This is a genomic window from Calditrichota bacterium, assembly GCA_013112635.1.
Lineage (GTDB): Bacteria > Calditrichota > Calditrichia > Calditrichales > J004 > JABFGF01.
Genome location: JABFGF010000001.1, coordinates 1 through 57671, shown reverse-complemented (window position 1 = coordinate 57671; position 57671 = coordinate 1). Strand labels below are relative to the sequence as shown.

Genomic DNA, 57671 nt, shown 5'->3' with positions numbered 1-57671 from the left:
CGTATAATAAATAAAATCGAGCGTCATGCCGTGTTTGCCGGAAAACTGAAATTGACCGTTCAAACGCAATCCGTGTGTCTTTGAATCAATTTCCTGATATCCACCACTAATACGGCCTAAGAAATTCTTACCTTCATAATCACTTTGCGCAATTCCTGAAGGATCAAACGGAAATGCACCAAAAGAAATTTTATCGGCTGCTAAACTATTGGCACCATCTTCCACTTCTTCGTCATCATCTGAATCACTTAGCAGAATATCTATTCCAATATCAAAAAAGAATGAAAGCCAACCTCCATCATCATCATCGTCATTGTCATTACTACTTTTCTTGCCTTTATTGGCATCTTCAAAATCGCCAAGCTTGCCTTTTTTTTCTTGAGCTACAGAATCTGTTGCAAAACCAAAAAGCATTAAACCAGCAAAGAGTATGATTACTATTGTTTCAAGTTTCAGGTTTCGGGTTGCAGGTTTTATATTCACTTCCAGTTCCCCTCAACATATTCAACAAATTTATAAATCTTTTTACTTAAAACTTCATATTTAGATATGAGTTCATTCAACGATTTTTTTTTAAAATGAATATCATTAATCATATTTAATTGAGAAATACTCTCATCACATGAAGAATGTGCAAAAATTAAAAATCTAATAAATTCAGCTTTATATCTTCGTCTTCCATAACCTTCAGCAATATTATCTTTAATACTTTTTGAAGACCTTCTAACCTGACTTCCTTGTTCATATAATTCATATTTAGGTAAACCCATGGTCATGCTATGCACATCAAATGCAAGATCATAAGCCATTTTGTAAATCTCTAACTCCTTGTAGCTCTTCATAGTTCAATTAAAACCAATTTCATGAACTCACCTCGTAACTTGCAACACGAAACTTGAAACAAGAGATTTCTCATGCAGAGAGCCTTCGTTCCCGCATTTTGAAAAAGCGTGTTATCGGCTCTATATACGAACGATCCGTTAGTACATCTATATGATCCACACCGATTGAACGAAATAATCCGGTCAATTCCTGACGCTGATGCGAAGCAGTTTGGTAAAAGGCGTTACGGATATTTGCATCGCCAGCATCAACCGTGACACTTTCACCTGTTTCAGCATCCTGTAATTCGATCAGCCCGACATTTGGCAAAGTTACTTCACGCGGATCTGTAATACTAATGGCAATTATATCATGCTTACGATTGGCTACATGCAGAGATTTTTCAAAGTTTTCAGTAAGAAAATCGGATATCAGAAAAACTGTACTTTTGCGTTTTATTATGCGGCTTAAATACTCCAGGGCAACATTCAAATCCGTACTGGAATCCTGCGGTTTATAAAAAAGTATTTCACGGATGACGCGCAGAACGTGCTTTTTACCTTTACGTGGCGGAATAAATTTTTCAATCTTATCAGAAAAAATCATTAGCCCGACTTTATCATTATTTTTTATGGCAGAAAAAGCCAACACTGCAGAAAGTTCAGCAGCAATCTCGCGCTTGAATTGCTCAGCCGTGCCAAAATTCCCACTTGAGCTAACATCAACCAACAGCATTACGGTGAGTTCGCGTTCCTCTTCAAAAACTTTTACAAATGGATGTCCGCTCCTTGCAGAAACATTCCAATCTATTGTGCGCACATCATCGCCAGGCTGATATTCACGAACTTCGGCAAATTCCATCCCGCGGCCTTTAAAAACAGAATGATACTCTCCGGAGAAAACTTCATTTACAACACTTCTTGTTGAAACCTCAATCTGTTTTACTTTTTTTAGGATTTCCCTTGTTTTTGCTTCAGGAGATAGTTGTTCTTGCCCCAATGCATTTGGTGCCGGAGATTTCAAAAAAAAGAAAATGGCCACAGCAACTGCAACTACTGCAAATGAAATTAGGCTGATTATTAAAACTGTCATACTTGATACTTGTTTTTAGATGCTGAAAACTCGCTATTATTTTGGCTTCTTTTAATTATTTAGATCGTTGGTTCGTTCTTTTAATATACAATCTTTCAATCGACAATCATCAATCCTAAGGTACTTCTACCCTGTTTAGCACTTTACGGATAACATCTTCTGTGCTCATATCTTCCGCTTCGGCTTCATAAGATAAAATGACCCTGTGACGCATTACATCCATTCCAATTGACCGAATATCTTCTGGCGTTACATAACCTCTTCCATTTAAAAAGGCATGCGCCTTGGCAGCTAAAGCCAATGAAATTGATGCCCTTGGACTTGCACCAAAAGTAATTAAATCTTTAAGCTCTGATAAACCATATTCTTGTGGTTCACGTGTGGCAAAAACAATATCGATAATGTATTTCTCAATTTTTTCATCTACATAAACATCTTTTACAACATTGCGCGCTTTCAAAATATCATCAGGAGAAATAACTGACTCTACAGTGGCCACTTCTTTTTTTGTCTGACGGCGAATAATTTCCAACTCTTCATCTTTTGAAGGATAGCCAACACTTATTTTCAGCATAAACCTGTCAACCTGTGCTTCGGGTAATGGATAGGTTCCTTCTTGTTCAATAGGATTTTGAGTTGCCAAAACAAGAAATGGATCTTCCAATGGAAAAGTATTTTCACCGATTGTTACCTGGCGTTCCTGCATTGCTTCTAAAAGTGCACTCTGCACCTTTGCCGGGGAGCGATTTATCTCATCCGCCAGGATCAGGTTGCTGAACAATGGCCCTTTCTTGGTTGTAAAAGCACCATCTTTTTGATTGTAAATTAATGTCCCGATTAAATCTGCAGGGAGCAAATCGGGTGTAAACTGAATACGCTGAAATTTTGTTTTAATGGTTTCAGAAAGGGTTTTTACAGTTAAGGTTTTCGCTAATCCCGGAACGCCTTCCAAAAGAATATGCCCGTTAGAAAGCAGGCCGATAAGCAAACGCTCAATCATATAGTTTTGGCCAACTATTACTTTTGAAACCTCTGATTTTATTTTTTCAACAAAAACACTTTCCTGTTCTACTTTTTCATTTATTGCTTTAATATCCGGGTTCATAAATGCTCCTGATTCTCCTAACTTTTTGTTTCATTATTTTCTGCCAACTTTAAAGCTTGCTCAATTGTATCGTAAAACATGTGAAGATCACTCATATCGATTTTTTCTCCGGCAAAACTGGCAAGCTCGGCTTTTGAATAAAGTGACTCAATTTTATCGATTATCTCTTTCGGAATTTTCAATTGTGTTAATCTTTCAACCACAGTAGATAAATCAATATTATCTGAAATCGAAAACCGTTCGGCAATGAAGCTGTTTAATAATTTTTTAAGTGCCGAAATATTTTCATTTGTTACACCGTTGGCGAGGTGGATCGTATCCTTTTGCAGACTGAGATATTTCTGTTCAAGGGTTATCTCAACGTTTTCCAACTCATCTGTTTTTCTTCTTTGCATAAAACGCAATAAAAAGTAAACCAGGGCAATAATGAATCCACCTAACAAGAGCCAAAGCATAATTGTTCCCGGCATAAACTCTTCTTCCGTACCTGCGATGGCCGGTCCTATTTTTATGCCAATTCGCTGCGCTATCAGAGTTTCATTATTGTTCAATTGTGTATCGATGTATTGAATTGTCAGCCCATCTATATAAGCCATCCCAATTTCTATGGCTTTAAAGTAATATGTAACGCGACGAATAGATTTCGGGTTGCCATCAATATCGGTTACAAGCTGGTTTGATGAACCACTTCCGCGTAAGGTAAGATTTGAGATTACCGGATCGCCAATATCACTAATTTTATAACGGTCAAGATCGCCTTTCCAGGAAAGTTCTACATGATAAACAACCTCCTGGTTTAGAGGAACATTCTCGTTTTCCAAAATTGTTCTTAAATTTATTTGGCTGGATGTGGGATCGTTTTGTGCTAAAAGCGAAGATGTAATAATTAAGAAAACCGCCCAGGTCAAGATTTGGACGGTTTTAAAGTTAAACCGTTTCATTTATTTTTTTACTTTATTTTAAACTTTGATGTGCCTAAAACAGACGTCACTAATTTGCAGGAGTTTCTACAACAGAATCGGCCGTTGCATTTTGAAAAATTGGTAACTCGTTAATATCCTTGCCCAGGGTTTCTATTTCATATTTTGCATCATCCGCCAGGTCATGTTTTGGATATTTGGTTACAAACTCAGTATAATATTTTTTTGCTTCATCGAGATTTTTTAAGTCATTGGCGTATATAAAACCCAACATAAATAGTGATTCTGAATGGTGTTTGCCTTGCTGGTAATTCTCTGCAATCGCTTTAAAATTATTCACCGCAATATCAAATTTTTGAGCAGAGTAAGCTTCTTTGGCTTTATTGTAATATTCCTGCTCTGTTAATTTGCTTGAACAAGCAAAAATGATTAGTGCAAGAGCTGTCAGACTTAAAAGATATTTCATTTAAATGGCCTCCAATAGAACGTTAGTTTTGATAACAGCCGTTAATTTAAGATTGTGTTATGTTCAAATCAACAAAAGAATATAGGGAATGGATTTAGCTTTGATCCTTCTCATAAAGCAGTTTTCTACTTTGGCTAAAATAAAAAGTTCTAAAAAAATGACTTTTTTTCTATCTATCAAAAAGCGAAATAGATTCCAAGGTGGATGGCGTAATTATCAGCATCAATGGGACGTTTGTTGAGCTTATAACCATAATCAACACGCACAGGGCCAAGCGGTGTTAAAATGGCAATACCCAATCCTGTAGTATACCGAATATGTTCATACTTAAAGCTGCTTATATCCGGCCAAACTCTCCCGGCATCTACAAACACTTCGCCCACAAGCAACCAAAATAGTGGAATTCGCGCCTCAACATTTGCCAACATCAAAAGCTTACCACCAGTGGAAGCATCAATATGCCCATCGCTATCGAAGGAAGCTACCGGCCCTAAAAGCTGTTCTGAATAACCGCGAACAGTTGTTGCACCGCCGGCATAAAACCGCTCACTGATAGGAATGGACTTATTTTTGCCAACCTCAAAAATGGCGCCACTTTTTATCCTTGAGGCCAAAGTCCAGTGTAGTTTATTGCGGCCAAAGGTTATGCGCCACGGTTGATAACGAGACCAGGATGCAACAGCTGTAAAAAAACGGTTTGTCTCGTTTGTACTGTTACTTTGTGAAAAACTTAAACTAAAATCTGTTAAAGAGCCTTTTGTAGGATTAAACAGGTTGGGCCTGGTATCCCTTTTTGCGTACGTTGAAATAGAATAAATTTCTGCCTGGCCGGATTGAATTCCGGTTAAATCTACTTTTATTGAATCTGTATCAAGCTCATCTAAAAATTTGGCGCTTATAGTCCCGCTGATTTCAATATCATTAAAAAAGGTATGATGAATCTCAAACGATGTTTGCAGCAAGTTAAAATCGCCACTACTTGGCAAACGGTATTGGTGGTAAGAAATTTGAAAAATGCCCGGTGTGCGCGTATTTCCAATCCAAGGCTCAACAAATTTAAAGGCTATTTTATTTTCCGCATTTATAATTTTGTTATTCTCAAATTCATATAAAAACGATGGCGTTATATGAACACTTGCAGCCCGTGCCGTACCAAAAATATTTCTATGACCACCCTGAAGAGTAATTTCTCCTGTACTGCCATAAAACTGTTCGTGGCCAATTCCAAAATTAGCACCAATCCATTTTGCATCGCGCTCCTGAACAACAATTTTTAAAACAACATTTTGAGGATCATCCGAAATCGGGTCAATCTCTAATCGCGCAAAGCGGAACAGACCGGTACCATAAATATTTTGCTGGGATTTTTCCATCGCTTCACGATTGTAGACATCGCCCTTTTTTATCTCAAGCTCACGACGAATAAGAAATTTTTTAACCAGCTTCAACCCGAAATATTGGATTTTTTTTATATAAATGGTCTGGTTTTCTTCGATTTGCAAAAATGCAAATACCAGGGAATCTTGCTCAAACCTATAGTCCGATGTTACATTTGCGAAAGGTTTGCCTTTATTGTAATATTCATTCTCAACACCTTTACGCGCTTCAATCACCACGCTTTCATCAAAAGGTGAACCGATTTCTATTCCTTCAAAGTGCTCTTCCAGTTTTGTTTCACTCAGCTCTTTAACGCCTTCAAACTTTACACCGCCATAATAGTAGCGCGGCCCAGGATCGATGATATATTTTATTTGAACCTCTTTGCGATTTCTGGAAAAAAAGAGACTGTCACTTACTTCAACCAGCAAGTAGCCATTTTTACGAAAATAGTTATTCAACAGGATTTGATCTAACTTTATAAGGCGTGGTTCAAACTCTTCATCTTCTTCAGAATGAATAATATTGATCAAATCATCATCATCGAAAGCAGATGTTTGTTTGAAGGATATTTTGGTTACTTCTGTTTCTGCGAAAATAATTGTACAGAAAAGAAATGTTGTTAAAATTATATGTGTAATTTTCATTGAATTTAATTCTTAAAGAATTGTGTTTCCCCCTTCGACAAGCTCAGGAATCACCCAGATCTGTTTTTTTAATATTCAATCTTTCAATTATCAATCTTCAATCTAAAACGAGTATTCCCAGGAAAGGCCGAGTTGGATTTTATTATTGCCTTTATCAACTGTTTTCTCGTAATGGCTCTCCAGGCTCCAGGCTTTGTTCAGCCGATACTGTAAGGTAATTCTATTGCCCGCATCCCAGCTTAATTTTGGGGTTGGTACACCGCTTCCAAACTGAGTCCTGTATTCCACATATAAATCACTTGTTAAATATTTTCCGAAAGAGATTGAAGCCTGTTTTAAGCCGTTGTTCAGTTTCAGTTTTTGCAGATCAAGTAGTTTATCGCTGGAGCTGATTTCCACCTTATCCAACCCTGTCAATTCTTCTACACCACGCTCAGCCGCAGTCAACATAACATTGGATGCCACGTCTTCTCCAACTCCACGAATGGTGGAATCTGTTTTGCTGGCCACACTTGAAATATCTGCACCTAGTGTAAGTAAAGCTATTTTATCCTGCGGTGGAAGGTTTAGCTCCTGGCCACTTTCATCTCTTACAATGATGTTTTGGCGAATTGTTTCCAGATTGCCGCTGATTATCAATTCAAATTCTTTGTCTTTCATTCGTTTTTGAGTAGAGATATTCAAATCCGGATTGATACGAACCGGATTATTAAAATCTATTGTTCCGGATGTGACGTTAAAACTTTGGTTAAAAGAAGTAAATTTGCCGGATTCTGTTTCAAGAACGCCAATCAAAGCCATATTATCTGAGCCGGCTGTACGGCTGGCTTGTAAATTACCACCCATGACAATTTTAAAATTATTCTGCAAATCCAGCGCAGAACTTGTTACCACAAAGTTACCCGGTATTTCAATTTCCAGGTTCATGGCAATAAAGGGTTTTTTAGCCTTGGTAGTAGGTTTTGCCAAGTACATATTTTTCTGCATCTGGTCAAGATTTACTTCATATTCTCCGGATGGAAGCATCAGGTTTCCGGTAACCCAAATCGTATCTTGGCCGCTTATTTTCAGATTGTCCGTTGAAACAGGGAGTTTTGTAGATTCAACAAAATAGTCAACAAAAAACTCATTCATTTTAATGCCAAGATCAATATCCGGCCTTAATATATTTTCAAGATTTATTGTTCCTTCAACCGACAGTGTGCCCTTTTCCTTTTCTTCAGGAAGCATCCAGGACCAAAGTAATCGTAAATAGGAAAAAGCGCTTTGCAGCAAATCCTGCTCCTGTTCTGATTTTCCCGAAAAAGCATTTATTGCCAGCACGTTCTCTTCAATGGCAATATCAATATTTACATTTTCAATTGGATCTTTCACACGTGATAAAAGGATTTTTCCATCATCAAGTTTAATAGTGCCGCTACTTATAGACGGTTTTTCGGGAGTGCCGGAAATATAAGTTTCAATTGTATAATCGCCATAAATTGCCTCCAGCTGATCATTAAACAAGCCAACAAACTCAAGTTTGTCATCATTGCTTACAAGATAAAACTCAAATGGATTATCATTAAAAACCGTATCTTCACTACCAAGGCCCAAATCAAACTGCTGATAGCCTTTTAAGCTAAAAGAGGTTTCATTAAAATCTCCGCTTAAACTATCCAAAATTAAGTAGCCGCCACTGTATTGCCCAAACATAACAAGCGAATCTACTTTAAAATCACCATATTTAAACCCACTCATATTTAACGATTGACGCATAAAAGGATCATTTACTGTTCCTTCAATTTCAAGATAACCATCCAACTGCCCGCGTAATGGGTTTTTCATTTTTATGATTGGATTATATTTTTGAAGATCGATATTTGCCCAGTTTATTTTTAAGTGCGTTTCAGTATCACGGATCAGGTCGAGTATCTGGCTTGCTTTCTTGTCAAACTGAAAAGCCAAGTCACCTTCAACAGAAAGCTTGGTGCTATCCGATTCAATAAACAGTTCCTTTACAAAAACGTTTTTTTTATCATATTGCAGGTCTGCTTTAAAATTTCCTATCGCAACATGGTTGTAAGCTATATTTTGCCCGTCCATGTTCAGCGTTATATTGGGCTCAGATAAAACATTTTTTAATTCTGATTGCCCGCTTAGAACTCCCTCAACGGTATGTTTTTCACCAAAAAATTGCTGAAATGGCTCGAGGTTTAAACTTTTCAAATCAAGGTTTAAATTGACATCATTATTTAAAATATCATAATTACCATTGGCTATAAATTTTGTATCACGTGGCCCGGTTAGATTGAAATCATTAAATAACACATTTACTGAATCAACAGTCAGATTAATGTTTCGTCTGTTTTCCAGCCAGTACTTTTCGTACTCCATTCTTAAACGGTCTATGGCAATTTCAATATTTTTTTCCTTTGGGATTATATCAACAGTTGTTTCAAAATAATTGTCATCGCTAAAGATACGTGCATTATAAACACGAATTTTTGAGCTGTCTTTTACAGCATTCAAAGTTACATTTCTGATTGGTATATCATAAACCAAACCTTTTGTAATATTGAAATTGCCTGAACCAATTGGCATTGTCAAAACATTTGATAGTTGTAAATCAAGAGAAATACTATCCAGAAAAACTTTTTTAAATTGAAATTCATTTATCCAGAAATCACCCTGGATTTGTGGATTTTTCAAATCACCAAAGGCCCTGAAATCCGAATAATACGATCCGTATAAACTATCCATACCCAAAGCTGATGTCAGGTTATTCAAATCACCCAATGCCGTATGAATTTGAAAGTCCAGTTGATTATCGCGATCCAATTCACCAAAAATGTCAAACCTGGCCTGATTGGCAATCTTTAAAAAAGACGGTTGCTCAATCTCAATATTGCCATTATTTGCAACCAGGGCAAAGCGCAGAGAATCCAACTTAAAATTATCATAATACGATTTGTAAATAACCAAATCACCGCTGCCGGTTAACCGTTTTAGGGTTTTGGTAAGTTTGTTTATATCAAACGCGCCTGTTGGAAAATCAAAATTTAAGTGACCGTTTAATTCACTCTCGCCAATTTCAGTTTTTATTGTTTTGGGTTTTATTTGTTTAAAAGTTAGTGCCCCCTTTGCACTTTTTGCCGGATTTATTTTTGATTGAAACGATAGTTGGCCGCTGCTGCTTTCAACAAATAGAGTGTCAATTTCAATCTTCCCAAACTGATACGATGAAACCAATTGTAGCTTATTCAAAACATGGTTTTGCCAGTTTCCTTTAAAGTCTGCATCAACCGTAAAATCTTGCGGAGAACCGATAAAGGTCAGCGAACCATCGGCTTCACCACTATTTTCAAAAGCAGGAACAAACCCGGAAAAATTACTAAAATCAATGTGAAACTCTTCTACGGAAAAAATAGACTTCATGCTCTCAATTTCTAAGTCACCGGTTAATACAATCCTGGAGTTACCCGCTTCAAATAAAAATTTGTTTAATGTTACCTGCCCTTCCCTGCCAACAAGCTGAAATTGAAGACTCTCCAGCTCCAAATCTCGTTCATACCAATAACCGCTAAGATTATTAAGTTCAAAATTAAATCTTTCCGGACCTGTTTTTAAAAGAGCATTTAAATATACATTTTCAAAAGTCAGATTTTTATCTTCAACTTCAAAATGGCCTGTAACCAACTCAAACTCATCTAACTCCAGTTGTGGCATTTTGGCCAAAAGCGAATCTATAAAGTGAGAATTTTGAATATCAGCAAGCAGCGAATCCAGGTTAAATTCTTTTGTATTTTTTGTTTCTTTTGATTTTTTAGACTGGCTGGCTTTGGGAATTAATGAGATACTTAAGGAGTCGATATAAACTTTAGAAATTTTTATTTGGTCATCTAACAGGGGCCAGAGATCATAATTTAAGGAAATATTTTTTCCGGTTACCTGGATCTTATTGTCAATTTCAAAACGAAGAGAATCTATTTTGATATTATTTAAAAGTGAACCTTTGATAGATCCGTAGTTTACCCGGCTGGAATCGCTAAGTGTAGAGTTTATGTATTTTTTGACACCATCGGCCACAACATTTGTTTGCCAATATAACAAGATCGTAACAACTACTAAAACAGTAACCAGAACAATTGAGACTAAAACTCCCTGGCTAAAATACGAAAGTATCTTTTTTAGTAATGAGCTGTCAGTTTTATTTTTCATCAAGTCTTAGATCTGTTTAAAAATATTAAACTGGGTCTATTGGTTTAATACGCCTTCAGCAAATTTAACTCTGTTTGCAACTGAAGGATGACTATGAAAAAGGAATTCAATTAATGGATGCGGTTCAGGATCACTTAAGTTAGATTCGGCCAGTTTTTGTAAAGCTTCTATAAATGCAGCAGGATTTGTACTATTTTGCAAAGCATAAGTATCGGCCTGTCGTTCGTTATGGCGGCTGAGCATATTAGACAAGGGTGATGAAATCAGAGAAATAACCGTGATGATCAATGAAAGTATTGGAAGTGCTGCCAAATCTGCTACACTTGAAAAATTGTATTTTACTATTATCTCGCTAAAAACAAGATGTGCGATATAAAGACTTAAATAGCTGCTAATTGTTCCAACTACAACGCCTTGAATAATGTGTTTATGAACATAGTGGCCAACCTCATGTGCAAAAACCCCTTCAATTTCATCTTCATTAAATTTCTCAATCAACGTGTCACCCAGAATTATCCGCTTGGTTTTACCCATTCCTGTAAAAGCTGCATTTGCTTTCTTTGTCGATTTGCTCATATCGAAACGATAAACACCTTCCAATGAAAACTTACCTTTCTCTGCCAAAGATTTCATACGCGTAAGCAATGATTCATCATTGAGCTTTTCAAACTTATAGAACAGAGGAAAAATAACCTGGGGAGCTATTTTGCCAATTATAATTGAGAAGAAAAAAAGTATTGTGGCGGTCCAAAACCACCAGGTTGCAGGGTAGTTTAGTAAAAAGAAGTAAAAGGCCAGGATTAGCGGAACGCCTAGAACAAGGCCGACAAGAAACCCTTTGATTTTCTCCCACATCCATGCGAAAAAAGTTTGGTTGGAAAGATCGAAATAATGCTCCAGCCAAAAGTCGCCAAAAAAACTTAAAGGAAAAGAAATAACCGAATAACCTAACCCGATACTAAACAGAAAAACCAGAAGTTGTAAATAAGAATTTTCAAACCATTCAGAAATTACATCACGAAGTTGAGCAGAATAACCAAGCGTTACAAATAATATTAGAATAACGATTGACAGGATTGTGCTAAAAATGGAAAGAACTAGATTTATCTTTTCATACTGTTTGGCTTTTTGAAGATTTGTTGCTTCCATTGTTTCCTTTAAGAATAGAGATTAGAGTTCCTTAAAACCTATAATAAACTAAATTGATCCCAATTATTTTATAGTATTTAATAAGTTGCTAACATTTCAGATCATGGTATATTTTGTGAGTTTTCTATATAAGCGGGAAAATAATTGAGATGAATACTCGCAAATTATCAAGTTAAATTAGCAGTTTCGTTATGATTTTCAGATAATCATCGGCAAGTAAATCGCGGTTAAAATATTTCTCAACAAATTCCCGGCCATTTTCCCCAAGTTGAATTCTTTTTTTATTTTCTTGATATAGATTTTCAATAGCTAATTTTAAAGCAGCGGCGTTTTCCGGTTCTGCAAAAACACCTCCATCTGCCTCCTCAACTATTTTTTTTGCTTCTCCATCCACACTAATAATTATTGGGCGTTTCATTGCCATAATCTCAAAAATTTTTGATGGGATGACATGTTTGAAAAGTGGCAGTTTACGAAGAGTAACAAGAACAATATCGGATAATGCGTAATAATCAGGTAGTTGGGTTTTATTTATTTGATCAACAAATATTACATTCGATAATTTTTTCTGCTTTGCTTCCTGTTGCAGTTTTTCTTTCTCTGCACCTTCACCAACAAGTAAAAACATCACTTCTTTTTGATCCCTAATTAACTCTGCAGTTTCAAGGACTTTATCCAAAGCGTGAGACAACCCGTGTGTTCCGATATAAGAAACAATAAATTTGTCCTTAAAACCATACTTCTCTTTTAAAGCAGTTTGGTTGCCCTGATCTGTGAAAAGATTTAGATCAACACCATTTTTTATTACCGATATTTTATCTTTGCTTACTCCACGATTTGATAATATCTCAATTGTAGAATCGGCGACAGCAATTATATGATCGGATTTTTTGTATAGAAACATTTCAATCCATTCCAGGACAGAGATGACATATTTATTTTTTATTAGGCCTAGCTGAACGATAGACTCTGGCCATAAATCACGGATTTCAAAAATAAAGGGGATTCTTTTTAAACGGCTAATTATGTATCCGGCAATACCAACAAAAAATTGTGGGCTGCTGGCGATAATTATATCCTGTTTACCACAGGCTTTTGTTCCCTGAACAATACTGGAAACCATAAAAGAAATGTAGCTGAATATTCTTTTTACAAAACCCTTATTTGCCGTTGCATAAATATATGTGCGGATAACACTGATGCCCTCTTTTTCCTCACGGAGAAAATGAGTCCCTTTATATTCGTCTGGAATAACTCCCGTGGGATGATTTGGAAAACCTGTTAAAATGGTAACGGAAGCGCCATTCGCAACCCAACGGCGCGAAAGTTCAAAAACACGGGCAGATGGCGCACCCATCTCCGGTGGGAAATATTGAGAAAGATAGAGAATATTTAATTTTTGGGACATGAAATTGTGTGATTAAATAAAGGAAGAATCTACAGTTTTGCAATAATTAATTCAAACTATCTTTAAAATAGTCATTTGCTTCTTTTTGATTACCAAAAGGAGAAATTATAAATGAATATGTTCCTTCCTTTATTACCTTTGGTACAAAGGATAGCATTTTGGTCGGAATAATTTTTCCAAATTCCGGTGTATAAAACCAATCCTTTAATTGCGGGTTAAGTTTTGATTCCCAAATTAAAACAATAGTTTTATTTCCGATTGTTATTTTTGCCTGGTTATTTTCAATATCGATTTTGGAACCTGGTGCTAAATGGAATAAAAATTCTAAGCTAGTTAGCCTGGCTGATGAAATCGTATCCTGCAAAGCAAAAAACTTATGGTCAATTAATTCAATTTTACGGGAATGATGATATTTTCTACCGCGGTCAATTTTGTTTTCATAACTCCCTTCCACCCAGTTTTCATCCTTATTGGAAGAAATGTCTGATACCCTTTTTGCCATTCTAAACGCTTTCCACAATTGAGCCTGGTCCATCTCATTTACTACAGCTGTATTATGAGCATAGATACTTCTGGCCTTTAACCTTACTTCATTTTCAAGATAATTTCCCACACCTGTATCAACAAAAAAGCGTTCTGTTTTATATGAATATTCAAAACTCAAAATATCACAATGTGCATGGCCAGGTTGATATGATACGCCTAATTCCCCTGTATCAAAAACTAAATATTGGTCGTCTGATCTGAAAACATGATAGCCGGAATTTGTTAATGAGGACACTTGATTTTGTTTCCCGGATCCCCACTTTTTTTTAACTACCAGATCGTAATATTGCTGAAGTGATTGTGACTTTAAAGCGATTTGAAAAGCACTATCTCCTAATAACGGTACTTCTCCATCGGGCTGCAATATTCTGTTTTGCCAAACCATCATTTTCTTTAATTTTTCTTCAAGTAACTCCTTTAAACTTTTAACATTATCAGGGAGAGTTTTATCTAAAGAATAAATAATATTCACCAAATCAATAAAATCTGTAATGATGATATTTTGATACATGGGGCTTCTTTCATAATGTCCGCCGTCAGGAAGAATTTGCTCTTTAATTTCATTTATAATTTTGGGGACAAACATATTTAGCCATTTTAGATTATTAAAAAATAGTCCCGCAAAGACCAATGCTTTAAAATTTGTAAATAAATGATTTGCTTGAATATGGTACTCTACAAAATAAGTAAGATAATTTGCCTGTTGATATAATGATTTCAGAAACTTTGATTCAAATGGCTCTTCTTTTTTAAAAGAATTGTTATACGCAGAATAGACGAATATCCAATTCACGATTCTTAAGGAAAGCGAATAAGGTTCCCATCCATTGCCACGCCCAATTGGATTTTTGTCAATCCAATCACCAATAATTTTCTTAATTGTTTCAAAATTCTCTTGGTTTGGATTTTGACATAATGGAATTAAGTAATCAAAATAATGAAGATTATAAAGCCACAGCTTTTCCTGATTTGGGTCATTCCAGTTTATTTTATTCGAGCTATAAATAACTTCTTTATTGAGAAAAATAAACTTACCATTATGTGGATTATTCTTAAACAGAAGATTGATTTTATTTATTAACCGGATGCCCTTAATAGGATTAGGGCCACTATTTCTCATTGTACTAGTGACTATTATCTGTTTTAAAAGGGTACTTTTTATCAACCTTATAGCTCGGTATAATATTTGAGACTTACTAAGGTATAGAATTGTCCAAAAAAAGCGACTTCCCATAATAGTATGATTGCCATTTTATTGTGAAATAAAGCTTAAAACTTAAATAGTTAATTATTATTAACGTATTGTACTTTAACAAGTGTATATAGTTGTTTTTCAATCAAAATTAAATTGAAACCAACTTAGCTATTTCTGATGCTCTAAACGATTAGCCAAAGCAATTGTAAACTTCTCTGCACCTTTTACATTTAGGTGATTCAAACCGGACCAGTCATCAATTGTGTAATGGTCTACATTCAGGTTAAAAGACATTAAAGAATCACTTATTACTTTGTTTATTTCTGCTATTGTTGTACTCCTTTTTAGTGTTGTTTTATTAAATATCTCCGAATTTGGCAGCTCAACATAGCAGACTTTTATTCCTTCATTATTACAGAAAGTATCAAAAGATTTGAGAGCGTTTATGTTAATTCCACTGGTGTGAGGCATTAACTTTTCAGGCATTTTATTAATTATTGTGGACCTAACAAATCCCTTTAAATAGGTATAGTTTCTATTTTTTGAATCAATAATGTATTTTAAAATATGTTCAATTACGGAGCGATGTCTGAATATTGAAAATTTGTTGTACAATTGAAGAGAATAATCTATCGGAATATTGTGATTTTCAAAATATTCTTCATAGGTTTGATATATGTCTTTATTAATACCATGAATAATTGTTGGACGTAGATTTTCCCCCCATCTACTCTCATTAATAAATAATCCATAAATAATTTTTTGAGGTTTTTTGTTTGATTTAATATAATGTCTTAAAAGTATTTCATTCTCAAAGATATTCCCTCCACCAACTGCCATGTTATAACTGTTAACATTTAAAGAGGAATCAATTATAGTAGGATTAATACCCTGCTGTGTTATTGAGTTTCCTAAAAACAAAACATCGAATTCCTTATTCTTAAACTCAAGAATTTCTTTGATTTTAGGTTCGTTGGGATCAAACATATATGCGGCTTCTTCTAATAAAAGTCCTATTAAAGAGATAAGCGCTACTAAAATTGTTAAAAAGTAAATAACTTGTTTTTTCATATAATTAAAATTGAAAATATATAAATTCGGAACTTGATACCTGCCCAAACAAAATAATACTAATTATCATTATATAGTAGCTCATCCATCTAAGCCATCTGTGATTTTTATAAACGTTCATCATATAATCATTTTTTGTTACGATTTCAAAAACAAACAATATAACAAATGAAATAACTATTACAGTAAAACTGTATGGATTAATAACCCTATCCATATACAAATCACACTGTAATATATTATTTATGACAACAATTGCATCATTAAAAGAGTTGGCCCTAAAAAACACCCATCCAAAACATACTACTAAAAATGTGTAAATATAAGCTATAAACCCAAAGTTTAATTTCTTGAAAAGATTTATTTTTCCAAATAACGCTTCTATTGAATTAAATAGGCCATGAATTCCGCCCCAGATTAAAAAAGTCCAATTCGCCCCATGCCAAAATCCTGACACAATAAAAGTAATAATTAAATTTCTCTGCCAAACTCCTATCGACACTTTGCTTCCTCCTAAGGGGATGTAAACATAATCCCGAAACCAGGTTGAAAGTGAGATATGCCATTTGCTCCAAAATTCTTTTATTGAAGCTGAAAAATAAGGGATATTAAAATTAATCATTAATCGAAATCCTAATATTCGTGAGGAACCGATTGCAATATCAGAATACCCGCTAAAATCACAATAAATCTGAATGGCAAAAAAGAAAACAGCCAATAAGGTGGTCAACCCTGAATAATAACCTGGATTATTAAAAACAGGATCAACGAATAAAGCCATATTATCGGCAACAACTACTTTTTTAAACAATCCCCATAGAATTCTTTTCAACCCTTTTTTTAAAACATCCTTGTTAATCATTCGTTTTTTAAAGAACTGAGGTAGAAGATGCGATGCCCTTTCAATAGGCCCTGCAACTAGCTGAGGAAAGAAACTAACAAAAGCAAAAAAGGCAATTATATTTTTGGTTGGTTGTAATTTTTTACGGTAAATATCAATTGTATAACTGAGTGTTTGAAATGTATAAAAACTTATACCAACAGGTAGGATTATCTGCATGACAGGTAAAGACATTTGAATACCAAACATTTGCCACGATTCATTCCAAGACTCAATAAAAAAATTAAAATATTTAAATAAGCCTAGGGCTCCTAAATTTACAAGGAGACTAATAAAAAGGTATCGACGCTTCCCAGATTGATCAAAAGAGTTATGTATTTTTATTCCTGCTGCATAATCAATAATTGAACTCAAAATAATCAAAGATAAAAAACGCCAATCCCACCAACCATAAAAAACGTAACTGGCAATCAGAATCATGAAATTCTGCAGCTTTAAGTTTTTTTTGGCAAATCCCCAATATAAAATCAGGAAAATTGAAAAAAATATAAAAAAAGTGATAGAGTTAAATAGCATAAAATTTAGTTAAAAGAAATATTATCAAGAGGATTCTTGACTGCTGAGAGTTGTTAATGAAGATAGCTAAAGTAAACTAAGTATATCTTTTTCAAACTCTTCATACCAATATTGTGCATCAAGTTTTTTTGTTGTTTTTGCAATATTTGTTTTTAGTTTTAAGTAAAATTCAGAATTTTCATTCAATTTAGTGACTGCTTCATATAATTCCTCGTCAGCTTTTGGAGAAATTAATAACCCCGTTTTATTGTGTTCAACAATTTCACTAATACCCTTTAGATTTGTAGCAATTACAGGCAATCCTGTTATAAGACTTTCAACAACTACTCCAGGATGTCCTTCTCCTTTCCAATAACTAGGCAAAATTAAAGCATCATATTTTGATAAGATTTTATATATATTTTGATTTTTAAATTCACCCATGTATTTTATATTTTCAAAGTTATTAATTTTAAACTTAATATCCATTCCATCACTACCATAAATGTCAATATTAATATTCTTTCTCATGCGGCAAAAAGACTTAATAATCTCATTTATGCCTTTCTCCGGACAGACATAGCCAATAAAAACAAAGTTAGAAGCCCTGTTCCTATGGAGCATTGGTGAATCGATTAAGTCTCTATGATTTGGCATATTTTTCACATTTTGCATTGAAAACTTTGAAAAATAATCGACTTGATATGATGTTTCATAATATGTCAGATCGGCCCGAAATACTGTTTTGTTTATAACATATTTAGTAATGCGAGAATACGATTTGTAAAGCTCAATACCATTACCTGCAAATCGCCTGACAATTAACGGCTTTTTGTAAAGTTTAGAAATAAAATAAACAATTGGTCCAAGAATTTTAAAAGTATTTGCAGAAGTTTGAAAAGTGACTAAATCGTTCATTCTAATCTTATAAAAAAGTTTTACAAGAACAGAAACTGAATTAAAAAAAAACTTAAAACCTTTATATAATAGAGTTATATTTATTACATCAACTTCTAGTTTCTCCGATTTTTGCAGCTTATTCAAAAGTAGTTTTGCTAACAAAGTTATTCCCCCTTCGGGTGGAGGAAATGTCCCAATAAATAACAATCTTACCATCTAACCTTTTCCATTGATGAGATTTATAGTATTCTTAGCCATAACCAAGTTAGTAAAACCTTGTTTAAATCTCTTATATGCTGATTCTGAAAGTTTTTTACGGAAGGAATCTTCTAAAATTAGCTTTTTTAGTTTATCAGAAACTTCCAATATATTATTTGGATCTGTCAAAAGACCAGAAACATTATCCTCAACGGCCTCAACAACTCCAGCTACTGCTCCAGCAAGAACTGGAACTTTACAAGCATTCGCCTCAATAAAAACAAGACCGAATGCTTCTTCCTTTCTTCGAGAAATCATAGCGAATATGTCAGATATACCCATTAAACTAGCAAGCTCTTCTCTTGCTAAATTCCCAGTAAATAAAACACTATTCTGAATTTGTAAATCGGCCGTTTGCTGTTTTAAAGCGTTTATATAATTTCCATCTCCTGCAATGATTAGTTTAGTATTAGGTATCTCATCCTTTATAAGTGAAAATGCTTTAATCAAGTTGTCCTGTCCTTTTTCCTTAACAAGACGAGATGCAGAAAGAATAATTAGTTGTCGTTTTTCCAAATTATATTTTTGAAGAGTAGATATTTTTTTATTTTTGGTAGTTGGTTGGAATAAATCTGTATCTATTCCATGAAGTACTACATCTATTTTATGGTTCAATGAAGGAAGTACCGTAACAATTTTATTTTTCAGATCAGCACTAACTGCAATATTTGCTTTGCAATGGAATAACATATTCTCATATTTTCCAGGAATTCCAAATAATTTTAGATATCTGTTAGGTGTCAGATAAAAACTATCAATTTCCCCACCATGAAAAACATTGACTGATTTAACTAAAGCTTTTTTAAAAAAAAGCATACCAAATTTTGTGGCGCGATGATCAGCCAAAATTATAGAATCAAATTTATCAAAATAATCTTTTCCAAAATTCTTAATCAGATGATAGAATAATTGAAAATAAAATAACTTCCAGATGCTTTTAAAACGAAGTATGTTTATTTTATGAGTACTTTTAAGAGTCTCGTCAATTCCAAATGCCTCTTTCTCATCGTTATGTAATGACGTTAAGACAGTTACTTCATGTCCTAAAGAAGTTAGACCGACCGATAATTCTCTAGAATAAGTTCCTGCACCGCCTAAAAAAGGGGGAAATTCGTAAGAAATTATTAAAAAATATTGTTTCATTTTAAATGATTTTAATTTTGAAAAGTTTTAAATTTAAAGTATAAGTATAATACATTCAATAATTTTAAATAGGTAAAAAAATGAAAAAATCTAACTTTTTTATTGTTGGAGCACCAAAATGTGGGACAACAGCGCTTGTAGAATATCTTAAACCGCACCCCGACGTGTATTTCCCATTTGGGCAAAAGGAAATTAATTATTTTGGGCAGGATTTAAAATTTGGAAAAAAAAGAAATAGAAAAATTGAAGAAAAAAACTATTTCACTTTTTATGAAAAAGCCAAGTGTGAAAAAAGATTGGGCGACGCATCAATATTAAACCTCTATTCAAAAACTGCCGCACAAGAAATATTTAACTATAATCCAATGTCTAAAATAATTATTATGTTAAGAAATCCAGTAGATATGATGTTCTCTCATCACAGCCAGTTAATTTTTAATGCTGATGAGGATATTATTGATTTTGAACAAGCTTTGGAAATGGAAAAAGAGAGGCAATCTGGCATCAATATTCCAAAAAATACATTCATTATTGACTATCTCTTTTATAGGAAATTGGCAGATTTTGCACCACAGGTTGAAAGATATCTTGATATATTTAGTCAAGAAAATGTACACATAATCATTTTTGACGATTTTATTAAAGAAACACCATCTGAATTCAAAAAAATTCTTCAATTCTTAAAAATCGATTATTCTTTTACCACTGAGTTTTCAATAGTTAACCCAAATAAAAAATCACGGCTAAAATCACTCCAAAACATTTTAAAACATCCTCCAAAAGCAGTGCTTCTTTTGAAAACTATATTGCCTTATAATATTAGATCGATAATAAAACAAGAACTCCGAAAGGCAAATACAAAATATGTAAAGAGAAATCCAATTAAGGATGATTTGAGACGAAAATTGACGATTGAGTTTAAACCAAAAATTAAAAAACTTGAAAAGGTTATTAGTCGAGATCTAAGTAGTTGGTATAAAGAGGTTTAATAATTGTCTTTAGAAAAAATTATATTAAAAATGCTTCTTCTTAATAATCAAATGTAAATATTTATAATACTTTGAGATATCAAGAACAAAAAATATAGTTAGAAAAATCAACATTATTCTTAAAAGATAATGTGAAAGTGAGGGTTCTGGAAAAATAACCATACTAATAAGAACAACAGAAATTTTAATCAACAGCTTTAGATTGGTTTTATTCAACCTCAGCTTCTCCTTTCTGAATAATGCTATTTCAATAATTAATGCACTAATTATGTATGTAATGCAGATTCCCCAGATTATTCCCACTAACCCATAATTCAATAAAAACCACCATGAGAGCCCAACAAATAGAGTACTTCTTAGAATATCTAGACCAAAATAGATTTTTGTTTTTGCAATACTTACGAAAACCATCAAATAATAGGAAAAATATGCTTCAACAGCTTTTGCGAGAAGTAAAACAACCAGAAGATCAGAGACTTTAGTAAATTCTTCTGAAAATAAAGTAAATAATACAATATTCGGAAAAGCCATTATTACTAATATAACTGGAAAAACCAAATAGATAAGTATCTCAAAATTATTGTTTAATTCATTATAAAACTTTGTATTATCATTGATTTCTCTTAGCGTTGGTAAAAAAACAAATAATAATGCCTGAATAAGAATATTTATATAATTTGATATACTCCAAACTGCAAAAAAATATCCCGTCTCATGCAAAGATAAAGTTTGCACAATTAGAATTGGTAGAATCATGTATGCTGTGAAAAGTACAAATTGCCGTGTGAAATTTATCCCTGCGAACTTTAAAGAGAATAGTTGTGTGCTAAAGAAGTGTTTAAATTGAAATTTCAAATAGTGAAAAAATGGGATGGATAATATTATAAGCAAACTTAAATTTAGTGAAAACCATAATGCTAGATTATATATGACTCCAATTAGACCATATAAATAAATTAAAGGGATTACCGAAACAATTGCTATTAGTTGTGAAAAAAATTGTGCTGTTGATATTATTTTAAATTGTTGTTTTGCTTGTAAAATTGATTCAACTAACTCCTTAAGTGAAAAAACTGGACTCAAAAATACCAAAACTTTTAAAAGTGTTTTATAATTTTCATCTTTAAATAAAAGTGCATTTAATTCGTTAATAAAAATAAAAGAAAAAGAAATAAAAAAAAGGTTTGCTAATAATAACAAAAAGATATTTGCTACAATAATACCTGTTTGTTCTTCTTTACTTTTATCCTTTAAAAGTGTAATAAGTGCTATTCTTAAACCAGGAGAAATGATCCGGTTTTGAAAATTAAAAAAACCTATTATTAATCCTAAAACACCCACTTCAGAAATGCCAATAAATATAGCAACATATTTTGATCGTACCACACCGATCACATTTCGGAAAAGATTAATAAAGGCGAAAGAAAAAATAGCAGTCTGTTTTTTCAATTGATTCTTGAATTTTCTGGTCTATCTATTTTTTTTAAAGCCATTAAAGCGCCAAAGATAAACCACATATAATTATTATGAAAACAACCAGCATAAAACTGGTAATAAACAAGTAAAGAAAATAAATATGAGGTGAGAACAGCTGAGTATAGTTTTACTTCTGAATCAACTCCAGTTTGTGTTAATCGCCATCCAAATTTAAAAAAGGAAAAAATCATACTATAAAAGGTAAAAAATCCAAAAATTCCCAGTTCAGCTAAAACTGTCAAAGTAATATTATGAGATTCAATGACACCTAAAGACAAGACTGGATTAAAATACTTATGGGCTAAAACTGGAAACGAGAAATATCCATAACCTAAGAAGTTAGAATCGGTAAACATTTCCCAACCGGCTTTTGCCAGAAATATTCTAGAAGTATTAGAAACATTAAATGAAACATTAGTTATTGATAAAACTCTATTTATTATAGCTTGATAAAATACCTCATTAAGTGACAAAATTGAAATTAAGATAATTGAAATGAAAAATAACAAACCCAATTTTTTAAGATTTTTAGTTAAAATAAATAAAAAAATTGACCCTAGAAAAAAGGATAACCAACCACTGCGAGAATAGGTAGTTAGTATTGTACTAAAAAGTAAAACAAACAAAAATACATATAAACTTAAAATCCAATTATTCTGGTTTTTGTTAAAAATCAAAACACGAGCAATAATGAATAATAAAGGCAACACTAAAATCATAGCAAAATCATTCGGATCAGTCCATACAGAAACTGATCTACCAAAAACTTTTGACTCAGTATTTAATGCGTTAAGTAAAAGGGATGATGGATCTTTAATAAATTGAATAATTGAATAGACTGAAAGGCATGCAACAATAAAAATGGTTATATTAAAAAAATACCTATAATATTTACTTTCCAATAAAAGGTCCTTAACTAAATATGTCATAAATGCCAAAATTGTTAAAGACATAAGAAAAAAGAACGCTCGCTCTTTATCAAGGGAAAATAATGTGTATATCAATAAAAGAAGTAAAAAAAGGAAAATATAAATAATATTTGGTTCAATTGAAAAGGATAAATCGTTAGTTAATAGTTTTTTTAATAAATAAAAAAGAATGCTGACTAAAAGGAAAACTTGGAAAACAGTTAATGGAAAAGCCGCGGCGTAAAACAGGCTTCCAAAGGGACCAACACTTATTGAAATAAGTGAAATTAGCAAAACAATTTCAGGTTTCGATACAAAAAATGCCACAAATGCTACAAATCCGGCCATTCCAAGTATAATAACTAACGAAATGTCAAATCCCATTTGTAAGCCAACAATAGTAAATATGCCCAAAATGCCAAAATTGGACCAAACAAAAACAGAATATCTAAATCTTAATAGTTTCAACATTATTACTTATTTTTTTTTCTTTTTAAATTGGACCTCAATTCAACTAATTTGTAGTAATTATCTGTTTTGTTTGATTTATTTTTGTAATAAAAATCAATAAGAACTATATATGTAAGCGAAACAACCAAGCTTAAAAGAAAAAAAGCAAGGACTATCAAAGACTTTTTAGGTCTTTCCTTGTAAGTGGGTAATTGAGCCTCATTGAGAATCAAAATTGAGGGAATATCCTTATCAACCTGCATTTTAGACTGCTCATATTGGATTGCCACCATCTCAAATATTTTATTTTGTATTTCGATTTCCCTATAGAGATTTAAATATCGTTTAGCCAAACCTGGAATATCATTAAGAGGTTTTAAAATACTATTTACTTTATTAGAACCATTACTTGAATATAGTTCCTTAACTTCTATATTAATCGCATTTATCTCTGAATTAAGTTTTTTGTAGAGCGGACTTTTTGCCCCAGTTTGATTAAAAAGTACATTCTTCTCAATTTTTAATAACTCACGTCTTGCTTCTAATTCCGCAACAATTGTAACAATTGCTTTAACTTGTTCAGATAATTCCAAAATACCGAACCTTTTTTGAAAACTTTCCAAATTGTTTTCAGCTATTTGGATATCATTAATACTTTGTATATACCGTTTTTCAATATATAGGAATTTTTGTTCTAAAAATGATTTATTTAAAAATTCTACTCGTTTCTCCAAAAATCGAAGACAATAGTTAGCCATATTTTGTGCTCTTTCAGGTAGTTCATCCAAAACATGGATTCTTATTGCTACAATAGGTACGTAACCTAATCCAGATTCTTTATCTATCTCAATTTCAATTTTTTCATCTATCTTTTTGTATAGAAACTCTTTATACTCTTCATCATATATATCTTCCAATTGAAACGTTTTTATAAGTGAATCTTTCAAACTTTGACTTCCTAGAATTGCTCGATATGCTTCAGGTATTATAATATCTTTTCCTAAAACATTGAGACTATAACCTGCAAGTAATGAAGATATTCCACCTCCCTCACTCGAAACCGGTATTATCTCTGCTGTTGATTTAAATTCTTTTGTAATAACAAAAGAGATAACTAAGCCAATAAATGTCCAAATTAAAACATTTTTAATTAGTACAGATTTGTATTTTGCAATAACTATCAAATAATCAATAATATTCATTTTTGTTCTATTTTCTTTAGGATTTACTTATTTTATTTTTTACTCGCTTGGATAATAGCATAAGCACTTAGTCCAATGCTAATTATTGGTGTTAAGATTTGCATATAATCTTTGAATAACTCCCGAGCACGCTTTGGTAAAACAATTGTATCACCCTTCTCAATAATTACATCCGCTCCCTGTAGAACTACGCTAGTTGATTGACGCATTATGAGTACATCTTCTATATCAACTGCGGAATCTAATGCGCCCGCACGACCTACATAGTCTTTTGCAGTATAGTGTGCCAAGTATGGCTGTGATCCCGGATTAAAAACTTCACCCCTTACATATACACGGTCATGAATAGTAGGAATAATTATTTTGTCTTTATTCTGTAATGTATACCCTCTATAGCTTTCTTGATCATTTAAAATATCAATAACCTCATTTTGGGAATTGCGTTCAACAATGATACTTTGAAGATTTGATTTTTTACTTAATGCAGAAACACGTGTTAAAAAATTAAAAAGTGTTTCATTTTTTTTCAAAGTATGTACACCCTGGAACCCAACATTACCCTCAATAATGACATATGCTTTATTTAAGTCAATTGATGGGACATATATTATATCACCACCTTGTAAATAAGGATTTTGTGACTTATCGCCTAATCTATAAAACTGTGATAAATCATACATGTCAATGCTTTTGTCAGCATGAGTAATTTGGATACGCGTATCATCTGCCCAATCACTTAAGCTACTTGTTACTTCATTTGGCATAGTTGCTTGAACTAGTGATATTTCTATAATATCAGAAAGTCGATCTGAACCTTGAGCAAAATAAGTTCCAGGCGCTTTCACTTCACCAGTATAATAAACCCTGAATTTTCTTAAACCTGTCAAGTTAACTGAAACGGTTGCATTGATATAATTAGTTGAAACCGCATCCTTTATCCGACGCTTTGCATCTCTTAATAAAATATCATTTAAATCAATTTCACCTACTGTTGGTATTAATACCTTCCCTTCCGGCAATACTTTGAAATCAAATGACTCTTCAAGTTCACCAAATATTGAAACCTTAAAATGATCGCCAGGTCCAATAATATATTGATCAGCATCCAACTCCGATTCTAAAACCTGAGCCACGGAATGGCTAATCACTGATCTATTTTGATATAATTTTTCAAGAGAAGTATTATATTTTTGATTCTGAAGGTTTAATAGAGGTATTTCATCTTGACCACTTAAACAACTAACCAATAATATAATAGAGATTAAAATACTTTTCATGCTAATTCTTTCTTAATGATTTCAACTATCCTTTTGGCGGAATTGCCATCCCACAAATCTGGTATGCTTCCTTTACGGGAATCTCCTTTTAAAATACTTTGCACTTCACTTAAGATCAGGTCTGTATCTGTTCCAACCAAGACATTTGTACCCACATCAACCGTTATCGGACGCTCAGTATTTTCGCGCATTGTGATGCAAGGAATTTGTAAATACGTTGTTTCTTCCTGAATACCACCGGAGTCTGTTAATACCAGTTTTGCATTGTGTAATAATTTCATAAAGTCAAGATAACCCATCGGATCCAATAGAACCAGATTTTGCATATTATTAACCTTATCTTCAAGGCCAAAATTCTGTATCATTTTACGAGACCGAGGATGAATCGGGAAAACCAATTTTAAATCTTTTTCAATTCTTTCAAAGGTTTCCAACAGTTTTGTAAAAACTTCTAAATTATCAACATTGCTTGGCCGGTGAAGTGTAATAAGTCCAAACTTATCCTTTTCAACATTCAAATCATCCATAATAGAAGACTTGGCTGCCGTTTCGCTAAAATTGATCAGTGAATCAATCATAACATGACCGACAAAATGCACTTTGGAATCTTCAACACCTTCATTTTTTAGATTGTCTATTCCACTTTGCTCAGTTACAAAAAGCATATCAGAAATTGCATCGGTTATTAAACGGTTAATTTCTTCAGGCATTCGGCGATCAAATGATCTTAAACCAGCTTCTACATGAGCTACCTTAATGTGCATCTTTTGAGCTACAATGCTGCAGGCCACTGTTGAGTTTACATCTCCAACAACAATAACGAGATCAGGTTTTTCCTTTTCCAAAATTTTTTCAAACTCAACCATAATTTTAGCAGTTTGAACCGCATGGCTTGCAGAACCAACATTTAAATAAATATTCGGTTTTGGCATTTGCAAATCATCAAAAAATAACTTTGACATCTTTTCATCATAATGTTGACCTGTATGCACTAAAACTGTTTCTATATCCGGATCTAAATCCATCTGCCTTTGAATGGGAGCGATTTTCATAAAATTTGGCCTGGCGCCAACAACATTGATAATTTTCAAATTATTTTCCTTTGTCAGTTTTTTAAAAAATCTTTTACTTCAGAATTGGTTTCTGAGATAAGCATTAAAGTATTTTTAGCAGCCTTTTGCTCTGCACTTTTTTTATTTGGACCTTTTCCACTTGCTGTCCAATTCTCATTTACTACCACATTAATCAGGAATGTTTTTTGATGATCGGGGCCACTTTCTTCCAGCACCGCATAGGTTGGTGTTCCCCATCCTTTTGATTGGGCGTATTCAAGAAGCAAAGATTTATAATTAAAAAATGTTTTTTCTTTTAACAGTTCTTTATAACGGCTGATCAAAAATGATTCGACAAACTTTTTAGATGGTTCCATTCCTCCATCTAAGTAAATAGCCCCTAAAATGGCTTCAAATAAATTAGCTAAATTTGAGAGGCGTTTTCTTCCACCTGTTTTTTCTTCACCTTTATTCAGGATTAAATATTTTCCAAAGCCATGTTCTTCACTAATTTTACCCAAAGCTTTGCGTGAAACAAGAATGGCCTTTTTTTGAGATAACAGCCCTTCATTTTCATTTTGAAATTTTTTATACAAAAACTCGGTCACTATTAAATCAAGTACTGCATCGCCTAAAAACTCAAGTCGTTCATTAGAATCAAGTTGTTTCCCTGCATCTACATAAAATGAACGGTGACTAACAGCCTGAATTAATAAATCTTGATTTTCAAACTCATATTTAATTGATTTAGTAATTCCAGCAATATCTATGGGTTGATCTATTTCTTCCTGATCAGTGTTTGAAAACCACTCTGTAATTTTTTGAATCATTATGTTCAACTACTGACTGATTTGTGCAGAACGAATATTAGAATATCTTCTTAATTATCAAATTTCTTAACACATAAACACGTATTATGGCCACCAAAACCGAACGAATTACTGATTGCTACCTTTACTTCTTTTTCTATCATTTTATTCGGAGTGTAATTCAAAGTGCACTCAGGATCAGGAACTGTGTAATTTATTGTGGGTGGGATTTTATTTTCCAAAACCGCAAATGAGGCTACAATCATCTCTATGGCCCCGGCCGCTCCCAATAAATGGCCTGTCATTGATTTAGTAGAACTTATGCTAAGTTTCATTGCATGGTCACCAAACAAACTTTGAATGGCTTCAGATTCAAGCTTATCATTAAAATAGGTCGATGTGCCGTGTGCATTTAAATAGTCAATATCGTTTATGTTTAATCCGGCATCCTGAATCGCAATTTTCATAGCCCTTATAGCCCCTTCACCTCCCGGTGCAGGCTGTGTCATATGATATGCATCTGCTGTAAAACCCATACCTACAAGTTCAGCATAAATAGTTGCCCCGCGTTTTCGGGCATGTTCAAGCTCTTCCAAAACGACAGTGCCAGCGCCTTCACCAATAACAAATCCATCCCGTTCTTTATCAAAAGGGCGGCTTGCTTTTTCAGGCTCATCATTCCGTGTAGATAATGCTTTAGATGCATTAAACCCTGCAACACCCATAGGCGTAACAGAAGCTTCAGCTCCACCGCAAACCATAACATCTGCATCACCATATTGAATTGTTCTAAGCCCTAATCCGATACTATGCCCGGATGTGGCACATGCTGATACAGTCGCGTAATTTGGCCCTTTAAGGTTATGCTTCATTGATACGTGACCAGCTGCAATATCAGCAATCATCAAAGGAATAAAAAATGGACTAACTTTTCTAGGACCACCGTGAACCAGCTTTGAATGTTCATCTTCAAATGAACGCATACCGCCAATCCCAGAACCGATTATAACGCCAATTCTATCGCGATCTTCTTTTTCCAAATCCATATTTGACATTGATAAAGCTTCATCAGCAGATATTATCGCAAATTGTGTATACCTGTCCAGTTTGCGGGATTCTTTCTTATCAAAGAAATTTAAAGGATCGTAATTTTTGACTTCTGCAGCAATATTGGTTTTAAATTCGCTACTATCAAAACGTGTAATTTTAGCAGTCCCGCTTTTTCCCTCAAGAAGGGAATTCCATGTTTCTTTTACAGTATTACCAACCGGGGTAATAGCGCCAAAACCTGTTATGACAACACGTTTTTTACTCATTGTAAACCTTTTTTTAACTAAAACCTTTATTAAATAACAGAAGCAATCCATATACTTTGGATTGCTCTATTTTCAATCTGTTTCCAGGAAACCGGTAAACAAATTTATACTACCTGAATTATTAGAACCGGATTATGCTAATTTTTCACCAAGGTAACTAACAGCATCGCCAACTGTTCTTAATTTTTCAGCATCTTCATCAGGAATTTCGATATCGAATTTTTCTTCAAAAGCCATTACAAGCTCTACTGTATCCAAGCTGTCTGCCCCTAAATCATCAATAAAAGACGCTTCATTTTTTACCTGACCTTCATCCACACCTAGTTGATCTATAATAATTTCTTTTATATCTGCCTCTACTGACATAAGTCTCCCTCCTACTTGTTCATTGAATATTAAAAAATTTTAAATAACCATTCCGCCATCAACATTAACAGTCTGGCCTGTAATATATTTCGCTTTGTTAGAAGATAAGAACAGAACTAACTCTGCCACATCTTGAGCGCTGCCTAATTTGGACAAGGGAATTGAATTAATCAATTCTTCTTTTGCTTTTTCTGGTAAATTTTCTGTCATGTCTGTTTCAATAAAACCAGGGGCAACTGCATTTACCCTAATATTACGGGAAGCCAGCTCTTTGGCCGAACTTTTTGTTAACCCAATCATACCAGCCTTGGATGCTGAATAATTCACCTGCCCAGCATTTCCTATAACACCAACAACCGAGGTAATATTTATTATTACACCGCCGCGTTGTTTCATCATTGGTTTTGTACATGCTTTAAGGCAATTAAAGGCGCCTTTGAGATTCGTATTGAGGACACTATCCCAGTCATCCTCAGAAAGGCGTAATAAAAGGTTGTCACGGGTTATACCAGCATTATTAACCAGTACATCAATCTTGCCAAAAGTTTCCAGTGTTTGTTTTATTAAGTTAGTAGCATCTTCAACTTTTCCCACATCCGCAGCCACAGCAAGCGATTTTGCACCGGTCTCACCAATTTCTTTTTCAACGCCTTGTAGGCTTTCAATATTTCGCCCACTTATAACAACTGTAGCACCACTTTTTGCAAAACCAAGGGCGATCTCTTTACCAATTCCGCGCGATGAACCAGTTACAACAACCACCTTATCTGTAAATTCCATCTATGCTCCTATGCTTTCCAACTGATCAACGGTACCACATAAATCGCAGGAAGAATCACGGTCTATTCTTTTTAAAAGGCCTTTTAAAACTTTTCCAGGCCCAACCTCAATAAAATTCTGATTTCCATCCTTAACCATTTGTCCAACAATATCTTGCCATAAAACCGGGCTGGTTAATTGTTTTAATAAAAGTTGTTTGATTTTTTCACCATCTGTTTCAGGTTTTGCTGTAACATTTGTGTAAAGTGGAATTTCTATATTTTTTATCTCAGATTTGTTTAATGCTTCTGCTAAACCATTTTGTGCATCAAGCATCAATGGTGAATGGAATGCTCCTGAAACTACCAGTTCAACAGCTTTACGTGATCCCATTTCCTTTGCAGCATCCAGGGCTTTCAAAACAGTACCTTTATCGCCGGAAATTGCAATCTGACCAGGCGAATTATAGTTTGCCGGTTGTACAACACCAACATCTTTCAAACCATCACAAATCTCATTAACCTGCTCATTTGACAAACCGATTATTGCTCCCATTGTACCGGGATTTTTTTGTCCGGCCTCAAACATTAAACGGCTGCGTTCTTTTACTAATTCCAGGCCACTTGCAAAATCCAGTGCATCTGCCGCAACCAAGGCGCTGTATTCACCCAAACTGTGTCCTGCAACAGCAACAGGTTTAACACCTTTTTCTTTTAATAATTCAGCAGAGATACAACTGTGGACAAAAATTGCAGGCTGAGTTAAAAATGTTTTCTTAAGTTCCTCTTCCGGGCCGTTAAAACAGATTGACTTTAAATCCATTTCCATTATTTCATTGGCTTGTTCAAAATGTTTTTTGGCAAGATCATATTTTTCATATAAATCTGCTGCCATTCCAACAAATTGAGATGCTTGTCCCGGAAAAATAAATGCTTTATTCATGAAACCTGGTTTTAATTTTCTGATGATTTAGTTTTTTTGTTGGATTTCTGCTCTTGGTTGTCAGCAGAAACTCTTACTTCTTATACTTTGCTTTCTACTTCCCTGGCTTATCCATTGACCATTTCAATAGAGAACTACCCCAGGTAAACCCACCGCCAAAAGTGGCAAATAAAACAAGGTCACCTTTTTCAAGGCGTCCTTCCTGGTAGGCTTCGGATAATGCAAGTGGAATTGTTGCTGCGGTAGTATTGCCATACTTAGCAATATTTATCATAACTTTTTCACTGTCTACACCGAGGCGTTTTACAACTGCGTCAATAATTCTCAAATTAGCCTGATGCGGAACTACTAAAGCAAGATCGTCGCCATGATAGTTATGTTTCTCAATAATTTTCACAGCAGCATCGGCCATTCGTTGAACAGCATATTTAAATACTTGTTTACCATCCTGGTATAAAAAATGCCAATCGCTTGTTACTGTTCTTAAAGTAGCAGGATATAAACTTCCGCCGCCCTTCATTTTTAGATAATCTGCCCCAGATCCATCTGTGTGAAGCATAAAATCGATAATTCCATTACCTTCTTCGTCAGGCTCTAGCAATACTGCTGCGGCTGCATCCCCAAAAAGAACACAAGTATTTCGATCCTTATAATTAACGATGGAGCTCATTTTATCGCTCCCAACAACCACAACTTTTTTATGCATCCCTGAAGTGATAAACTGTGCGCCGGACGCTAAGGCGAATAAAAATCCCGAACATGCAGCTGCTACATCAAAAGACCAGGCATTTTTTGCCCCAACTTTTTCCTGGACTAAATTTCCAGTACTTGGAAAAAACATATCTGGTGTAACAGTTCCAACAATTATTACATCAATTTCTTCAGGATGAATTCCGCGCTGCTCACATAATTTTTTAACAGCTTCGGCAGCCATGTCCGATGTAGCCTTGCCCTCTTCACAAATATGCCTCTCGCTAATACCTGTTCTTGTCCTGATCCATTCATCATTCGTATCAACCATTTTTTCAAGATCAAAATTTGTAAGAACCTTATCAGGTACATAATGCGCTACTGCACTAATTTTAGCTTGCTTTAGCATTTATTGCTTCCTCAAGTTTTAGCTGTTTTTGGATATGGCTATTTACTTCTTTTTCTTTCATTTCTTTTGCAACACGTAAAGCATTTTTTATGGCTATCGAGCTTGATTTTCCATGGCAAATAATTGAGATCCCATTTACACCTAGCAGAGGAACTCCGCCATATTCTTCATAATTAAAACTTTGTTTTAAAGCACTAAAAGCTGGCTTCACCAGCATTGCGCCAAAGTTTTTAACAAGGTTTTTTCCAATATTCCGGCGTATTTGATGCAAAATCACACCCATCACACTTTCAACCATTTTAAGCATGATATTTCCGATAAAACCATCACAAACAATTATATCGGTTTTACCTTTAAAAATATCGCCTCCCTCAATATTTCCATAAAAATTAGGGAGATGTTCTTTTAGAAGTTTATGCGAGGCAATTGTGTTTTCAGAACCTTTACTCGATTCTTCACCATTGCTTAACAAACCAACAGTTGAAGTTTCTTTATCAAAAATTTGCGAGACAAAAATATTGCCCATAATAGCAAATTGCAATAGATGAACAGGTTTAGAGTCAACATTAGCCCCTGCATCCAGCAAATAAACCATTCCGGACTCAGAAGGAAGAAAAACGCCAATAGCCGGCCTTTTAACACCGGAAAGGCGCCCTAATATCAACAAGCTACCCGCCATTTGAGCCCCTGTGCTTCCGGCACTTACAAACCCTTCAACCTCACCGTCTTTTTGCAAATTTAACCCAACAACCATTGAAGAGTTTTTTTTACGTTTAACGGCGTCAGTTGGAGATTCTGACATGGTAATATTTTCCGGAGCATGAACTATGGGCATTCTGGAATGATATTCGGTAGGAACCTTTTTTAATTCTTCCCTGATTTTATCCCGGCAACCTACCAGCAATACAGTATCCTCGGGGTTATCATGCAAAAAATGATATGCCCCTTCTACTGTAATGTGTGGCCCATGGTCACCGCCAAGCGCATCTAATGCTAACCGCACCTATATAGTATCCTAATTAAACAGATTGTGGATTGATAACACTTTTACCGCGATAATGACCACATGAAGGACATGCTCTGTGAGTAATCATTTTTTCACCGCAGTTATCACAGGAAATTACATTGCTTGTAGATAGAGAGTTAACCCAGTGCGCGCGTCTCATATCTCTCTTAGAGCGCGATATTTTTCTTTTTGGATTAGCCATTATTTTCTCCTATTTAATCAATTTGCGAAGTTTTTCCCAGCGTGGATCAATATCTCCTTCTTCGCAAATACACTGTTCTAAATTTAAATCAACACCACACCCCGGACACAATCCTTTGCAATTATCGCTGCATTGCATTTTAATTGGATGGTTTAAAACCACTCCTTCATTCAACAGATTCGTTAAATCAAGTTCGATTGTATCACGTGTTAAATAAATAATTTCATGATCCGAATTTTCTTCCGGGGCCGGACCAATTTCATACATTTGTTGTTGTTGAATTTCAATATTTGATTCAAAATCTTTTAAACAAGAATCACATTTATAATTCGCAGTAGATTTGACAACCAATTTTAAACGGATATCCCGTTCAAATTTATCTACTTCAACATTTACAAAAAAATCTTCAGGGTAAAAATTCGAATAAGACTTTTCAATAAAATCCGGAGGAATTTTCTCTGAAAAACGTGTTAGTCCTTGCTTAAGGCTTTGAATAGATATTTTCATTACAAGCGTGGAATATAAAAAACCCTATTTAATAATCCAAATTAAATAGCGACTACCCCGGTTCTTCAATATTGAGTCGGAACCGGGGAGAAATCGCTTTATTTTTTAGTTGATATTACATCTAATAAGATGCTAATCCAATTTAACTATTGGAAATAACTTCTGTTTCTGAAAAGAAAAATCTTATCTCACGTGCGGCGTTCTCATCGGAGTCTGATGCGTGGATTGTATTACGTCCTTTGTTTTCTGCATATAGCTTTCTAACTGTGCCTTCTTCTGCTTCGGCAGGATCTGTTGCCCCAATGGTTTCACGTAAAGCAGCAACCGCGTTTTCTTTTTCAAGCACAATTGGGACTACTCTTGTTTCCATCATAAAGTCTACAAGTTCCCCATAAAAAGGTCTTTCTTTGTGCACTTCATAAAAGGCACCGGCTGTTTCTTTTGTCAATTTCATCATTTTCATTGCGGTAATTTTAAAACCGGCACTTAATAGATGATCTATTACTTTTCCAACATTATTATTTTGAACACAATCCGGTTTAAGGATTGCTAAAGTCAGATTACTCATTAAAACTCCTGTTCTATTCATTGTATTGTTATTTGCGCCATTCTGATTTTATTTCTGAACTTTTAAGATGCTGAAACAAGTTCATCATGACGCAAATTATATCTTTTCAACCATTCAATTATCAATTTTCAATTAAAGCACTTCCTCAATCATCTTGCCGATATCCGCCGGGCTTTTACAAACATGTATCCCTGCCGCTTCCATGGCAGCCATTTTATCGGCAGCTGTTCCCTGCCCGCCGCTAATAATTGCACCGGCATGTCCCATTCTACGTCCCGGAGGCGCAGTTTGCCCGGCTATAAAACCAACAACCGGTTTGGTAAAATTTTGTTTAATCCATTCGGCTGCTTCCTCTTCCGCAGAACCACCAATTTCTCCAATCATTACAACTGCATGGGTATCTTTATCTGCATTGAAGAGTTTAAGTGCATCAATAAAACGTGTACCGATAACAGGATCACCACCGATACCGATACATGTAGACTGGCCGATATTTCTTGCGCTTAACTGCCCTACTGCCTCATAGGTCAAAGTACCCGAGCGGCTAATAACGCCCACATTTCCTTTTTGATGTATAAACGCAGGCATAATTCCCATTTTGCCAATCCCCGGAGAAATAACACCAGGACAATTTGGACCAACAAGATGTGTATCTTTATCTTTAATATAGTCATACACTTTTACCATGTCTTTGGCAGGAATACCTTCGGTTATGCAGATTATTAATCCAAGTCCCGCTTCTGCTGCTTCCATAATGGCATCGGCTGCAAATGGCGGCGGCACAAATATTACAGATGCATTCGCACCTGTTTCAGATGCGGCCTCTTTTACTGTGTTAAAAACAGGCACAGTTTCATTAAATTTTTGGCCACCTTTTCCCGGCGTTACCCCGGCAACAACATTTGTATTATATTCCATCATTTGCTGTGTATGGAATGAGCCTTCTGCGCCGGTAATACCCTGGACCAATATTTTTGTATTTTCAGTTAATAAAACACTCATTTTTTTCTCCTTTAACAAGAACCTTGAAGGTTACCGCTAATTTTAATTTATTGCGCCAACAACTTTTTGCGCGGCGTCTTCGATTGTTGAAGCAACAATAAAATCCATACCGGATTCTTTTAATAATACTGCTGCTTCTTTGGCGTTTGTTCCTTCAAGCCGTACAACAACAGGAACATTAATATCCATAGAGTTTACAGCCTCAATAACACCACCGGCAACACGATCACAACGCACAATACCGCCAAAAATATTTATTAATACAGCTTTAACATTTTTATCACTCAAGATAATTTTAAAACCATTTCTGACTGTATCCACATTAGCGCCGCCACCTACATCCAAAAAGTTTGCGGGTTCACCACCGGCCAATTTTATAATATCCATTGTAGCCATGGCCAGGCCTGCGCCATTAACCATGCAACCAACATTACCATCAAGTTTTATATAATTCAGGCCATCTTTCGATGCTTCTACTTCCGCCGGATCTTCTTCTGTCAAATCGCGCAGTTCAAGAATATTTTTATGGCGGTATAGGGCGCTATCATCAAAATTGATTTTAGCATCCAAGGCTAAAACATCTCCACCCTTTGTAACAACCAGAGGATTTATTTCTGCGATTGAACAATCATTTGCATCAAAAGCATTGTATAAAGCCATCATAAATTTTACGGCATTGCTCACCTGTTTTCCTTCAAGACCAAGACCAAAAGCCAATTGGCGCGCCTGAAAACCTTGTAAACCAACTCCAGGATCAATCCAGACTTTAAGAATTTTTTCCGGTGTTTCTGCAGCAACTTTTTCAATTTCAACGCCACCTTCAGTACTGGCCATCATTACATATTGAGAGGTTTCGCGGTCCAAAACCATACCAAGGTACATTTCACGGTCAATATCGATTCCTTGCTCAATTAGCAATTTATTTACTTTTTTTCCGGCTGGTCCGGTTTGATGAGTTACCAGGTTCATGCCCAGTATTTCGCTTGCAATTGTTTTTACATCATCTTGTGTTTTTGCAATTTTAACACCGCCACCTTTTCCACGCCCACCAGCATGGATTTGTGCTTTAACAACACATAATTCGGTTGGTAGTTTTTTTGCAGCTTCTACTGCTTCATCGATGCTAAAAACCGGATAACCTTCCGGTACAGGCACATTGTAAGCTTTGAGAATTTCTTTGGCCTGGTATTCATGGATGTTCATAAAACACTCCTACATATAATTGTCTTTTTAAGAAAACTTTACTTTCGGGTCCGATTCTTGATTCTTGATTCTTGATTCTTGATTCTTGATTCTTGATTCTTGATTCTTGATTCTTGATTCTTGATTAAAAATTTGTGTCTCAATAATTACCAATCAAGTTTTTCATTCTCAATTATCAATTTTCAATTATTAATTATCCGCGTTCCATTCTTTCCATCAAGAGCATCATTTATATTTTCGATTGAAGTAATCAGCACTTCTTTGCCACCTCTCTTAAGGAAATTTATGGCTGCCAATATTTTTGGTCCCATACTTCCTTTTGGAAACTGGCCATCATTGAAATGTTTTTCTGCCTCGTCAATTGTCATTGTATCAAGATTTTCTTGTTCATCAGTTCCAAAATTTATGGCAACTTTATCAACACCGGTTAGGATTATTAACTTGCTTGCCCCAACCTCATTACCAAGTAAACCGGATGCATGGTCTTTATCAATCACCGCATCCACACCTTCCAGCCAGCCTCGATCATCGCAATAAACTGGGATTCCGCCACCGCCGGCAGCGATAACCAAAATGTCATTTTCGAGCAAAGTGGAAATAATCTTTTTTTCTACAATACTTTGTGGAACAGGCGAAGGAACAACACGGCGATACCCACGGCCTTTGTCCTCTTTCATTTGCCAACCGCGTTTCTTTTCTAAATCGGCAACCTGTTCTTTTTTGAAAAATGGTCCAACATATTTTGTAGGATTTTTTATCGAAGGATCTTTTGGGTCTACAATAACCTGCGTTAAAACGGTTGTAACATCTTTGTTAAGCCCGGCATCATGCAATTTGTTTTGCAGGCTTTGCTCAATCATATAGCCCATGCCCCCTTCTAAATCCGCAACAATAATTCCAAGAGGCAAAGGTGGTACTAAATCGCGGGATTCTTCAACGCGAATTAATGCATTACCAACCTGAGGACCGTTGCCATGGGTTAAAATAACACGATAGCCGTATCTTACCAGGCGTATTACACCATCGAGGCTGGTACGTGTATTTTCAAATTGTTCCGGAATCAGCCCTTCTTCAAATTCACGTGTGATGGCATTTCCGCCAAGAGCTACTACAACAATTTCTTTGCTCATATTTCATTTCCTGTAAAAAATTACAAGTTGCAAATTTACTTCTTCCTTTCCTGTAAATCAATATGATAATAAGGTGTATTAAAATAAAAACTCGTTCCAAAAAGCAGGAACTCAAACAGTTTATTTTTCTTTTAGAAATTATTCCAACAGATTTGACCGCCATATTTCATAAGGGCGATAAAACATAGATAAAAAAATCCGATTCGTAGATTGGCTTAAAATAACAAGAGTAATATAATTTCTTGATTGGTTGATATTAATCCTTTAAAATCACATCTGGAAAACTAAAACCCCTTAAAATTGAAAATGTCAAATCAAACAAAAATTAAAGCAAACCACCGCGAAGAACTTTTTAAATTAGTCAGCCACGATTTTGAAATTAAACGAGGTCATCCCTGGCCACTGGGAGCAACACTTGTTCGTGAAGGTGTAAATTTTGCAATAATCTCAGAAAGTGCCAAAGCTGTTTCGCTGGTAATATTCAGCAAGTGTTCAAGCAGCCCGTTAATTGAGTTCCCACTTGATCCGCGGATTAATAAAACCGGTGATATTTGGCATGCGCATATTAATGGACTAAATCCATGGATAAGCTACGCCTACCGAGTTTTTGCCGATGACAATTTCCGTAAAAACGGCGTGCTGGTTCTCGACCCGTATGCGCGGGCCACCTGCGGCGCAGAAACCTGGGGCCAGCAACAATTAACACAAACCGGTAACCAGGAAAGCCCCGTTCGCCTTTCTACAATTGTGGATGATACTTTTGATTGGGAACTTGACCAACCTTTAAACCTGCCGCTGAAAGAATCTATTATTTATGAAATGCATGTACGTGGTTTTACGCAACACCATTCTGCACAGGTAATGAAACCGGGCACATTTGCAGGGATAATCGAAAAAATACCGTATTTAAAAGAATTGGGCATAACCGCCGTGGAGCTGATGCCGGTAACTGATTTTGATGAACTTGGTATAAACCGCAAAAACCCGATAACGGGAGAAAAATTAAAAAACTTTTGGGGCTATGATCCTATTTCATTTTTCGCGTTAAAATCATCTTATGCTCACGATCCAACACCCGGTGGTGCTCTGATTGAATTTAAGAAGATGGTTAAAGCGCTGCATAAAGCGGGGATTGAAGTAATTTTGGATATCGTTTTTAACCATACTGCGGAGGGCGGCGAGCAAGGTGAAATTTACAATTTAAAGGGTCTTGACCGGGATACATATTACCTTTTTGATAAAAAGACGCGGCACTATCTTAACTATACCGGCTGTGGGAATACGGTTAACTGTAACCATCCTGTTGTGCGCAGTATGATTATTGATTCTTTGCGATACTGGGTTACTGAAATGCATGTGGATGGTTTCCGGTTTGACCTGGCCTCAATTTTAAGCCGTGGGCCAAATGGCGAGGTGTTATCGGACCCGCCAATATTGGAAAGGATTGCGCTTGATCCTGTTTTGACTGGGACAAAAATTATTGCCGAAGCCTGGGATGCTGCCGGTCTTTACCAGGTTGGTGATTTTCCACATTGGCAAAGATGGATGGAATGGAACGGCAAGTTTCGTGATGATGTGCGGCGTTTTATAAAAGGCGATGAAGGAATGGTGCCTCTGCTGGCAAGCAGGCTTTCTGGCAGTTCTGATTTGTATGAGGATGACGGCCGTGAACCTTACCACAGTGTTAATTTTGTTAGTTGCCACGATGGTTTCCCTTTAGCGGATTTGGTTGTGTACACGCAGAAACAGAATCTTGCCAATGGTGAGCAAAACCGGGATGGTGAGAACCATAATAACAGCCACAATTTTGGAGTTGAGGGCCCTACTGAAAATCCTGAAATTGAAAAGGTACGCCGAAGACAGATAAAAAATTATGCCGCAATTTTGATGCTGTCGCAGGGTGTGCCCATGTTCCATGCGGGCGACGAGTTTGGCCGGACTCAGGGCGGGAATAATAATGCTTATTGCCAGGATAATAAAATCAGCTGGCTGAATTGGTCTCTTGTTAAAAAAAATAAGGATCTGATTCGTTTTTTTAAATTGCTTATCTCATTTAGAAAATCGCACCCGTGTTTGCGGCGCTCTCAATTTAGGGTGGAAACGCGCAATGGTATTGCTGATATGAGTTGGCATGGAAAGCAAATCCACAAAGCGGACTGGTCAAAAAAATCTAAAACACTGGCTTTGTTTTTGGCCGGTGCGGACAAGGATGAAGCGGATATTTATATAATGATAAACGGCGATCATAAAAAGCATCGTTTTGAACTGCCAAAACGTGCCAAGGGAAAATGGGCTCTTTTTCTAAATACGTTTAATAATAGTCCGGATGATATTTTGGATGATGGCCGGATTAAGGCACCGGTGGATCAAAAACTTTTTGGGCTTGAAAATCGGTCTATCGCGGTATTTGTTTCAACCTAATACTTTCCGCGGATTACGCGAAATTTCAATAACATTTTTGATTTAATATTGATTTTTTTTGTTTTATTTCCACTTACTTTTACAAAAAAATACAACTGCAAATACTTTTTTCTTGCCACGGATTGAGCGGATTAAAGTAAAAAGGTGATTTTTTTTAATGCTACTTCTTTTAAATCCTTTAAACGCGAAGGCGCCAAGACGCGAATTGTTAATTTAAAAAACTAATACATTGTGCTTACTGATCCACGGATTACACAGATTTACACTGAAACAATATTTAAATTGTAAAAATACAAAATCGCAAATACTTTTTTCTTGCCACGGATTGTGCAGATTGAAGTAAAAAGGTGATTTTTTTTTTAAGGCTATTTCTTTTTTATCCTTTGAACGCGAAGGCGCCAAGACGCGAATTGTTGTTTATAAAAACTAATACATTGAGCTTACTTATCCACGGATTGCGCGGATTGAAGTAAAAGGGTGATTTTTTTTAATGCTACTTCTTTTAAATCCTTTAAACGAGAAGGCGCCAAGACGCGAATTGTTCTTTTTGGGTAACCGAATTCTGAAAACCACTATTTACTCTCTTTTCTTTTTCCTAAATGAAAAAGAAACAAAAAATCAGCACCTGATTGAAATGTGGCTATTACCTTCTTCTTAATTTCTGAAAAACAAAAACTCGTTTCTAAATACATGAAACTCAAACAGTTTGTTTTTCTTTAAGAAATTATTCCAAAGGTCTTTTAACGCCAAATTTCAAAAGGGTGTGAAAACTACTGAGTGATGAATAGCGATTGAAGATTGATGATTGTTGACTGTTGGTTTTATCAATCTAAAGGAGATTTGACGGCGAGGCCGGGCCGGTTTAATACGTGGGTATAAATCATTGTGGTTTTCACATCTTTATGGCCAAGCAATTCCTGCACTGTGCGGATATCGTATCCATTTTCCAGAAGGTGTGTTGCAAATGAATGCCGCAATGTATGGGCACTTACCGGTTTATTGATCCCTGCTTTTTTGCGCGCCAGGTAAATGTATTTGCGTAGAACTGATTCATTTAAATGATGGCGTCTTTTTTTTCCGGAGCGCGGGTCGACCGACAATCTTAATGCCGGGAAAAGATATTTCCAGCCATATTCTGTTGCGCTTACAGGTGATTTGCTTGCTAATGCATTTGGTAAAAAAACTTCGCCGTTGCCATTTATCAAATCTTGCTCGTGCAAAGCTTTTACAGTATTTAATTGAAGCTGCAGATGTTTCTTTAATGATTCCGGCAATATGGCCCGCCGATCTTTTGCACCTTTTCCGCAATGAATGTTTATCTGGTTTTGATCGAAATCGATATCTTTAACGCGCAGCCGTAAACATTCCATATTACGCATCCCTGTTCCGTAAAGTAATGAAGCCATTAACCAGGGTTGGCTGTTTAAATGTTGTAATAATTTTTTTACTTCGTTTTTTGATAAGATGACCGGTAATTTTTTTGGTTTTTTTGCCCACGAGATATTTTCCAGTTGATCAAAATCTATTTTCAATACTTCTTTATATAAAAAGTTGATGGCATTCAATGCCTGGTTTTGTGAGGAAGCGGCCAGATTACGTGAAACGGCCAGATAATTAAGAAACTGCTCTATTTCTTTTGCGCCCATTAAATTAGGATGTCTCAGGTTGTGAAAATAGACGTAGCGTTTTGTCCAATCTATATAACTTTTTTCTGTACGAATGCTGTAATGTTTTGCCCTTATTTTTTCTTTTAACAGCAAAAGCAGTTTCTTTTCTGTCATGATCATTAAATCCGTTTAATGTACTTGCGTACACCAATATACAAAATCTCTAAAATATGTCAATAGCGTATTGAAAAAAGGTTGTTTTTTGTAAACATTTGTTTATAAAACAATTATCGGGTTGGGAGAATAATTGAAAGCGTGTTTACAACGCGGTTTGTTCTTTGATGATAGTTTCCATAAAGTGTTGAGTTTATGACGGATAGCTTAGTTTAGTTTAAAAGTAAACCGAGTTTGTTTCCCGCATTTAATAAAAAAGTACAGTTTTAAACGGTTGAATCTGTTGATTTTATGTCGTATAGTTATAGAGTGAAAACAAGATTGAATCACACTAATATTATGTTATATTGAAGCGGTTATGTCCGCAGGTTGATTAGGATTTTTTTTCTACCTCCCTCAATAAATTTTCCCTTGTATATTGACATTTCATTTCTTATATAATATGTACTTATGTACACCATAAATATATGATATGTCAAGTGCAACCATAGCCCGTATTTTCCGTGAGAACATCAAAGAATACAGCCAGGGGCATAGGCTGTCAGCCAAACAGTGGAAAGTTGTTAACGCGATCATGAACTGCCGTACAGCAGCTCTTGGCGGCCATCTTTATGAGTGTCGCTCGTGTGGTGGTGAACGTCCCTGCTATAATCCCTGCCGCGACCGTCATTGTCCCAACTGCCAATATATCCTGAAAGAGAAATGGGTAAAAGAGCGTTTAAAGGAGCTTTTGCCTGTGCCTTACTACCATGTGGTGTTTACACTTCCACACAGTTTAAACGATTTGATCAGTTATAACAAGAGGCTTTTATACAACCTGTTTTTTTGTTGTGTCAAAGAAACGCTTAACACTTTTGCCAACGATCCAAACTATCTTGGGGCGCAATGCGGGTACCTTGCCTTGCTGCATACCTGGGGGCAGGGCTTATCACAGCATGTGCACCTGCATTTAATTGTCGCCGGAGGTGGAATAGCGAAAACAGGCGAATGGAAAAGCCTGCCCTATGAAAGCCGTTTTCTCTTTCCGGTAAGGGCTGTGGGGAAAATGTTCCGTGGCAAGTTTATATCTAAACTGAAAAAGATGCATTATAAGAGGGAATTGGTAATCCCGGAGTGTGTTGGTTTATACAAAGAGGCACATGTATTTGAGCATATGCTGGATTCCATTGCCCATAAGAAGTGGCGAGTTTATGCCAAGAAACCTTTTGGTAGCGCCGAGATGGTTGTGCGCTATATCGGACGTTATTCGCACCGGGTGGCCATTAGCAACAAGCGCATCATAGACGGTACTGAAAAGAAGGTGCGTTTTAATTACAAAGACTACAAGCAAGGGAGCGAAGGTGGCGCCTTTAACAAGGAGATGACCTTGCCCGCAGCAGAGTTTATCCGTCGCTTTCTTTTGCACATTCTGCCCCACGGCTTCAACAAGATCCGCTTTTACGGTTTCTGGGCAGGTAAGGTAAAGAAGGATATTTTGCAGCGCATCCGATCTGACATGGGGGACACTACCAATAATGGGGCGCTGTGTGATGAACAGGAAGAAGTGAATTTATATAGCTGCCCACATTGTAAGGTGGCCATGTTTTTCCGAATGATGCTAGACCCACAATATGATCAGGTTGCTTATGTGGATACATCTTAAAGGGGTTTGTGGTTTAGGGACAGTAAAGGGGGGAGCTTATCAACATCAGGGGGATTGGTGTGCCCCAATATTGAAAATAACAGGTAAAATCAGATGTTATCAGCCCGAGAGAATAAGTATAAAATTAAGTGTTGCTGTTTTATGCATTTTTAATTAATATTTATACCGTTATGAAAGTGTTGATGTACACATAGCATGAGCGCTCAATATAACAAGGTATTGAACACGGTATTTAATCTCGATCCGGTACGCCGCATGCTTTTATGCCAGGGGTTGTTCCGAAAGCAGATTGGAACGGCGTAATCGAGATCAAATCCGGTTAATACCCGATACGTTAGCGATCTGAACTTCAAATAACGTAAAAGTTAGTATTGTAGATTTTAATTTAGGCCGGTTTATTGTTACATTTTGTTTAAATCATGAAGAGATTGATTCATTGATTTCCAAATTTGTATGACTTTAAAAAATCTCAATATCATTTATTTTAAATATTTTGAAGGTTAGATAGACAATGTGGAAATTTATTGGACTGAACCAAGGATAGATCGCTTAAAAAATGAAAAATGTCTTTTTATTTGGAATAGCATTTTTATTATTAATCGTAGCTTTCTTTACTTTTGCAATCCTTGGTGCTGGGAGCCATGGACATTTAGGTTTATTTGATCACGCAGATTCGTTCCTTTTGTATGCAATTATTTTTGGATGTCTTTACTATTTTTTTAAAATCAATATTTACGGATTAAAGTTAGTTGGGAAAAATGTAATGACATTTGAAAAAATAGTTTTTTTGATTTTTCTATTTATTTTTTTTCTGATACTTGTTTTGTTTTTTACAGAGTTATTTTCAGATAGTCCAAATATCAGGCTGAGAGATTGGATTTTAATGGCAGCTTTTTCAACCATTTTTGTAATGGGTTATAAAAAAATAATCGCTAACAATAGCATTAAGTAGGAATTTAACCGCGGGAGCATGATTTCGGTATGAGAGTTTTTGAACGGTTAAATCCTCTTATGCTCAGCCGTTATGCTGTAAAAAAATTATGAGATACATTCTAAAAATAATTTCGACCATAATAAGTATCGTTCTTCTTTTAAATTGTTCTGGGTTAAGACAATTCAAGATTAATAATGCAAATCTTGAGGATGGTAACAAAGTTAAAGAATTACTCAAAAATCCAAATACGGTTTCTGATCCTGAAGAATTATCAAATTTATCCAAAATATTTTTTGAGAGCGAATATTGGGAAGCATCATCTTATTACATTGATCAAGCATTAACACTTAATCCACTAAATGGCAATTTTTATTTTTTGAAAGGTGAAATTCTGGTAAACACAACTTTGAATGATTTTGAAAAAAATTCCTTTGAAAGAAAATTGGTTTTGAGATTAGCATTTGAATTCTATTCCATTGCGTCAAAGTTTGTGGAGACTTCAAAAGAGGCAAAAAAGAAAATGGAATTTCTTTCAGAAATAATTTTTCCAAATGTTTGTGACCTTGGGTCTCCAAATTAATTAAAAAGATTTAGATCTAAAAGGTATGAATGGATTTGTCCAAATGTTCTTTCAAAAAATATTATGTCAATTATTGAATTCGATAAAAAACGAATTTATGGGCAAAGTTAATATTTTAACAATTTACAACATAACAATGTATTGTAGGCGAATTCGCTCGTCGGAGCATGAACCAGGGTTCGAATATTTACAATCGCAAATCGCCTAAATACTCAGCGTTATGTATTAAGACCACTATGAAGAAAATAGATTTATACTTTACCATAATTATTTTAGCAATCATTGTATTAGTCTTTTTAAGATTACATTGGGATCAAACTGTTTATCTAGATACCATAACCGGTGTATTAATCATTTTAGCTTTTATTCTGAGAATTTATACCTCAAAGAAAGAGATAACTACTTCAAAGAAAGATGAAAATTCAAAAAGGACGTTTCATATGAAGATTTCATATGTTCCCATTTTTTATTGGTACAACATCTTATTTATACTCTTCTTTGTTGTATTTATAGTGAGTAATAATCCAGATAAAGATTTCCTGAGGATAATGGCTATAATATTTGGGCTTATGCATTTTATTGATCTTTTTTTAAAGAAAAAAAAATCATTTTTTAAATTCTGGATTGAACAAAATATGGTAAATCTGTGTAAAGTGACCTGGAAGAAAATAGAAGCCTCTGAAATAAACAAAATTAATTACGACAGTGTTTTTAATAGTATTAATTTCGTTACTCAAAAGAATAGATACGTTTTACCTTTAAGGTTTATAAAAAATGCTGACAGAACCAACTGTATTTCTGAAATAGTTACATTCGCAAATGAGACAAAGATAGAGCTGAGTGATAATTTCAAATTTATTATTCCGTCAGCACAAGCAAGTAATACATAACACAAGGTTGTACCTGACGCTATACAGTGCAACGATGATTCGGAAAAAGTAACGGTTGTTTGAGTTGCCTTCAGCGCAGGTAAACCTAAACGTTATGTGTTTTCTTAAAAATTGGAAAAAATGAGAATAAAAAAAATTACAGTGTTTGAAGCATTATCAATAATTTCATCAGTAGGTATGATTTGTTGGATAATCTCAGATTATTTTGGAGGAATGATTCTCAATCTTATTGCTTATAATGGCATCTTCCTTGTAGTTATTTTATTGTATTTTATATCTATTATTGAAACGATTATATCTTTGATTAGAAAGAAAATTAATAGAATAAAGATCTTTTCTCATTCAACCTTTTTATTAGGGATTATCATTTTTAATCTTCATAATTCCGAGTTGATTAAATCCGAAAGAATAATGACTGCTACTTTAAAAGATGATTTATCTCACCATACTCTAATCTTTAGAGAAAATGGAGATTGTGAGAATCGTGTAGACGGGATGCTTGGACTTTATATAAAATACGAAGGTCGATTCACAATGAATCTTGACACAATTATTTTTAGCATTAAACCTTACGACAACTCATTTATACCTGATACCATTCTATTTTCGGAACAAGATAGTGCGATTTATATTGAGAAGGATCAAGAGGGTAATTTTCGAAAGACAAAAGAGTGGTTAAATCATTTTAAAGTTCAATTTATTAAAAACAGTGTAACACATAACAATATATTGTAGCCGAATTCGCTCGCGGGAGCATGATTTCGGTTTGGAAGTTTCACAATCGCAAATCGGCTAAATATCAGCCGTTAGCAACAAAAGTATAAAATGAACATTAAAAAATATTTTATCATTGCAATTCTTTTTAGTTTTATCCCTTTAGAAGTGATAAGTGCAAGTAAGCGAGAGTACTATATTAGTCCTGGGATTCGAATAGGTTATAGTTTTGGACAAGATATGACGTTTAATCTCAAACTTAGCCTTGGGCAATATGGAAGAAACACATATGACCATTTAGAATTCTACAATGTTACATATGGATACAAATTTATTTTTTTTGATGATAAAAAAAAACATAATGAAAATTTCCATTATTTCGAGGCTCAATATGGTTCGTTCCCTGAAGACGAGGACTCGGTTATTAACCTTTTCAATGGAGGAAGTATCGGGATTTTATTCAATAAAATGAACGGAGTTAATAACATCGGATTCAGATCAACTATTTATTCAGGTATGTGGCTTTTTCCAAGTTTAGAGTTGAACTTATATTCTTTAGAGAAAATACATTTTGATTTGGGTGTCAAGGGAGTCCTACCGATTCCTTTCGATGGAGTTAGCCCATAGTGTTGGAATTTTATATTTTAATTATTCTCAACCAACTATAATTGCTAACAAAAGGTTCAAGGTGAATTTGCCACTCAGAGCATGATTTCAAGTTTAAAAAGTTTGCAGTGGCAAATCACCTTAACCTCGGTCGTTATGCTTTTTAACCAGGAGTGATAAAATGAATTTAAGTAAAACCACTTTTTTGTTTACTACTATGTCTTTATTGCTTTTGATCTTGAACAGCTGTAGTAATTCAACTGAAAATGGGAAAACATCATCTTTTGAAATGTACTATCTCGAAAATACTTTACTTTCTTTTGAAGATGTAGGTAATGAAGAAATTAACAAGGTCGATTTAGAAATGAGTTCATTCATTACTGATGATAATATACAAACTGTAACAGCATACTATAATAGCGATGGAAAAATAATGTTTTTCCAGTTTAGGATAGAAGATACAGATAAATTATCATTATCAAGCATTGTCAGACCGTTCGTATTAATTGTTAATGGGAGAAGATATCTTTCAGAATATTGGCCAACAATAACTGCAAGTTTACCTAAAAGTATTTTATTCTATAAAGTCAATGGAAATACTTTTGAATTACACAATCGTAATTCTGACATAAAAAATATTCAAATTTTAAATAGTCTTGAAGAATTAGGAGTGGAAATACAAAAGATATATTTCGATTAAATGAATTGCAACCTTGGCGAGAGGTATTAAAGAAAGCATAACAATGCAATGCAATGGGAACCAAAACGCCGTTTTGGTTCCCGGGTTCGTGGTCACGTCCGTAGTCCTCTGGACTGCAAACGCCGAGTGGCCGCCGGGTTTTGGTCCCCTGATCGCCGACGTTATGCATTTAGGAAAATGGATAAAAAAGAAGAAGAAATAGTATTTGTAAAAGAGCTTTTTAAAAAGCTTGGAATAAAAACAGAACCTTCAAACTCCGAATGCCCTGATTTTATTTTTAAGCACAACAAAGTAAAAGTTGGTATTGAAGTTACAAGAATTTTCAAAAACAGAAAAATTGAGGGAAGACCACTGCATGCCTTAGAATCAGAAAGAGATTCTATTGTAAAAATAGCAATGCAAAGCTATACTGAACTTGAGAAATTCCCTGCATTAGATGTCGCTGTGTTTTTTGGAAGTTATCCTAAACTCACAAAAGCTCAGAGATATGATTTAGCCAAAAAACTGAAGGATTTAATTATTCAAAACCTTCCAGGAAAAGATAGCACAGTGCGAGTTAATAATAATTTTGAAGATCTTGAAAATTTTCCAGAATACTTTGACTCAATACGTATTTCAAATTTTTCATTCTTAACTAAAAACTATTGGCAAGTACCTGTTGCAGGTTTTGTTCAAAAGAATTTTATTCAAGAACTACAGGATATTATAAATGTAAAAAATACAAAATTGGATTCATATAAAGAAAAATGTGAAGAATGTTGGTTATTAGTAGTTGCTGACAGTAATTTTCCATCATCATTTTTTGATCCAGATATTGAAACAAAAAATTATAAATATAAGTGCAATTTTGAAAAAGCCTTTTGTATGTGGGATTGGTATGGTGATTACTTTGAAATTCAAAATCAAACAATGCATAACAAAAGCATTAAGTAGGAATTTAACCGCCGGAGCATGAATTCAGGGTTTGAAGTTTATACTCGGTTAAATCCTCTTATGCTCAGCGTTATATTGAAGCGGTTATGTCCGCAGGTTGATTAGGATTTTTTTTCTACCTCCCTCAATAAATTTTCCCTTGTATATTGACATTTCATTTCTTATATAATATGTACTTATGTACACCATAAATATATGATATGTCAAGTGCAACCATAGCCCGTATTTTCCGTGAGAACATCAAAGAATACAGCCAGGGGCATAGGCTGTCAGCCAAACAGTGGAAAGTTGTTAACGCGATCATGAACTGCCGTACAGCAGCTCTTGGCGGCCATCTTTATGAGTGTCGCTCGTGTGGTGGTGAACGTCCCTGCTATAATCCCTGCCGCGACCGTCATTGTCCCAACTGCCAATATATCCTGAAAGAGAAATGGGTAAAAGAGCGTTTAAAGGAGCTTTTGCCTGTGCCTTACTACCATGTGGTGTTTACACTTCCACACAGTTTAAACGATTTGATCAGTTATAACAAGAGGCTTTTATACAACCTGTTTTTTTGTTGTGTCAAAGAAACGCTTAACACTTTTGCCAACGATCCAAACTATCTTGGGGCGCAATGCGGGTACCTTGCCTTGCTGCATACCTGGGGGCAGGGCTTATCACAGCATGTGCACCTGCATTTAATTGTCGCCGGAGGTGGAATAGCGAAAACAGGCGAATGGAAAAGCCTGCCCTATGAAAGCCGTTTTCTCTTTCCGGTAAGGGCTGTGGGGAAAATGTTCCGTGGCAAGTTTATATCTAAACTGAAAAAGATGCATTATAAGAGGGAATTGGTAATCCCGGAGTGTGTTGGTTTATACAAAGAGGCACATGTATTTGAGCATATGCTGGATTCCATTGCCCATAAGAAGTGGCGAGTTTATGCCAAGAAACCTTTTGGTAGCGCCGAGATGGTTGTGCGCTATATCGGACGTTATTCGCACCGGGTGGCCATTAGCAACAAGCGCATCATAGACGGTACTGAAAAGAAGGTGCGTTTTAATTACAAAGACTACAAGCAAGGGAGCGAAGGTGGCGCCTTTAACAAGGAGATGACCTTGCCCGCAGCAGAGTTTATCCGTCGCTTTCTTTTGCACATTCTGCCCCACGGCTTCAACAAGATCCGCTTTTACGGTTTCTGGGCAGGTAAGGTAAAGAAGGATATTTTGCAGCGCATCCGATCTGACATGGGGGACACTACCAATAATGGGGCGCTGTGTGATGAACAGGAAGAAGTGAATTTATATAGCTGCCCACATTGTAAGGTGGCCATGTTTTTCCGAATGATGCTAGACCCACAATATGATCAGGTTGCTTATGTGGATACATCTTAAAGGGGTTTGTGGTTTAGGGACAGTAAAGGGGGGAGCTTATCAACATCAGGGGGATTGGTGTGCCCCAATATTGAAAATAACAGGTAAAATCAGATGTTATCAGCCCGAGAGAATAAGTATAAAATTAAGTGTTGCTGTTTTATGCATTTTTAATTAATATTTATACCGTTATGAAAGTGTTGATGTACACATAGCATGAGCGCTCAATATAACAAGGTATTGAACACGGTATTTAATCTCGATCCGGTACGCCGCATGCTTTTATGCCAGGGGTTGTTCCGAAAGCAGATTGGAACGGCGTAATCGAGATCAAATCCGGTTAATACCCGATACGTTATGGCTTTATATTTCACGAGAAAATCTTATGAAATTATTTTTTATTATATCTTTACTTATCTTTCAAGTTTCTTTTTCAAATGCTCAACAAGCTTTCCCAAAAACATGGACAAAAAAATCTAAAAATGGAAAATTTTGTGCAACAGTTTCTGGAGATTTTTACGAAGGATTTGTTGGCCCTCAACTTCTCAGTTTATATCAAAATGACAGTTTATTATGGCAAAAGAAAATGGAACGACGTGGATTACATTTACCGAGTGTCTCCAATACAGGTGATGTAATTATTACAAAGTGGAGTAAGTTATTCTTGTACAGTAAGTCTGGTTCTTTATTGTGGGAATATGAGTTACCAAATAAAACTTTTTGTCCATATTATGGAATGCATTTAGACATAACTCAAATTTTCTCAGATGATGGTCAATACTATTTTACTTTTGTTCATAATTCAAAAGAATATAAAAGTTATTTTACTTGTTATTCCATTGCTGGGAAAAAAGAAAAATGGAAAATTGATTTAGGTGATTTTAGAGAAAGCGATATTCAGCAAATCTTGAACTTATTAGTAATTCATGATTTTTTAACCCACTCTTTAGACTATTTGAATAAGTGTTATATCTTAGATTTTTCAGGAAATATTAAATGGAAATATGAACGTGAATTAAGAAGGGATTTATTTAGCAAAATTAGCTTCGACGATGAACACAAAACAATAAATGTCGTTTTTATCGATAAAGTTGAAAAATATTATTTACAAGATGGGAAACGAGAGAAAAAAGTTTTTGGGCCAACACAGTAATCAGGCCATAACAAAATATTCAACTGGGAATTAACCGCCGGACGGTGAATTCGCGAACGAAAAATTTAACAGCGGTTAATCCCGTTAATATTCACGTTATAAGGGCAGCTGGTTTCCAAGTCGCTTTGTCCGCCGGTTTTAAAACTTGGGTCAAAAACTGTTTTAACACAAAAGATGTTCTTTTCAATTTTATGGTTCTGCCCTAGTTAAAAGTTTGTTGGTTTGTCCAAAATTTCAAGGCGGCAAAAAATTAAACTCTTTCTCAAGTTTAGCGGGGTTTAGAAAAGCGCTAAGAGTTTTCGTCCGCCATTGCCAGTTTGAATTTATTTGGCAATGTTTTGTGGCGGGCTCACCTTAGCTTGCTGGCTGTCGGGTTTGTTTTTTGGTTTCAGTTTTTGCCTTGTGGGTTTACCAAAATGTTTTTTGGCAGTTCAAAGTTTTCCCCGACAAGTCGGGATGTAGCACCGTCGGCCAAAGCTGGTTTTTTGGTTAGCCAATGTTTAAATTGTTACAAAATTAACGGGGCTTTAGTGGCCCTTCTAACAAAATATTCAACACGGAATTTTACGTGCTAGCATGAATCGCCAACCGGAAGTTTTTTCAACGTAAAATCCGGTTAATATTCACTGTTATACAGCTTTAGATTTTCAGGAGTAAAACTATGAGCTCTCTCAAATTGCTTTTATTCATTGTATTGTTTTTATTTTCCGATAAATTATTTTCTCAAAATTTTTTAACTTCAAGTTTTAATGAAGCATGGTTAGAGTCCGTTATTTCTATTGAAAAGAGCATTAATGGTAACTATCATCCAATAGGAACAGGATTCTTAATCAATACTCCAAATAATCATGTCGCAATTGTTACAGCAAAACATGTAGTTCTTGATGAAAATAGAATGCCTCATAAGAAAATTGGCTTTAGGGTAAAAACGAAAAAAGGAAAAAGTATTGTTTATCCAGAAAACTTTGCGATTGATTTTACTGGTAATAAATGGTTTTATTCAAAAAAATTTGATATTGCATGTCATATTTTTGCTTGGGATACAACTGCCGATATTTCAACCATTCCCTATAAAAATCTTTTAGTTTCTAAAGATCTGCAAACTGGTGCTCCATTATTAATTCCTGGTTTTCCTATGGGGCTGCGTTCTGCAGATTATCCAGATCCAATTGTGAGACGTGGTTCTGTTGCGCTTATAATGAAGGATAAAATCCTAGCTGATGCTTTAGTATTCGGTGGAAATAGTGGAAGTCCTGTATTATATGTTCCCACACTTAAAGTTGATAATAAGACACTAAGCTCTCCTTTATTTAATCAAGAAATGGTAATTGGACTAGTCTCCAGTTATATTCCTTACACAGATGTTGCCATCAGCAAACAAACTAAGCGAACAAGAATAACATTTGAAGAAAATTCAGGGTTGTGCAATATTATTCCTGCAGAGGCTATAATAGAGTTGCTTAATCGCAAGGACTTAATTGAATTAGAGAAAACATTGAAATAATTATCAATCGCTGTATAACAATATATTGTAGCCGAATTCGCTCGTCGGAGCATGATTTCGGTTTGGAAGTTTTACAATCGCAAATCGGCTAAATATCAGCCGTTATATGCTTTCCAAAAGGATAGAATGAAAAAAGTATTTTTCTTAATTGTTTTAACATCTCAGCTCTATTCCCAAAACTCTTCGGTTGAGAATAGAAATGGGGTGCATTTGTTTATTGGAGATGCATTATCTCAATTTCAAAGTTCCCTGAATGATAAATCACATAGCATTTTATATGGAATCGGATTTGAGTATTTTGTTTATAATAATTATTCTTTTGGACTTGATTTAAGCTATACAAACTATCAAGGTTCGTATAATTCGAAAATTATTGGCTCATATTGGATTTTCGGAGATTTCGTGGATTCATGGAGTCTTTATAATTTTAAAACCTCATATTCTGTAATTGAAATCCCGCTTTCAATAAATTATAAATACCCTATATTTAAATCATTTTCTATTCAGGTGCACGGTGGTTATTCAATCTCCTTTTTTTCTGATGAAAAGACAAAATATATTAAAATACGAGAGTTGACATCTGAAGAAAATGGTTATCAGAATCATGATTATCGTTGGGAAGAAGATCCTAATCCAGAAGAAACTTTCATTGTTACAAGTTACTTTTTAGGATTTGGCTTTTATTATAAAGATTTCTTTTTAAAAACGCGAATAGTTAAAAATATTGAAAATGGACCTGACATAAAAAGATTGCATAATTTTAAAGAAAAGTTGGAAAGCTTTAAAATATATTTTGGAATGAAACTCTAAATCGCATATAACAATGGCATCAACTCGGAAACTTCACGCGGACGGTGAATTGACAATTGGAAGGATTTCCAGCGCTCGTTCCGGTTATGCCCAGTCCGTTATGTTGCTGAAGGTTAGGGAATAAGATTGGATAAAAATGAGTGAAAAAGTAGAAGCAGTAAAAATAGTCTATCCACACTTTGACTTAAATATTGCAAGTAGAACTGCTTTGAGAGATGCCAAGAATACAAATAATAAATATGAGCGTTTTCACTACTTGATGACATCAATGCTATTTTGCAGTTTTACAATTGAAGCATACGTAAATCACGTTGGGAATACGAAAATAAAATATTGGAGTAGCATAAAGAAAAATATTGGTTCTGAAGAAAAAATAGAAATTTTAGCATCAATATATAACTATAAATTGGAAAAAGGTAAAAGACCATTTCAAACTTTAAAATCTATAATTCAATTTCGAAATTTAATGGTCCATGCTCAATCTGAAATGGTTACCGAACATACAGATATGCATAATCCAATAACTCCATTAGCTAAATGGGAAAAAAAAGTTACTCAAAAAAATGCTGAAGATTTTAGCACTGATACAGAACTCATGTTAAGAAAGATACAAGAGTTTTCTGGAATGATTATTGACCCTATTCAAGCTGGAAGTGCAACAACATTTGGGGCAATTAGAAAAACAAAGGCAACATAACAAAATATTGTAGGCGAATTTGCTCGTCGGAGCATGATTTCGGTTTGGAAGTTTTACAATCGCAAATCGCCTAAATATCAGTCGTTATAAGTGCAAGGCTTCAAGGTCGCGCCATTGTTTAGAATAATTTTATTTTTTACGAAAAGTTCGGGCAGATTTAAAAGTGTTCTTTTCACGTTGGTTTTTGTTAATGGGTTTCAACCCTGGGTAAAATGCTTTGGTTGTTGTTTTAGTGCGGCATATTGAAAATGCATTTTACTTGAGGCGGTTTCTGGTTTCTGCCTTCAAAATGTTTTTTAAAAACAATGGCGCTTGGTTTTTGGGTTGCTTAAATTTTGTTTATCTTTTCACGGTTTGGCAAAAGGTTTAAATGGCACTTCTAACAAAATATTCAACGGGACGCTTTCACGCGGAGCATGATTTTGTCAACCGGACGGACTTCCCCGCGCGGGCGCCCATTAATATTCACCGTTATAAGGGCGGTTGGTTTCCAAGCCGCTTTAGCCGCCGGATTTAAAACTTGGGTCAAAAACAGTTTCACCAAAAATCATGTTCTTTCTAATTTTTATGTTCTGCCCTACCCCAAAGTTTTTTGGTTTTTGGGTATTTTTAAGGGCGGCAAAAGGGCAACCTCTTTTTCAGGTTTGCCAGGGTTTTGAAAACGCTAAGAGTAATCGTCCGCCATTGCCTGTTTGAATTTAGTTGGCAATGTTTTGTAGCGGGCTCACCTTAGCTTGCTGGCTGTCGGGTTGGTTTTTTGGTTTTAGGTTTTGCCTTATGGGCTTTGCAAAATGTTTTTTGGAATTCAAAGTTCACCGTCGGCCAAAGCTGGTTTTTGGGTTAGTTACTGTTTAAATTGTTACAAAATTAACGGGGCTTTAGTGGCCCTTCTAACAAAATATTCAACACGGAATTTTACGTGCTAGCATGAATTGGCAACCGGATAATTTCTCAACGTAAAATCCGGTTAATATTCACCGTTATGTTGCAAAGACATTTTTAGAATAATTAGTATGAAAAAGACCTTTATTTTATTAATTCTGGCTTTATTGATTTTTACAATTTATTGTAAATTTTATATTTATTCCTATGATATCACAGACAATGATCTTCCATCATCGCAATTAAATTACTTTACCGACGAATATTTAATTGATTTAGGTTATGTTAGGCATCCTGATTGTACAGGAATGTTTTATTCCAAAAAAGATATTTTCAAGATTAATCTAAATGGTAAAATATTTCAAGATTCATGCACTATAAATTTTTATACTGAAAAAAGCTTGAAGCCCCTATACCTTTTCTACACAATTCAGATGAACCCTAAGGTAGACAAAAAATTTGTATCTTTTTTTAACCTAAAAACGGATTCTATGACCAGTCTAAAAGTAGTAACATTGAAAGATCAACCTCAATATGAGTCCCAAACATATTATTATAAAATTAATGACACAATCGAAATCAATAGATACCTTGATATTGAAAATGAAGAAGTTACACAAGCATTGTACAGAGTGAATCCACAAATGATAAATGCTTTTGATAATTTATATTTATTAAAAAGACTTTTTTATTTATATATAAAAGTATTACATGATTACACATAACCTGGCAACATAACACGGTGTTGTAACTGAATTTGCCACTCGGAGCATGATTCAGGGTTCGAAAACTATTCAGTGGCAAATCAGCTAAACACTGGGTCGTTATAAGTGCAAGGCTTCTAAGGTCGCGCCATTGTTTAGAATAATTTTATTTTTTATGAAAAGTTCGGGCTGTTTTAAAAAGTGTCTTTTCACGTTGGTTTTTGTTTATGGGTTTCAAACTGGGTAAAATGCTTTGGTTGTTGTTTTAGTTCGGCATATTGAATTTACATTTTACTTGAGGCGCTTCCCTGTTTTGAACTATCAAAATGTTTTAAAAACAATGGCGCTTGGTTTTTGGGTTGCTTAAATTTTGTTTGTCTTTGCACGGTTTGGCAAAAGGTTAAATGGCACTTCTAACAAAATATTCAACACGGAATTTTACGTGCTAGCATGAATCGGCAACCGGATAATTTTCAACGTAAAATCCGGTTAATATTCACCGTTATAAGTGCAAGGCTTCCAAGGTCGCGCCATTGTTTAGAATAATTTTATTTTTAACAAAAATTTTGGCTGTTTTAAAAGTGTTCTTTTTACGTTGGTTTTTGTTTATGGGTTTCAACCTGGGTAAAATGCTTGGGTTGTTGTTTTTGTTCGGCATATTGAAAATACATTTTACTTGAGGCGGTTTCTGGTTTTCTGCCATCAAAATGTTTTTAAAAACAATGGCGCTTGGCTTTTGGGTTGCTTAAATTTCGTTTGTCTTTTCTCGGTTTGGCAAAAGGTTTAGATGGCACTTCTAACAAAATATTCAACGGGACGCTTTCACGCGGACGATGATTTTGCTTACCGGACAGACTTCCCCGCGCGAGCGCCCATTAATATTCACCGTTATAAGGGCGGTTGGTTTCCAGGCCGCTTTGTCCGCCGGATTTAAAACTTGGGTCAAAAACTGTTTCATCATAAAAGACGTAACTTTTCAGTTTTATGGTTCTGCCCTACTCCAAAGTTTTTTTAGTGTGTGGGTTTTCCAAGGTGGCAAAACGCAAATTGGTTTTTGTTCGCTAAGAGTTTTATTAAATATCTCGGTTTGAGCGCGAGGTTCGTTTCCGGCCTTAGCTCACCCGATGTTTTTACTTTGCTTTGGGTTTGCTTTTTGCCTTGTGGGTTTGTCAAAATGTTTCTCGGTATTTTAAGGTTCACCATCGGCCAAAGCTGGTTTTTTGGTTAGTCAATGTGTAAATTGTTACAAAATTAACGGGGCTTTAGTGGCCCTTCTAACAAAATATTACTATTAGGCTTAGATAGTCAATAGTAAAGTGAGAACCCCACCGTTGTAGTTGAAAAGTTTTCTTTCTTTTTTGCTTCTTTTTTCTTTCTTTAATTATCCACAAAATGTGGAAAACCATCTCCCTC

Annotated in this window: 50 protein-coding genes (1 of these 50 running past the window's edge); 16 read left to right on the top strand and 34 right to left on the bottom strand. The window is 34.9% G+C overall.

The genetic code is table 11. The features are described 5' to 3' along the window. The 15 genes from HND50_00250 to HND50_00180 all read right to left on the bottom strand — a co-directional run. On the bottom strand, window positions 1-483 hold the 5' portion of the coding sequence (locus HND50_00250) for a hypothetical protein (GenBank protein NOG43634.1). It extends 396 nt beyond the left edge of the window; only the first 483 of its 879 coding nucleotides appear in the window; it begins with the start codon at window positions 481-483; its stop codon lies beyond the left edge, outside the window. Next, the gene (locus HND50_00245) at window positions 480-842 is read right to left on the bottom strand and encodes a four helix bundle protein (GenBank protein NOG43633.1); all 363 of its coding nucleotides are present in this window, start codon (window positions 840-842) and stop codon (window positions 480-482) included. The genes HND50_00250 and HND50_00245 overlap by 4 nt, the downstream gene beginning before the upstream one ends. A 70-nt stretch (window positions 843-912) precedes the next feature. Then, window positions 913-1914 carry a DUF58 domain-containing protein gene (locus HND50_00240; protein ID NOG43632.1) on the bottom strand — a complete coding sequence of 334 codons (1002 nt, stop codon included), beginning with the start codon at window positions 1912-1914 and terminating at the stop codon, window positions 913-915. 115 nt (window positions 1915-2029) lie between these two features. Next, window positions 2030-3019: a MoxR family ATPase gene (locus HND50_00235; protein ID NOG43631.1), complete on the bottom strand. Its 990-nt coding sequence runs from the start codon at window positions 3017-3019 to the stop codon at window positions 2030-2032. A gap of 17 nt (window positions 3020-3036) precedes the next feature. Beyond that, window positions 3037-3960 (bottom strand): hypothetical protein, encoded by a 924-nt coding sequence (locus tag HND50_00230; GenBank protein ID NOG43630.1) that lies wholly within the window; start codon window positions 3958-3960, stop codon window positions 3037-3039. A gap of 49 nt (window positions 3961-4009) precedes the next feature. After that, window positions 4010-4405 carry an outer membrane protein assembly factor BamD gene (gene bamD, locus HND50_00225; GenBank protein NOG43629.1) on the bottom strand — a complete coding sequence of 132 codons (396 nt, stop codon included), beginning with the start codon at window positions 4403-4405 and terminating at the stop codon, window positions 4010-4012. A gap of 176 nt (window positions 4406-4581) precedes the next feature. Further along, window positions 4582-6429 (bottom strand): BamA/TamA family outer membrane protein, encoded by a 1848-nt coding sequence (locus HND50_00220; protein NOG43628.1) that lies wholly within the window; start codon window positions 6427-6429, stop codon window positions 4582-4584. A gap of 102 nt (window positions 6430-6531) precedes the next feature. Then, window positions 6532-10629, bottom strand: a complete 4098-nt coding sequence (locus HND50_00215; GenBank protein NOG43627.1) for a hypothetical protein — start codon at window positions 10627-10629, stop codon at window positions 6532-6534. 36 nt (window positions 10630-10665) lie between these two features. Next, window positions 10666-11778 carry a M48 family metallopeptidase gene (locus HND50_00210; GenBank protein ID NOG43626.1) on the bottom strand — a complete coding sequence of 371 codons (1113 nt, stop codon included), beginning with the start codon at window positions 11776-11778 and terminating at the stop codon, window positions 10666-10668. Window positions 11779-11950: 172 nt separating this feature from the next. Then, on the bottom strand, window positions 11951-13186 hold the full coding sequence (locus HND50_00205) for a glycosyltransferase family 4 protein (protein ID NOG43625.1): 1236 nt from the start codon (window positions 13184-13186) through the stop codon (window positions 11951-11953). A 46-nt stretch (window positions 13187-13232) separates the two neighbouring features. Next, a complete protein-coding gene (locus HND50_00200; protein NOG43624.1) occupies window positions 13233-14852 on the bottom strand; it encodes an alginate lyase family protein in 1620 nt (539 codons plus the stop codon). A gap of 243 nt (window positions 14853-15095) precedes the next feature. Continuing rightward, window positions 15096-15998 carry a hypothetical protein gene (locus HND50_00195; GenBank protein NOG43623.1) on the bottom strand — a complete coding sequence of 301 codons (903 nt, stop codon included), beginning with the start codon at window positions 15996-15998 and terminating at the stop codon, window positions 15096-15098. Window positions 15999-16002: 4 nt separating this feature from the next. After that, window positions 16003-17415 carry an MBOAT family protein gene (locus HND50_00190; GenBank protein NOG43622.1) on the bottom strand — a complete coding sequence of 471 codons (1413 nt, stop codon included), beginning with the start codon at window positions 17413-17415 and terminating at the stop codon, window positions 16003-16005. A gap of 66 nt (window positions 17416-17481) precedes the next feature. Beyond that, complete coding sequence (locus HND50_00185) at window positions 17482-18510, bottom strand: glycosyltransferase (GenBank protein ID NOG43621.1); 1029 nt, start codon at window positions 18508-18510, stop codon at window positions 17482-17484. After that, window positions 18511-19695 (bottom strand): glycosyltransferase family 4 protein, encoded by a 1185-nt coding sequence (locus HND50_00180; GenBank protein ID NOG43620.1) that lies wholly within the window; start codon window positions 19693-19695, stop codon window positions 18511-18513. A gap of 80 nt (window positions 19696-19775) precedes the next feature. Between HND50_00180 and HND50_00175 the strand changes: the two genes are divergently transcribed. Further along, a complete protein-coding gene (locus HND50_00175; GenBank protein ID NOG43619.1) occupies window positions 19776-20684 on the top strand; it encodes a hypothetical protein in 909 nt (302 codons plus the stop codon). Window positions 20685-20708: 24 nt separating this feature from the next. Here the strand turns inward: HND50_00175 and HND50_00170 are convergent, their stop codons facing one another. From HND50_00170 to arcC, 18 genes are all read right to left on the bottom strand, one after another. Continuing rightward, window positions 20709-22133: an oligosaccharide flippase family protein gene (locus HND50_00170; GenBank protein NOG43618.1), complete on the bottom strand. Its 1425-nt coding sequence runs from the start codon at window positions 22131-22133 to the stop codon at window positions 20709-20711. Continuing rightward, a complete protein-coding gene (locus HND50_00165; protein ID NOG43617.1) occupies window positions 22130-23452 on the bottom strand; it encodes an O-antigen ligase family protein in 1323 nt (440 codons plus the stop codon). Before HND50_00165 ends, HND50_00170 begins: the two co-directional genes overlap by 4 nt. 89 nt (window positions 23453-23541) lie before the next feature. Beyond that, window positions 23542-24720, bottom strand: a complete 1179-nt coding sequence (locus HND50_00160; protein ID NOG43616.1) for a hypothetical protein — start codon at window positions 24718-24720, stop codon at window positions 23542-23544. Window positions 24721-24752: 32 nt separating this feature from the next. After that, a complete protein-coding gene (locus HND50_00155) occupies window positions 24753-25997 on the bottom strand; it encodes a hypothetical protein (protein ID NOG43615.1) in 1245 nt (414 codons plus the stop codon). After that, window positions 25994-27088, bottom strand: a complete 1095-nt coding sequence (wecB, locus tag HND50_00150; GenBank protein ID NOG43614.1) for a UDP-N-acetylglucosamine 2-epimerase (non-hydrolyzing) — start codon at window positions 27086-27088, stop codon at window positions 25994-25996. The genes HND50_00155 and wecB overlap by 4 nt, the downstream gene beginning before the upstream one ends. A gap of 14 nt (window positions 27089-27102) precedes the next feature. Beyond that, the gene (gene rnc, locus HND50_00145) at window positions 27103-27879 is read right to left on the bottom strand and encodes a ribonuclease III (GenBank protein NOG43613.1); all 777 of its coding nucleotides are present in this window, start codon (window positions 27877-27879) and stop codon (window positions 27103-27105) included. Window positions 27880-27929: 50 nt separating this feature from the next. Then, complete coding sequence (gene fabF, locus HND50_00140; protein ID NOG43612.1) at window positions 27930-29174, bottom strand: beta-ketoacyl-ACP synthase II; 1245 nt, start codon at window positions 29172-29174, stop codon at window positions 27930-27932. 132 nt (window positions 29175-29306) lie between these two features. Then, window positions 29307-29540 (bottom strand): acyl carrier protein, encoded by a 234-nt coding sequence (locus HND50_00135; GenBank protein NOG43611.1) that lies wholly within the window; start codon window positions 29538-29540, stop codon window positions 29307-29309. A 39-nt stretch (window positions 29541-29579) separates the two neighbouring features. After that, window positions 29580-30320 (bottom strand): 3-oxoacyl-[acyl-carrier-protein] reductase, encoded by a 741-nt coding sequence (gene fabG / locus HND50_00130; GenBank protein ID NOG43610.1) that lies wholly within the window; start codon window positions 30318-30320, stop codon window positions 29580-29582. After that, window positions 30321-31241, bottom strand: coding sequence for an ACP S-malonyltransferase (gene fabD, locus HND50_00125; protein NOG43609.1), 921 nt, complete (start codon window positions 31239-31241; stop codon window positions 30321-30323). It lies immediately after the preceding gene. A gap of 94 nt (window positions 31242-31335) precedes the next feature. Beyond that, window positions 31336-32340, bottom strand: a complete 1005-nt coding sequence (locus HND50_00120) for a ketoacyl-ACP synthase III (protein NOG43608.1) — start codon at window positions 32338-32340, stop codon at window positions 31336-31338. Continuing rightward, complete coding sequence (gene plsX / locus HND50_00115) at window positions 32324-33343, bottom strand: phosphate acyltransferase PlsX (GenBank protein NOG43607.1); 1020 nt, start codon at window positions 33341-33343, stop codon at window positions 32324-32326. Before plsX ends, HND50_00120 begins: the two co-directional genes overlap by 17 nt. Window positions 33344-33359: 16 nt before the next feature. Beyond that, window positions 33360-33548 (bottom strand): 50S ribosomal protein L32, encoded by a 189-nt coding sequence (gene rpmF / locus HND50_00110; GenBank protein NOG43606.1) that lies wholly within the window; start codon window positions 33546-33548, stop codon window positions 33360-33362. Window positions 33549-33557: 9 nt separating this feature from the next. Next, a complete protein-coding gene (locus tag HND50_00105) occupies window positions 33558-34055 on the bottom strand; it encodes a DUF177 domain-containing protein (protein ID NOG43605.1) in 498 nt (165 codons plus the stop codon). A gap of 142 nt (window positions 34056-34197) precedes the next feature. Further along, on the bottom strand, window positions 34198-34623 hold the full coding sequence (ndk, locus tag HND50_00100; GenBank protein NOG43604.1) for a nucleoside-diphosphate kinase: 426 nt from the start codon (window positions 34621-34623) through the stop codon (window positions 34198-34200). Between the two features lie 132 nt (window positions 34624-34755). Then, window positions 34756-35625 carry a succinate--CoA ligase subunit alpha gene (gene sucD / locus HND50_00095; protein NOG43603.1) on the bottom strand — a complete coding sequence of 290 codons (870 nt, stop codon included), beginning with the start codon at window positions 35623-35625 and terminating at the stop codon, window positions 34756-34758. Between the two features lie 42 nt (window positions 35626-35667). Then, complete coding sequence (gene sucC, locus HND50_00090) at window positions 35668-36828, bottom strand: ADP-forming succinate--CoA ligase subunit beta (GenBank protein ID NOG43602.1); 1161 nt, start codon at window positions 36826-36828, stop codon at window positions 35668-35670. A 182-nt stretch (window positions 36829-37010) separates the two neighbouring features. After that, a complete protein-coding gene (arcC, locus tag HND50_00085) occupies window positions 37011-37958 on the bottom strand; it encodes a carbamate kinase (GenBank protein NOG43601.1) in 948 nt (315 codons plus the stop codon). Window positions 37959-38264: 306 nt separating this feature from the next. Between arcC and glgX the strand changes: the two genes are divergently transcribed. Continuing rightward, complete coding sequence (gene glgX / locus HND50_00080; GenBank protein NOG43600.1) at window positions 38265-40379, top strand: glycogen debranching protein GlgX; 2115 nt, start codon at window positions 38265-38267, stop codon at window positions 40377-40379. An 824-nt stretch (window positions 40380-41203) separates the two neighbouring features. Here glgX and HND50_00075 read toward each other — a convergent pair. Next, a complete protein-coding gene (locus HND50_00075; protein NOG43599.1) occupies window positions 41204-42160 on the bottom strand; it encodes an integron integrase in 957 nt (318 codons plus the stop codon). Between the two features lie 472 nt (window positions 42161-42632). Between HND50_00075 and HND50_00070 the strand changes: the two genes are divergently transcribed. The 14 genes from HND50_00070 (at window position 42633) to HND50_00005 (ending at window position 56279) form a co-directional block, all read left to right on the top strand. Next, complete coding sequence (locus tag HND50_00070; protein NOG43598.1) at window positions 42633-43802, top strand: IS91 family transposase; 1170 nt, start codon at window positions 42633-42635, stop codon at window positions 43800-43802. Between the two features lie 556 nt (window positions 43803-44358). Beyond that, window positions 44359-44754 (top strand): hypothetical protein, encoded by a 396-nt coding sequence (locus HND50_00065; GenBank protein NOG43597.1) that lies wholly within the window; start codon window positions 44359-44361, stop codon window positions 44752-44754. A gap of 88 nt (window positions 44755-44842) precedes the next feature. Continuing rightward, window positions 44843-45316: a hypothetical protein gene (locus tag HND50_00060; protein NOG43596.1), complete on the top strand. Its 474-nt coding sequence runs from the start codon at window positions 44843-44845 to the stop codon at window positions 45314-45316. Between the two features lie 236 nt (window positions 45317-45552). Beyond that, window positions 45553-46206 (top strand): hypothetical protein, encoded by a 654-nt coding sequence (locus HND50_00055; protein NOG43595.1) that lies wholly within the window; start codon window positions 45553-45555, stop codon window positions 46204-46206. Window positions 46207-46326: 120 nt separating this feature from the next. Continuing rightward, on the top strand, window positions 46327-46941 hold the full coding sequence (locus HND50_00050; protein NOG43594.1) for a hypothetical protein: 615 nt from the start codon (window positions 46327-46329) through the stop codon (window positions 46939-46941). Window positions 46942-47031: 90 nt separating this feature from the next. Beyond that, window positions 47032-47547 carry a hypothetical protein gene (locus HND50_00045; protein ID NOG43593.1) on the top strand — a complete coding sequence of 172 codons (516 nt, stop codon included), beginning with the start codon at window positions 47032-47034 and terminating at the stop codon, window positions 47545-47547. Window positions 47548-47707: 160 nt separating this feature from the next. Further along, window positions 47708-48226, top strand: a complete 519-nt coding sequence (locus tag HND50_00040; GenBank protein ID NOG43592.1) for a hypothetical protein — start codon at window positions 47708-47710, stop codon at window positions 48224-48226. Window positions 48227-48403: 177 nt separating this feature from the next. After that, window positions 48404-49159, top strand: a complete 756-nt coding sequence (locus tag HND50_00035; protein NOG43591.1) for a hypothetical protein — start codon at window positions 48404-48406, stop codon at window positions 49157-49159. Window positions 49160-49359: 200 nt separating this feature from the next. After that, entirely contained in the window at window positions 49360-50529 is a 1170-nt protein-coding gene (locus HND50_00030) for an IS91 family transposase (GenBank protein NOG43590.1), read from the top strand. A 364-nt stretch (window positions 50530-50893) separates the two neighbouring features. Then, entirely contained in the window at window positions 50894-51661 is a 768-nt protein-coding gene (locus HND50_00025) for a hypothetical protein (protein NOG43589.1), read from the top strand. A gap of 661 nt (window positions 51662-52322) precedes the next feature. Next, the gene (locus tag HND50_00020; GenBank protein ID NOG43588.1) at window positions 52323-53165 is read left to right on the top strand and encodes a trypsin-like peptidase domain-containing protein; all 843 of its coding nucleotides are present in this window, start codon (window positions 52323-52325) and stop codon (window positions 53163-53165) included. Window positions 53166-53291: 126 nt separating this feature from the next. Further along, window positions 53292-53975 carry a hypothetical protein gene (locus HND50_00015; protein ID NOG43587.1) on the top strand — a complete coding sequence of 228 codons (684 nt, stop codon included), beginning with the start codon at window positions 53292-53294 and terminating at the stop codon, window positions 53973-53975. 136 nt (window positions 53976-54111) lie between these two features. Beyond that, a complete protein-coding gene (locus tag HND50_00010; protein ID NOG43586.1) occupies window positions 54112-54672 on the top strand; it encodes a hypothetical protein in 561 nt (186 codons plus the stop codon). A gap of 1013 nt (window positions 54673-55685) precedes the next feature. Then, window positions 55686-56279, top strand: a complete 594-nt coding sequence (locus tag HND50_00005) for a hypothetical protein (GenBank protein ID NOG43585.1) — start codon at window positions 55686-55688, stop codon at window positions 56277-56279. Window positions 56280-57671: the final 1392 nt, after the last annotated feature.

What these genes read in the sequence shown, in the direction of transcription:
- HND50_00245 (NOG43633.1), bottom strand. Translation starts at nt 842, where the DNA reads ATGAAGAGCTACAAGGAGTTAGAGATTTACAAAATGGCTTATGATCTT.
- HND50_00240 (NOG43632.1), bottom strand. Translation starts at nt 1,914, where the DNA reads ATGACAGTTTTAATAATCAGCCTAATTTCATTTGCAGTAGTTGCAGTT.
- HND50_00235 (NOG43631.1), bottom strand. Translation starts at nt 3,019, where the DNA reads ATGAACCCGGATATTAAAGCAATAAATGAAAAAGTAGAACAGGAAAGT.
- HND50_00230 (NOG43630.1), bottom strand. Translation starts at nt 3,960, where the DNA reads ATGAAACGGTTTAACTTTAAAACCGTCCAAATCTTGACCTGGGCGGTT.
- bamD (NOG43629.1), bottom strand. Translation starts at nt 4,405, where the DNA reads ATGAAATATCTTTTAAGTCTGACAGCTCTTGCACTAATCATTTTTGCT.
- HND50_00220 (NOG43628.1), bottom strand. Translation starts at nt 6,429, where the DNA reads ATGAAAATTACACATATAATTTTAACAACATTTCTTTTCTGTACAATT.
- HND50_00215 (NOG43627.1), bottom strand. Translation starts at nt 10,629, where the DNA reads ATGAAAAATAAAACTGACAGCTCATTACTAAAAAAGATACTTTCGTAT.
- HND50_00210 (NOG43626.1), bottom strand. Translation starts at nt 11,778, where the DNA reads ATGGAAGCAACAAATCTTCAAAAAGCCAAACAGTATGAAAAGATAAAT.
- HND50_00205 (NOG43625.1), bottom strand. Translation starts at nt 13,186, where the DNA reads ATGTCCCAAAAATTAAATATTCTCTATCTTTCTCAATATTTCCCACCG.
- HND50_00200 (NOG43624.1), bottom strand. Translation starts at nt 14,852, where the DNA reads ATGAGAAATAGTGGCCCTAATCCTATTAAGGGCATCCGGTTAATAAAT.
- HND50_00195 (NOG43623.1), bottom strand. Translation starts at nt 15,998, where the DNA reads ATGAAAAAACAAGTTATTTACTTTTTAACAATTTTAGTAGCGCTTATC.
- HND50_00190 (NOG43622.1), bottom strand. Translation starts at nt 17,415, where the DNA reads ATGCTATTTAACTCTATCACTTTTTTTATATTTTTTTCAATTTTCCTG.
- HND50_00185 (NOG43621.1), bottom strand. Translation starts at nt 18,510, where the DNA reads ATGGTAAGATTGTTATTTATTGGGACATTTCCTCCACCCGAAGGGGGA.
- HND50_00180 (NOG43620.1), bottom strand. Translation starts at nt 19,695, where the DNA reads ATGAAACAATATTTTTTAATAATTTCTTACGAATTTCCCCCTTTTTTA.
- HND50_00175 (NOG43619.1), top strand. Translation starts at nt 19,776, where the DNA reads ATGAAAAAATCTAACTTTTTTATTGTTGGAGCACCAAAATGTGGGACA.
- HND50_00165 (NOG43617.1), bottom strand. Translation starts at nt 23,452, where the DNA reads ATGGGATTTGACATTTCGTTAGTTATTATACTTGGAATGGCCGGATTT.
- HND50_00160 (NOG43616.1), bottom strand. Translation starts at nt 24,720, where the DNA reads ATGAATATTATTGATTATTTGATAGTTATTGCAAAATACAAATCTGTA.
- HND50_00155 (NOG43615.1), bottom strand. Translation starts at nt 25,997, where the DNA reads ATGAAAAGTATTTTAATCTCTATTATATTATTGGTTAGTTGTTTAAGT.
- rnc (NOG43613.1), bottom strand. Translation starts at nt 27,879, where the DNA reads ATGATTCAAAAAATTACAGAGTGGTTTTCAAACACTGATCAGGAAGAA.
- fabF (NOG43612.1), bottom strand. Translation starts at nt 29,174, where the DNA reads ATGAGTAAAAAACGTGTTGTCATAACAGGTTTTGGCGCTATTACCCCG.
- HND50_00135 (NOG43611.1), bottom strand. Translation starts at nt 29,540, where the DNA reads ATGTCAGTAGAGGCAGATATAAAAGAAATTATTATAGATCAACTAGGT.
- fabG (NOG43610.1), bottom strand. Translation starts at nt 30,320, where the DNA reads ATGGAATTTACAGATAAGGTGGTTGTTGTAACTGGTTCATCGCGCGGA.
- fabD (NOG43609.1), bottom strand. Translation starts at nt 31,241, where the DNA reads ATGAATAAAGCATTTATTTTTCCGGGACAAGCATCTCAATTTGTTGGA.
- HND50_00120 (NOG43608.1), bottom strand. Translation starts at nt 32,340, where the DNA reads ATGCTAAAGCAAGCTAAAATTAGTGCAGTAGCGCATTATGTACCTGAT.
- rpmF (NOG43606.1), bottom strand. Translation starts at nt 33,548, where the DNA reads ATGGCTAATCCAAAAAGAAAAATATCGCGCTCTAAGAGAGATATGAGA.
- HND50_00105 (NOG43605.1), bottom strand. Translation starts at nt 34,055, where the DNA reads ATGAAAATATCTATTCAAAGCCTTAAGCAAGGACTAACACGTTTTTCA.
- ndk (NOG43604.1), bottom strand. Translation starts at nt 34,623, where the DNA reads ATGAGTAATCTGACTTTAGCAATCCTTAAACCGGATTGTGTTCAAAAT.
- sucD (NOG43603.1), bottom strand. Translation starts at nt 35,625, where the DNA reads ATGAGTGTTTTATTAACTGAAAATACAAAAATATTGGTCCAGGGTATT.
- sucC (NOG43602.1), bottom strand. Translation starts at nt 36,828, where the DNA reads ATGAACATCCATGAATACCAGGCCAAAGAAATTCTCAAAGCTTACAAT.
- arcC (NOG43601.1), bottom strand. Translation starts at nt 37,958, where the DNA reads ATGAGCAAAGAAATTGTTGTAGTAGCTCTTGGCGGAAATGCCATCACA.
- glgX (NOG43600.1), top strand. Translation starts at nt 38,265, where the DNA reads ATGTCAAATCAAACAAAAATTAAAGCAAACCACCGCGAAGAACTTTTT.
- HND50_00075 (NOG43599.1), bottom strand. Translation starts at nt 42,160, where the DNA reads ATGACAGAAAAGAAACTGCTTTTGCTGTTAAAAGAAAAAATAAGGGCA.
- HND50_00070 (NOG43598.1), top strand. Translation starts at nt 42,633, where the DNA reads ATGTCAAGTGCAACCATAGCCCGTATTTTCCGTGAGAACATCAAAGAA.
- HND50_00065 (NOG43597.1), top strand. Translation starts at nt 44,359, where the DNA reads ATGAAAAATGTCTTTTTATTTGGAATAGCATTTTTATTATTAATCGTA.
- HND50_00060 (NOG43596.1), top strand. Translation starts at nt 44,843, where the DNA reads ATGAGATACATTCTAAAAATAATTTCGACCATAATAAGTATCGTTCTT.
- HND50_00055 (NOG43595.1), top strand. Translation starts at nt 45,553, where the DNA reads ATGAAGAAAATAGATTTATACTTTACCATAATTATTTTAGCAATCATT.
- HND50_00050 (NOG43594.1), top strand. Translation starts at nt 46,327, where the DNA reads ATGAGAATAAAAAAAATTACAGTGTTTGAAGCATTATCAATAATTTCA.
- HND50_00045 (NOG43593.1), top strand. Translation starts at nt 47,032, where the DNA reads ATGAACATTAAAAAATATTTTATCATTGCAATTCTTTTTAGTTTTATC.
- HND50_00040 (NOG43592.1), top strand. Translation starts at nt 47,708, where the DNA reads ATGAATTTAAGTAAAACCACTTTTTTGTTTACTACTATGTCTTTATTG.
- HND50_00035 (NOG43591.1), top strand. Translation starts at nt 48,404, where the DNA reads ATGGATAAAAAAGAAGAAGAAATAGTATTTGTAAAAGAGCTTTTTAAA.
- HND50_00030 (NOG43590.1), top strand. Translation starts at nt 49,360, where the DNA reads ATGTCAAGTGCAACCATAGCCCGTATTTTCCGTGAGAACATCAAAGAA.
- HND50_00025 (NOG43589.1), top strand. Translation starts at nt 50,894, where the DNA reads ATGAAATTATTTTTTATTATATCTTTACTTATCTTTCAAGTTTCTTTT.
- HND50_00020 (NOG43588.1), top strand. Translation starts at nt 52,323, where the DNA reads ATGAGCTCTCTCAAATTGCTTTTATTCATTGTATTGTTTTTATTTTCC.
- HND50_00015 (NOG43587.1), top strand. Translation starts at nt 53,292, where the DNA reads ATGAAAAAAGTATTTTTCTTAATTGTTTTAACATCTCAGCTCTATTCC.
- HND50_00010 (NOG43586.1), top strand. Translation starts at nt 54,112, where the DNA reads ATGAGTGAAAAAGTAGAAGCAGTAAAAATAGTCTATCCACACTTTGAC.
- HND50_00005 (NOG43585.1), top strand. Translation starts at nt 55,686, where the DNA reads ATGAAAAAGACCTTTATTTTATTAATTCTGGCTTTATTGATTTTTACA.